We start from the raw sequence: 55308 nt of genomic DNA on the forward strand, positions 1-55308 counted from the left end.
TTGGACGGGACGCCCCATGGGTTTTTTACACGATTGGGCGGTGCGTCGTCTGGTGTTTTCGAAGGGTTGAATTGTGGCTACGGCAGTTCGGACCAGCATGAGATCGTGACAATTAACCGAGCGCGCGTGGCGAATGTTTTGGGTCTCGACGTTGGCAATCTCGCAGGAGTTCACCAAGTACACTCTGCGGACGTGGTAGCAATGACGGCACCGATCAACCCAGCACCGAAAGCTGACGGGCTTGTCACCGCGACCCAGGGTGTCGCGCTGGCGATACTGACCGCTGACTGTCAGCCTGTCCTGTTTGCCGACAAAAAGGCGCGCGTGATCGGTGCCGCCCACGCAGGGTGGAAGGGCGCGCTGCATGGTGTTCTTGAAACCACTATCCAAGAGATGGAAAGACTGGGCGCGCATCGCAGCAACATTGCAGCGGTCATCGGCCCCTGCATCAGCCAGGCGAACTATGAAGTGGGCCCCGACTTTCGAGAGACGTTCCTGACTGCCAGCCCGGAGTTTGACCGCTTCTTCATCCATGGCAACGGTGATCGCTTTCAATTTGACCTACCAGCCTTTGGTCTCGCACAGCTTAGGCACAGCGGGATCGAAAGCGCGTCATGGACCCATCATTGTACCTACGCGGATCCAAAACGATTCTACAGCTATCGTCGCTCGGTTCACAAAAGGCAGGCGGATTATGGCAGGCTGATTGCTGCGATCCGCCTGTAGCTGTCTATATTTAACTAAATGAGGCATGATCTGCCTAGGTTCGTTAACCTACACTTGGCCCATCCTAACCAAGACTCCACTTAAATAAATATGAATCAAAGACTTAGTTGATTTCCAATCGATTAACGGAAACGCGTCGCACATTTCTTTCCTTGGTCAAACTCTCGCCAGTTTGGTCTCGCAAGATACTCTTAATCGCACTCAAGAACGAGTGCACCGAACAAGAGGTATCACGATGAAAAGCCGTTGGCAGAAATCCCTTGAAGCCGCAGTTGCAACCTACGACACACCAATGCCATGGGCGCGGGGTGATGTGCGCAACGCCATGATTGCACGCCGTCAACTCAACACCAACGACGATGTCGAGCCACGCAAGGCCGAAGCGCGCAGCGCCTAAGTCTTTGTGCTGACCGCCTAGGCCGTCATTCACGCGTCGAAGTGTCTGCCTCAAACCGCAGTCCTGAGCAAAAGTAACCAGTTTTCGTGCGTTGTTGGTGGGGCCAACAAAGACCGCAAGACCCACAAAAAGGCTTTCTGATGAACCAGCCCCTTTCAAGTTCAGTATCACGCTCTATCGACATTTTCAGCCAGCAGATCCGGCGCACGCCCGCACAGCGCCAGCACGCAAGGCAGACAGAAATGCAATCTGCACAGCGCAAGTACGAAATTATGTATTTGGACGCAGACCAGCAATTTAATGAATACACGACAATCGCTCGCGCTCACCCCGCCTTTGAAGAAGCGTTCTCGGCTCTTTCCCACAGTGCGATTGTGCAAACCCAAAACGGTCACATGTCCGTCGAAGACGTCATGCCCGGCGACGAGGTCAAGCTTGCCGACGGAAGCTATGAGCAATTGCAATGGCGTGGTCGCATCACACTGACCGCACCCGATGATAGTAGCGAAAGCCAAACCAAAATGCTGACCCGCATCACCACAGATGCATTGGGTTACGCAAAACCGTCGCAAGATGTTGTGCTTGGTCCCGCGGCGCGGCTTTTGCACAAGGCCAGCGGTATTCGCAAGGTCACCGGATCAGACGCTGCCTTTGTTCCAGCTGCTGACTTTATCGACGGAAATAACGTCTTGTCGCTTCGCCCGACGGGCCCAGTGAGCGTTTTCCAGTTTGGTTTTGCCGGCCAACGCACGCTCAGCGTGAGCGGCATTGAGGTCGAGTCGTTGCATCCTGGAACGGCATTTAACCTCGGACTGCGTGGTGACGCCCTCCGAGAGTATCTGTCACTCTTCCCCCACAAACGGTCGTTCGAAGAATTCGGACTGATGGACCATCCACGCTTGCGGATGCGCGATCTAGAGTTGCTGACCTAAACTTTGCGGGGCGATCCTGACGGAGCGCCCCCAAAAACGCCACAGCAACAAGACCGCGGCGACGGCAAGGCCAATCACAAGACCAAGCCACAGACCAATAGCACCAAGACCAAATGTAAACGCCAGCACATAACTGGCCGGTAGGCCGATCACCCAATAGCTGATCGTGGCCATGACCATTGGTACGGTCGTATCCTGTACGCCGCGCAAAAGGCCCAGCGCCAGCACCTGCAGCCCGTCGACAAGTTGGAAAAGTGCAGCGACCATGATCAGGCTCGCTCCAATACGCAGCAAAGTCGCGCGTTCGGCTTCATCAGGATCGATAAACAGGGACACCAAGGTCTCTGGCATGGCCAGAAAGACAACCGAGGTCAGGAGTGCAAAAAATGCCGACATTCCAATGGCGGTGATCCCGCCACGCCGCAGCGATAGTTCGTCTTTGCGGCCCAATGCGCGCCCTGCCCGCACTGTTGCGGCCTGGCTAAATCCGATATGAACCATGAATGTCAGGCTCGCCAATTGGATCGCGATGCCGTGTGCCGCCAACTCAATTGCGCCAATCCACCCCATCATCACTGCCGACGCGCTAAACAAGCCGCCCTCGGCAAGCGACGTCAGACCAATTGGCCAACCAAGCTGAAACACACGCTTCATGATCTCGCTGTCGCTCCGCCAGAAGTTCTTGAACAGCTGAAAACGCGGCAGAATTTTCATGATGTAGGCCACCAGGATCAGCACCGTGATCAGGTTCACCGTCAGAGACGCAATCGCGGCCCCCTGTATCCCCAGTTCGGGCATACCCCAATTGCCAAAAATCAGCGCGTAGTTGATAAAACCGTTCAAAACAGCGGTGCCGATAGTCGCCCATAGGATGATCGCCGTGTGTTCCATCGCGGCGAGAAAGGCTTTCAACGTCATGACGATCAATGCGGGCACCATCTGCCAAATGACGATTTGCAGGTAGATGTGCGCAAGGCTGGCCACTTCTGCATCCTGCCCAATCGCGATAAGGATATCCTCGGCCCAAAAGAACGGGACGGTCACGACAAGCCCGTAAATGATGGACAACCACAACCCCATGCGTGTCACCCGGCGCACTTGAACATCATCTGTTTCTTCGGCAGCGGCGGCGACCAACGGCGTGACAGCCTGTGCAAATCCTGCACCGACAATGAAGATGACAAAGAACAAGGTGCCCGCTATCGTTGATGCGGCCAGCGCCGTCACATCATACCAGCCCAGCATCACGGTGTCCGTGATATGAATAGCAAACTGCGCAAGGTTGCTTAGGATCAGCGGCATCCCCAGCTTCCAAATCGCAGACGTATGCGCTTTGTATGTTTGCGCGACCTTCTCCATCGCTCCAGCCTTAGGCCTGATGCGCGGTTGGGTAAAGCGATATCAGATACTGCGAAGGACCAATTGGCTCGCAAGGATCACCACAATGCTGCCCGCCAATATCTCTGCCCATGCCAATGTGCGTGCGACAGCATCGTTGTTGACCAATTGCAACGCACTTTCCCGAAAACCGACCGCCGCAAAAGCCACCATGACGGTAATGCTCGCTGTGCCGAGCCCCATGATCAGGGCACCGATGATACCGGCCCAATCAATGTCCAGGCGCCATGTCAGTATAAGAAGAAACAGCGCACCTGTGCAGGGTCGGATCGCGATTGTCCCAATGACGATCATCGCCTCACGCAATGACCTGACACTCTGCGCTTGCTCAACCGTTGGCCCATGCGCATGCCCGCATGATGCGCAGACGTCGCCGTCACCCTCGTGGGGATGGTCATGCTTTGATCGCAAGTGTCTGACCCCTCGGACAAACAGCCAAAGCCCCACAAGACCAATCAATCCGTAACTGAGCGGTGCCAGAACGTCGTCGGCGACGCCCGTCATTTGTGCGCGCCCCCAATCAAGTGCAAAAACCGCAAGGTAGACAAGTGCGATCGCACTGAGCGCCTGCGCGAGCGACGCACCCAATGCAAGCCCCGCTAACCGCTTTGCGGGGACGCGCGTCGCTGCACCGTATCCCCCGATGACCAGCTTTCCGTGCCCCGGGCCAGCGGCATGCACAAACCCATAGGCAAAACACAACCCCCACAGTGTGGCCAAAGCACCCGGTTGGCCGGCACGCAGACCGCGCAAAGCAGCGGCCATTGCATTTTGCACATCGCGTTGCACATCGGCCGCGACGCGCATCACCTGATCCGCACCACCAAAGCCCCAGAGCCAGACCATGACGGCAACCATGGTGCCAAGGATCAAAGTGGGCCAGCGCATGTCACAACAATCGTATCGGCAAAGGCATCACCTATTTCGGGGAAGTAGTCATCTGGCCCAACGCTGCTGGGGTCCTGCCCCTCTAGCAGCCTGTCGGCCAAGGCATAGGCGGCATCAATATCTGCGGGGATCACCTCTATGTCGCAATCGTCGCGCCCTTCGATGACAATTGGCTGGCGTAAATCGTAAGCTGTGTAGAATGACGGATCATAGACACGAATTTGTAATGGCGCATCGCGGTCGGGAATGTTTGGAACCGGGCGCAGATGTACTTCATGAAACAACCCGTCAGTGTATGTCATAATATGGTTTTGCTTTGCAGCCAATGCGAGCACTTCTCCCGACTGAGAGACTTCCAGATCGCCACCATAGTCTGGTGGCCATGCTGTGATTTGCTCATCTAGTAAATCCTGCTCGGCCGGGGTTAACAACAGGTCTCCATCCATGTCGATCCCAAGGTCAGTCGTGACCAATAGCGAAAACAGATCGTCGTAAGCCCAATCCAGTTTCACCCCCACGGACCCGTCATCGGCAAAGACAACGGTGACGCTCGCCTCCACAAACACATGAGGATGTGCGGTTGAAGTCAACGGCCACGCAAGCGCGGCAATCAAGGGGGCGGTCAGACGCATGCGGTGTATGTAGGGGCAGTTGCCAAGCTGGGCAATGCAGGTGACATCAGGTGCGACTATTCCCGCTCAAGCCAGCCCTGATAGTGCACCATCAATGCGCCGGTCAGCGGTGCTTTCAGGGCTACGTCAAAATGAAACCGCCCTGCCATTTCATATTCACGCGCAATACTGATCGGAAGCAGGCGGTTGGGCAATGGTATTGGCCCCAAGCGCCCCGACTGGACGGGAAAGTGCAGTTCGTGTTCCGATACGTGCAGCCCAAGGACAAAGGTGAAAGGACCAAAACGCTCGGTCATTTTGCCATCATTTATCTGTAGGAAAGACCGGAAACGTTTTGTCCCAAACTGTCGTTCCCAGCGTTCGCCCGCACCTTGCGGTGTGATTGTCACGGTTACATTTGTCGCTTGTGCGGCGGGCGGAAAACCAAACACCCCCGCAATCAGTCGTGCCCACAGTGATCGTCCCCGTGTCACTTTCGCCTGCCCGGACCAGCGCTGTGTGTCCAATGCACTGTGCAACTCACGCACCGCATCTGGCAAAGCCGCATATTCAGGACCAAGCGACCGTTCAAAAAGAGATAAGGAATTTGCAGGTGCCGTCATAGCAGGAATTCGGGGATTGGGATCGGGCATTGGGGTCGCTCTTCGTGACAACGGTTTAGTGAGTCCCTTTCACGCCTCACATCACCCACCATTGTGTCGCAGGTCATACACCGGTGGCCCTGAACTTTTCCATCAGGTAGGGGCCAGATTGCACCGGTGGATAGCTATCAGAGCCATCCAAAGGTACGATTTCCGCATCCCAATTGGGCTGATGAAAAAACGCCAGCGACTGGCGCGCTGGCTGACCCGGTATTGCCACCACACGGTGCAGCGTACTGACCCAACGATCCGCCGTCCAACGGGCCATCAGATCGCCGATATTGATCACAAACGCATTGTCTGGCGCGGGCACATCAACCCATTTTCCCGCCTGTTGCACCTGAAGTCCACTGCTTCCCGGTTGCGGAAACAGGATCGTCAGCGATCCATAGTCAGTGTGGGCCCCGGCACGTTGCTGCTTGGCCAATGGCACATCCACAGTCGCCGGGTAATGCAAGGCCCGCAAGGCTGAGATGGGATGTGAGATCAGCCTATCAAAATGGTCCGCGGGCAATTGCAGCGCCGCAGCAAAGGCACGCATGATCCGAACAGCGAGGTCCTCCATCGCGACATAGTAGGCCTCCCATGCAGCCCGGAACTCGGGCAAGTCCGGCCAAAGCGTGGGTTGATAGCAAAAGTCCAACGCCTCCGCTTGCGCATCGGCAGGCACGTGCAATGGCCCTCCGTTAAAGCTCTCTTTCAGGTCCGGTGGCGTCTGCTCACCTTTGGATCGTGCAAGGGCCTCTGCGTCTGGACCGAGATAGCCGTAAGGATAGCCCTGAAAGGGCGGCGAAACGGCTTGTTTGGCCACCAGAGATTGCGCAAAGAAAGCCTGCGCCGCCTGCCAAACGGCTCCCGTAACCTCTGGCGCAACACCATGACCTTCCAGCACCAGAAACCCTGTCTGGCCGCAGGTGTCATCAAGCGCCTGCGCCATATCGCGGCGCAGCCGATCTGGCGCGGCCTCAAAGGCGGCAAGGTCAAAGCGGGCGAACATTAACCCAGAACCTTGCGCCAAGAGTGTTGGGGCGCGAAACCGACCATCTGCTTGGCCTTGTCGTTGGCATAAAACGTTTCATCCGGGCGCATGGCACGCTTGACCGGCACGCCTTCGTAGAATTGCGCGATGACTTCATCGGACGTGATGCCCACGGACATATCATCGTTGGCCACATTGAAGACCTGATACCCCAAGCCATCCGTCTTAAGACAGCAATCCACCATATGTCCCAGATCCCGGGCATCAATATAGGCAAAGATGTTGCGACGGCGCGTTGCAGGGTCTTGCATGAATGCCGGGAAATTCTTTTCATATTCATGTGGTTCAATCACGTTATTAATGCGCAATGCATAGATATCCGCCCCACAGCGGGCTTGAAAGGACCGCCCTGTCGCTTCGTTACACACCTTGGACATGGCATAGCTGTCATGCGGTACAGTGGGATGCTCTTCGTCAATCGGGACATAATCCGGCTTGATCTCACCGTCAGCAAAACACACCGCGTATGTCGTCTCGGAGCTGGCAAAGATCACCTTGGGAATACCCAGCTTCACCGCCGCCTCAATTACGTTGTAAGTGCTCAGCGTGTTCTGGCGAAAACACTCGCCATCGGTGCCGATCATCACGCGGGGCACGGCGGCGAAATGCACAACGGCGTCATAGCGCGGTACGCCTGTCCCTGCGTCCAATTCATGGAAATCCGTGAACTGTGACATCGCACCAATCACCTGACCCGCGTCGCAAAGGTCGATCAACAACTCTGATACATCAAGACCGGATGGCACCCGGTCGGCGTTCACGACATGGTGGCCCTGCCCTTGCAGATAGGTAATCGCGTGCCTGCCAGCCTTGCCGCTGCCACCGGTAAAAAATACGCGCATGTCGTTCCTCCTGTCGTGCAAGAATAATCCGCTCAAATATGACTGCAATGTCTATTCATTCTGCCCCTTGACCTATAGGTTAGCGACGGAATTCACCAACCCCGAAAAGGAGCGCACAATGCGCACGATAACCGCCGCCCTTGGTATTTTGGCCGCGACTGCTGCCCAAGCTGAGAACAGAATTGACGTGGTGCGCCCGGACGCGCCCGCATTGGCGGCCTTTGGTGATCAAAAGATTGGTGTGACTACGATGACCTTCACCAATCCGGACCAAATTGACGTGGTCAACACCGGCGAAACTGGTGCACCACCACGCTATGACCGCGAAATCACAGTGGAACTTTGGTACCCTGCGACCGATGACACAGAACCCGGCGGCACCTACACTGCCCTCATTCGAGACGGGGTGACCGAAGCCACATTGCTGGGACAAGCGGCCCGCGATGCTGCCCCCGATACATCCGGCACGTTTCCACTTGTCATCATATCGCATGGCTATCCTGGCAACCGGTTCTTGCTGTCGCCCTTGGCTGAAAACCTCGCCTCCAAGGGGTACGTCGTGGCCTCGATAGACCACCCTGACAGCACCTATGACGATCAAACCGCTTTTGGCTCGACCCTCGTGAACCGCCCATGGGACCAGCGGTTCGTGATTGACAGCGTCACGAGCCTTGAGGGTGATCTGGGGCAGATCATTCAGAACAACAATGTCGCGATTGTCGGCTATTCGATGGGGGGCTATGGCGCGCTAATCTATGCAGGCGCAGGCGTCACCTTGTTGAGTACCACTTACGAATGGGGTGCGCCGCAGGGGCTGCTTGAGCGTAATTTGATAGGCACTGAGAGCCACGCCGCGCTCGAAGATGACCGGGTCAAAGCCATTGTCGCTTTCGGCCCATGGGGCAACAACACCGGCTTTTGGGATGCCGAAAGCTGGGCAGGCGTGGACAAGCCACTGATGCTGATCGCGGGCGAGATTGACGATGTCTCGCAGTACTCAGCCATGCGTGCGATCTTTGACGAGACCGTCAACACGACGCGGCACCTGTTGACCTTTGCTCAAGCCAACCACAACGCGGGCGCGCCCATGCCGGCCCCCGCCGAAAGCTATGCGGTCTCCGAAGAGTTGGGGTACGCCCCTTTCGATCACTACGCGGATGCGGTTTGGGACAACGTGCGCATGAACAATATTAGCCAGCACTTTGTGACGGGCTATTTGGATATGCACCTGAAGGGCGACAGCGACAAGGCGCCGTACTTTGACCTCACGCCACTCGCCACCGATGGGCTTTGGTCGGTCGACGACGATGGTCTGGAAACCCCCGAGCACAGCTATTGGACGGGCTTCCCGAACCGGACGGCCGCAGGGCTGCGGTTTGAAACGAAAGAGGTCGGGGAATAGCGCAAAACGCCCGCTTTGCAATGTGATCGGCCCCTTTCATGATTGCCCCGCGCCGACCTGCCTGCCATTATGCTTCAAAGCAAAGAAATGAGCAGTATCATGGCCAACGATCTTTTGTCCGGGGCCGCCCCCGACGACTATAACGCCGACAGCATCGAAGTGCTGGAGGGGCTGGAGCCTGTCCGCAAGCGCCCCGGCATGTACATCGGCGGCACCGATGAGCGGGCCCTGCATCACCTTGTGGCAGAGGTTCTCGACAACTCGATGGATGAAGCGGTGGCAGGCCACGCCAACCGGATCGAGGTGGAGTTGCTTGCCGACTATTCCGTCATGATCAAGGACAACGGGCGCGGTATCCCGATCGACCCGCACCCCAAGTTTCCTGACAAATCCGCGTTAGAAGTAATCCTTTGCACCCTGCACGCTGGCGGTAAATTCTCTGGCAAAGCGTATCAAACCTCTGGCGGCCTGCATGGTGTGGGCGCATCCGTGGTCAACGCGTTGTCCGACAGCCTTGTGGTTCAGGTTGCGCGCAATAAGGAAATCTATGAACAACGCTTTTCACGCGGCATTCCCCTTGGACCGGTCGAAAAGGTCGGCAGCGCGCCAAACCGGCGTGGGACCACGTTCACCTTTCATGCGGACCCTGAAATCTTTGGCTCGCACCGTTTCAAACCCGCGCGGCTTTTCAAGTCCATCCGCTCCAAGGCCTACCTGTTTTCCGGCGTCGAAATCCGCTGGAAATCAGAGATCGATGATGGTGAAACGCCGACCGAAGCCACCTTTCATTTCCCCGGCGGTTTGTCTGACTACCTTAAGGAAACGCTGGGCACGGCCACCACATATGCCGACAAACCCTTCGCAGGCACCGTCGATTTTCAGGAAAAGTTCGGCGAACCCGGCAAGGTCGAATGGGCGATCAACTGGACGCCTGTGCGGGACGGTTTTTTGCAGTCCTATTGTAACACGGTGCCGACACCCGAAGGGGGCACGCATGTCAGTGGATTTTGGGCGGCGATCCTGAAGGGTATCAAGGCCTATGGCGAACTGTCGGGCAACAAAAAGGCCGGGCAAATCACCCGCGATGATCTGATGTCGGGGGGCTGTGCGCTGGTGTCGTGCTTTATCCGCGACCCTGCTTTTGTTGGGCAAACGAAGGATCGGCTCTCGACCGAAGCTGCGGCAAAGATGACCGAAGGGGCTGTGCGGGATCACTTTGACAACTGGTTGGCCAATGACACCAAATCGGCCGGTGCGATCCTTGATTTTCTGGTGCTCCGCGCCGAGGAACGGATGCGCCGCAAACAGGAAAAAGAAACCGCGCGCAAGTCCGCGACCAAGAAACTGCGTCTGCCGGGGAAACTGACGGATTGCACATCAAAGGACCGTGTCGGAACCGAGCTTTTCATCGTTGAGGGCGACAGCGCGGGTGGGTCTGGCAAGGGCGCGCGGGACCGTAAGACACAAGCGCTTCTGCCGCTAAAAGGTAAGATTCTCAACGTGTTAGGGGCGGCTTCATCGAAGCTGTCGACCAATGCTGAAATTAACGATCTGTGCGAAGCCTTAGGCGTTGGCATGGGCACGCGGTTTAACGTCGATGATCTGCGCTATGACAAGATCATCATCATGACCGACGCGGATGTGGACGGGGCGCATATTGCGTCGCTGTTGATGACCTTTTTCTTTACGCAGATGCGGCCGCTGATTGACCAAGGGCACCTCTATCTGGCCTGCCCGCCGCTTTACCGGCTGACGCAGGGGGCCAAGCGGGTCTATGTGGCGGATGATGCAGAGAAAGACGCAGTCATGGCCAAGGGTCTGGGCGGAAAGGGAAAAATCGACGTCCAGCGCTTTAAGGGCCTGGGCGAGATGGACGCCAAGGACCTGAAAGAAACGACAATGGACCCCGCAACCCGCAAGCTGATCCGCGTGACTGTCCACGATGACGTACCGGGGGATACGGCGGATCTGGTCGAACGTCTGATGGGCAAAAAGCCGGAATTGCGCTTCCAGTATATTCAGGAAAACGCAAAGTTCGTCGAAGAGCTGGATGTGTAACAGCCGGGCCTGATGTGCGGCTGACGCAACGTGCGGTCGGGGGGTGCGGGCTGTTTTCGCACTGCCCGCCACAGTGCCATTAACAATCAGGAAAATATGGGGTTTGGGCCTGTCTGTATGCCGTACAGAAGGCGTACAGATGCTGTATGTACAGATGTACATCAGGCCGCCGGTTAACGCAGCGTGCGGGACAGAATGCTAAGGTTTGGTTAATTTAGGCCCGTGCGACGACCTGCGCGCGACGGGCCTTGATCACCTGTTGCACGAACGGGGTTGCGATGCGGGGGTCACGGCGGCGGATGCCACGGCGGTCTGCCTCGCTGGTCAGGCGGTCAACCAGATCGGATGGGATATCGGCAAAGCGCGTGGTGTCACGACGGGTGACAGATGTGTTGTCAATCGTGTGCATTGGCTCAAGACCTCCCTGTGGTTGTGCAGATGGGGCGCTGATAGCGCAAACGGCGCATGTCTGGCGAGGGGAACCCTACGTCAGTTTTCCCCCAGTGACGTAGGGTCAGGCGGGGACCGACCCGGATGGTTGAGGGGGTGCCGCGCAGAGATGAGGGGCGACATGAGGGCAGCGCCCGGACCTCGGGGGTGAAGGCCGTCTTGCAAACGATCCAGTGGATTGTTTGAGGCCTGAACGGGCGGAGCCCCGGGGCCCATTCAATCTGCGCACAACACAAGGGCCGCGCCCGGACCTCGGGGTGGGCGCACTGACATCTGTGATATGGGCCGGGTGCTGCATCACTTGTGAGGGTCTTGTGGATGGCGACGTTGCAAAAGCGCCCTCCCCATGGGGGAGGTCCGGGCGCTGCCCGGCGATGCCGGGCGGGGGCGGTGGTTGGATCAACCCGGTGAAGCATGGGTTGGTGGCGGATGTCCGCGATTGGCCGTATTCGTCGTGGCATCGGGATTGTGGTGACGTAGGGCGGGGGTGAGCGCCGTTTTGGAAACGGTGCAGTGGACCATTTCAGGCGCGGACGGACGGAGCCCCCACGTCACCCGCCAATCCAATGGGTGATGTGAGGTGTTGGGGTGTGCGTCGGGGCGAGCCCCGAGCTACGTTTTGCTGTTTTCAGGGAAATAGAACTCTGTTGCAGATATCCATTCATCGGTTCCTTGAGGGCGAACTTGCAACACGTACTCACCAGGGCCTGGAGCTTCTAAAGCATAGTTATTGCTCACCATTATGACTAGTATCTGCGCATCTTCGAAATCTATGCCCTGATTGTCTTCTTCAAATGCTGTTCGGCTTGCAAGATCAAACCGCGTTGAGATTAGTGACGCTTCGAGTTCGCTGCTCCATAGACGCAACTCGACAACTTCCACATTCTGAGCGATGGCTTCAACGTAAAGTCCTAGTCGGTCGATAGTTGAGCCCTCAGCGTCAATTTTCGGTCCGATTAGCTTCGCACCTATGATCGAAGAGGTTCCGCCGGTCTCACGTCTAACTTCATCACAAATGATCGCAGATCTGAATTCAATCGTACCCTTTGTCACTGAAGTACAAGCTTCTTTTGTGGACAAACAACAGACCAAGTATCGTGCGATGCAATGGATGATAATTCCATCTCACCGCTAGGCAAATTGGCGTCCAGCATCATGCTGACATTGCGATGAAGGCGTTCGTGCAAAATTGTGTTCGTCATTGTCCAGTTTTGGTGAGCATTGATGATTGGAGCCATTTCTACCCGAGAATGGCAAGATAAGACGCGAACAACGTATTCGTTTAGAGTACAGTCAGCTTTCTTTGCTGAGAACGCCAAGTCACGATGGAGAACCGCGGGTACACGGACATTGAAGACACCTTTATAGGGCTCATCGGGCTGCTTACCGTCATCAATGCAGTCTTGCAAATAGTTGTCTACGGCAGACTCAAATGCCTTCTTAAGTTCTGGAATTGTCTCGGCTTCGTAAGTAACAAGATCTCTTATGTGGAGCAACTTCCCGAACACGACACCATCTTCCACAGAGACCTCCGCAGAACCGATATACTTTTTATATTTCAGCAAAGTCATATAAGACCCTCGCTTTCCAGTTGATCGTACACGTATTTGACTACGTAGAGCTTCACTATGTTTCCGGGATGAGGTTTATGTAAGATGATCGTTGCACGCCCATTGCAGACGAATTTTTTCCTAGAACCCTTACCATCTCGCTCCTCATATCCAAAATCTGCTAGCAAACGAGCTAACTCATTCCACTCGAAATTTTTTGGACGAGACTTAAACCGCTCCAGCAGCTTCTGACGCTTTGTCATCCCGACTCACTTGTAACTAGATTTAGTTACTGAAGAAAGAATGGCAATAACGCAACGAAAATGTGTTCTTAAGTTAGTAAGCAACTACCCAATAATCCCTTCAAACTCCCGCCATTCGCCCTTGGACATGCCCGAGGTCTCTTGCGTCACCTCTTCACCTTTAAGCATACGTCTTACGCAGTCAATCGCCTTAGACGAGAGTGTGGCGCCGCCCATGCGGTAGTCTTCGAAAGCCCCGTAGGCTGCGGGCACCCAGTCGGCGACGACTTTGCAGATCTCATCCGCATAGACCCGGATTTCATATTGCGCGTGGCTGTCCGCCCGCAGTCGCAGGAAGTGGAAGAGGTTGTGCAGGTCCACCTTCCAGTACCATTGCGTATAGATGTTGGCGGGCAGGTTCATCCGCGCCAGTTCGCGGGCGAGGCCTTGTTGGCCGTCGTCGCTGATCATCTCGGCGTAGTGGTCATAGCAGCGGGCGGCGTCGCCTTTGAGGTATTCCAGCACGCGGGCCGCTTCATCACCAGTCAGTGCCTCACCCCGCCCCTGATTGTTGATCACCGATTGCGCGGCAAGTTTGTCGGGTTCGGGGATGTAGAATTCGCGGTCGAGGATTGAATAACGCGCGGAGTATTCGTTGACGTTCGCCGTGCGGTGCCGGATCCATTGGCGGGCGACAAAGACGGGCAGTTTGACGTGCAGTTTGATCTCGCACATCTCGAACGGTGTCGAGTGCCAGTGACGCATCAGGTAGCGGATCAGCCCTTCGTCGTTTTGCACCGATTTGGTGCCTTTGCCGTAGGACACGCGCGCCGCCTGACAGATCGCCGCGTCGTCGCCCATATAGTCGATGACCCGGATGAACCCGTGGTCCAGCACGTCATAGGCTTTGTACAGGTGCCCCTCCATCCCTTCAGCCACCGCCCGCAAGGTGGGCTTGGGGTTGGCGCGCAGTTCGTCGATTTCGGCCTGTTGGTCTGGGGTGATGGGCATCTGGCGTCTCCGGGTCTATCGGTTGAGTCGCGCCACTATAGAAAATGGGGGGCCATGGTGAAACAACATATAGTGGTTGAGCCGACGATTATATCAATAGATGTGAGTTGACATGGACCAAAGCGGCAGAGAGTTTGCCCCTTGCGCGCACATCGGTTCAGCGGAAGGTCCAACATGTTCAACAGAAAGATCATCGCGATCCTTGTGATGCTTTGCGGGTCCGCTGCGCCAGCGCAGGATCAGGTCACGGTGCCGATTGCGCAGGCCAGTGGCGTTGCGGCACAGGCTTTGCGTGGCGGTGATCCGGCGTTGGCCTTGCAAATCGCCGAGGCCGTTTTGGCAGAGCGGCCCGATGATCGCATCGCGTTGATTGTTGTTGCCGCGGCCGCGCCGCAGCTGGGTGATCCGGCGAAGGGCCGTCGCGCAGGGGCGCGGGCTTGGTCTGTGTCCCAGTCAGATGCCCAGAAATACGAGGCCGCCCGCCTGACCGCATTGGCCGCCGCCAATGAAGAACGCTTTACCCTCTCCACGTTCTGGCTGCGTCGTGCGTTGACCGTCGTCCCGAATGAGGAAGAACGTGCCCGCACCCTGCGTGACGGGCGGATCGTCAGCCAGCGCAATCCGCTGGCGTTTCAGATTTCGGGATCACTGGCCCCCTCCAGCAACGTCAATGGCGGTGCGGATGCGCAGTCTGACGCGGTTGTCGACACGATATTTGGCCCAACCCGCGAAACATTCTCCGAAGACTCGCTGGCCTTGCGCGGCTGGCGCGGTTCTTTGAGCTTTGGCGCACAATATCGTTTTCAAGAGAACCAAGAGAGCCGCACAACGGCCGGTTTGCGATATCAGCTTGGTCGCGCATGGATCACAGAGGATACCAATGTCCCCGACGAGTCGCTTGATACCGCCTATTACGAACTTTCGCTGAACCATAGTCGCGCGTTGGAGAATGGCACCATCACCTTCCTTGCGTCACGCGGGCTCTTTGAGTTTCGTGATTTGGACCTTGCCGCAGGCACAACCGACTATGACAAATATGACATCTCTCGCCTCGGCATCGAGCGGCGTTTTGCTCTGAACGAACGAACCCTCCTGTCGATGACAGCGCAGCGCGAGTGGCTGGAATACCTTGAACCGGGCATTGGCGCCGTTGATCGCGTCAATGTATCCGCTGGTGTGACCCACCAACTTAGCAACGGTGACCGCGTTGGGCTGACGCTTTCGGTGACCGACAGCGAGGGCCGCGACAACAGCAACTATACTTCGCGGGATCAAACGCTGAGCTATAGCTATAGCTATAGCTTGGCGCAACCGCTTGGTCCCATCACCCTGTCCACCGGCCTTGGCGTGAAATGGAGCGACTACCCCAACTACCGCGTCGGTTTTTCAGTTCTTGAGGGGGGCCGACAGGACAAGACCGTATTTTCAAACATCAATATCGGCTTTCCAGATATCTCTTATGCGGGCTTTACGCCCGGTCTGCGGTTTGATGCCTCAAAGGCGGATAGCAACTCAAGCCGCTTTGATCGCACAACGGTCTCGACCAGCCTGACCATCAGTTCGCAGTTCTAGGAATGGATGGTGCTGTGAGGGAGGATTGAACTCCCGACCTCACCCTTACCAAGGGTGTGCTCTACCACTGAGCTACCACAGCATCCGGTGAGGGGCGGATTAGACCCAATTGTGCTTTGGTGCAAGCCCTCTCTGGACGCTTTTTGCGCCTATTGATATGACCGCGCTCATGAGCGACAAAGATGCCAAGAGCAAAACAGACAAGACCGCCAAAACCCGCGAAGATCGGTTGAAGGCGGCACTTAAGGCCAATATGGCCAAACGCAAGGCGCAGGCGCGCGCGCGCGGCACAGGCGCCCAAAAAGAAAAGAAAGAGTAGGCAGGCATGGATTCTATTGTGGTCACGGGTGGCACCCCGCTGAATGGTCAAATTGCGATTGCGGGGGCAAAGAATGCCGCCCTGACGTTGATGCCCGCGACGCTGTTGTCGGAAGAGCCTTTGACCCTGACCAATGCCCCCCGCCTGTCGGATATCAAGACGATGACGGCGCTGTTGCAGTCTTTGGGTGTCGAGGTGACCTCAATGCAGGATGGCAAGGTGCAGGTCCTGTCGTCCCATGCCATGACATCGACCACCGCTGATTATGAAATCGTGCGCAAGATGCGCGCCTCGAACCTTGTGCTGGGCCCCCTGCTGGCCCGCCACCATCAGGCTGTTGTGTCTTTGCCCGGCGGCTGTGCCATTGGGGCCCGCCCGATGGATATTCACGTCACAGCGCTTGAGGCGATGGGCGCTGAGATTGAGTTGAAAGACGGCTATCTGCACGCCAAAGCCCCCGGTGGGTTGAAAGGCGCGAAGGTGCCGCTGCGGTTTGCCTCTGTCGGGGCGACTGAGAATGTGTTGATGGCCGCGACCTTGGCCAAGGGCACCACTGTGATTGAGAATGCCGCACGCGAGCCTGAGATCGTTGATTTGGCCAAATGCCTGCGCAGCATGGGCGCGCAGATTGACGGCGACGGCACCAGCGAGATCACTATTCAAGGCGTTGACCGCCTAGGCGCTGCGACCCACCCTGTTGTCACCGACCGGATTGAATTGGGCACCTATATGCTGGCCCCTGTCTTTGCCGGCGGTGAGGTTGAATGCTTGGGTGGTCGTCTGGATCTGGTCGGATCATTTGTTGAAAAACTGGATGCCGCTGGCGTGGATGTGACCGAAACCCCGGATGGTTTGAAAGTCAAACGCCGCACTGACCGCGCCAAGGCAGTTGATGTCACCACAGAGGTCTTTCCCGGCTTCCCCACCGATTTGCAGGCCCAGATGATGGCAATGCTGTGCACGGCTCAGGGCACATCGGTGCTGGAAGAGAAGATTTTCGAAAACCGCTTTATGCATGCCCCTGAATTGATCCGGATGGGGGCTGATATCGAGGTGCAGGGCGGTATCGCGACTGTGCATGGTGTCGACCGCCTGAAAGGTGCGCCTGTGATGGCGACCGATCTGCGCGCCTCTGTCTCGCTGATCCTTGCCGGTCTGGCCGCCGAGGGCGAAACCACCGTCAGCCGCATTTACCACCTTGACCGTGGTTATGAGCATATCGAGGAAAAGCTGGGCGGTGTGGGTGCCAAGATTGAGCGGGTGTCCGCATGACCGAAGACGCGACATTTGAAGACGGACGCGAGGCCCCTTTGCGCCTGAAAGCGCTGGATGCCGAGGATTTGGCGGTGATGGCTGCCTTGGTGCAGGATGCGGTGTTTCCCGCGGCAGAGATGCGCTGGGACCGCAAGGCGCGTCGCTTTGCCATTCTGCTGAACCGCTTTCGCTGGGAAGATGCGCCCAAGGCGCAGGCCCGCAAGCGCAGTTTTGAGCGTGTGCAGGCCGTGCTGGCGGTTGAGGACGTAATGAAGGTTCAAAGCCAAGGCGTGGATAAATCCGACCCTGATATGGTGTTTTCACTGCTGGCGATCGGATTCACCCCCGGCAATGATGGTGCAGGCCGATTGGAGTTGACGCTCGCAGGTGACGGCGTGATCGCGCTGGAGGTTGAGGCGTTGGAGGTCATCTTGCAGGATGTGACGCGGCCCTATGTGGCGCCATCGGGGAATGCCCCATCGCATCCGGAATAGGACTGTAAGAAACGCGCTTAAACCTGGTGGAAGCGCTGGCGGGGGGGGTAACGTCAGACATGCGGACAAAGCTGCCATTCATTCCCAGTACCTTCGCGTCTGCTTAGGTGCTAACGTCATGCGATGATCAAGTTAAAAACGCTTCAGATAGCAATGGCGACCGTTCTTCTAACAGGTTGCTCATCAATTCCTGAAATGACATCGCAAGATGGCTCAACGTTTGCTCTTAAACGCAATGTCATTTCCTACGCTGCGACCGAAGGCCCGGCAACTAGCTGTGAATTTACAGAAGCTTCCAAGCTTTGGATCTGCGAAGACGGCACCGCGTCGACGTTGGTCACAGCAAGGTTACCTTTCTCGTTCCAAGGAGTTTTGTTTGTGGAATTCGATGGCAAAACTTTCACTAATCCCACTCTGCTAGGTAATTAATTACCTAGCATATTTGCTTCAAAACCGACATTCAGTTGCATCGCAGCATTCGGTAAGATTGGGCTCAAACCAGCCCTTCGCAGCCAATCCGCACGGCCATCTCGTTTGTACTTCACCTCTCCATTGATGCCCCGCTCTCACCCCGCTATGTCGTGGTCTCGCAAGGAGTGATGTGATGCCACAGTTTCTATCCACAACTGACGCCGATTTTGAGGCCCGTTTTACCGCCCTTTTGGGTGCAAAGCGCGAGGATAGCCCGGATGTGGATCATGTCGTGGCCGAGATTATTGCCGATGTGCGGGCGCGGGGCGATGCGGCTGTGTTGGACCTGACCGCCAAGTTTGACCGGTTGGAGCTGACGGCCGAAACCATGCGCTTCAGTGAGGCTGAGATCGCGGCGGAATGCGCCAAAGTGTCGGATGCGGACCGTGCGGCGCTTGAATTGGCGGCGGAACGTATCCGTGCCTATCACGCGCGCCAGATGCCTGATGACGCGTCGTGGACGGATGAGGCGGGTGCCACCCTGGGGTGGCGGTGGACACCTGTGTCGGCAGCGGGGCTTTATGTGCCGGGTGGTCTGGCCTCTTATCCTTCGTCCGTCTTGATGAATGCGATCCCGGCGAAGGTCGCGGGCGTTGGCCGCCTTGCGATTGTTGTGCCCACGCCGAATGGCGTGACCAACCCTCTGGTGTTGATGGCCGCCAAAATCGCGGGTGTGGATGAGATTTATCGCATTGGCGGCGCGCAGGCGATTGCGGCCCTTGCCTATGGCACGCAAACGATTGCGCCAGTGGATAAAATCACGGGGCCGGGCAACGCCTTTGTTGCCGCAGCCAAGCGCCGGGTCTTTGGCAAGGTGGGCATTGATATGATTGCAGGCCCGTCCGAGATTTTGGTGATTGCGGATCGCGACAATGATCCGGATTGGATCGCGCTTGATCTGCTCTCCCAAGCGGAACATGACGAAAGCGCGCAGTCGCTTTTAATTACTGATGATGCGGGCTTTGGTCAGGCCGTCGCGGATGCCGTCGCCAAACGGCTTGAAACACTGGAACGCCGCGCCATTGCGGGCGCCAGCTGGCGTGACTTTGGGGCGGTGATCACCGTGAAGGACTTCGATGAGGCTGTTGCCCTGTCCGACCGTATCGCGCCAGAGCACCTGGAACTTTGCACCGCAGATGCAGACGCCCTGTCTGACAAGATCACCCATGCCGGTGCGATCTTCATTGGGGGTTGGACACCCGAGGCGATTGGTGACTACATTGGCGGTCCGAACCATGTTCTGCCCACCGCAAGGTCGGCGCGTTTTTCCAGTGGGTTATCCGTGATGGACTTTATCAAACGCACCACCCTGTCGCGTATGACACCCGAGGCGCTGGCCGCCATCGGCCCGTCTGCCGAACGGCTGGCCATTTCCGAAAGCCTTGAGGCGCATGGCCTGTCCGTGCGCGCCCGTCTGGACCGTTTGAATCGGGGCGCGCCATGAGCAAGATCATCCATATCGAGATTGACGACCGCAACTTGCCGCCCCCCACCCCTGAGATTGATCAGGAACGCAAAGTGGCGATGTTTGATTTGTTGGAAGACAACAGTTTCACCATGCCTGCACGTGACGGGCGCGAGGTGCCTGCGGGCCCCTATAAGCTGAACCTGTCGATCAAGGAACGCCGTCTGGTGTTTGATCTGAAACAGGAAGATGACAATCCGGCGGGGGAGTTTCATCTGTCCTTGGGTCCATTCCGGCAGGTGGTGAAGGATTATTTTCAGATCTGCGAAAGCTATTTCGACGCGGTCAAGACTCTGCCCCCCAGCCAGATCGAGACGATTGATATGGCCCGTCGCGGTATCCACAATGAAGGTGCGCGGGTGTTGCAGGAACGACTGGAGGGCAAGGCTGACGTCGATATTGATACGGCCCGCCGCCTGTTCACGCTGATCTGCGTCTTGCACTTCGGGGGCTGATCATGGCGGAGGAAGGCAAATTCGAAGACCTTCCGCAGTCGGTGCTGTTTTGCTGTGATCATAACTCTGTCCGGTCGCCCATGGCCGAAGGGATCATGAAAAAACTATATGGGACAGAGTGTTATATCCAATCTGTCGGGGTGAAGAACGACCTGGAGATTGACGGGTTTTCCATTGCCGTCTGCGCCGAGATCGGGGTGGAACTGTCGCGCCACCGGTCGCGGTCATTTGATGAGATGGAAGACTGGGGTGATGATCTGTCATCCTTTGATCTGGTCCTCGCGCTGTCACCCGCTAGCCAGCGGCGCGCGCTGGATTTGACGCAGTTTTACCATCTGGATGTTGAATACTGGCCGATCCTTGACCCCACCGGGCTGGGTGACAACCGCGAGGCGCGGTTGGAGCTCTACAGGCAGGCACGCGATCAGATCCGGGATCGTTTGGTTGCGAGGTGGGGGCCGGGGGCGGGATAGGGGTCCCAATACAAGGCGGCGCGAACTATTGTCCGCTATGCGGACGAAGCTGTCGTCTGTTGTGGCTACATCAATGACCGCTGTATGCGAACACCGGCTTCCGACTGATAATCAATTTCAGGCGGGCCTACTGGTGCAAGGCCTGCTCTCGTGCGACGCTTTGCGTCCTTTTGATCCTATCTCGCGCAAACTAAAGGATCAGTGTTATGTACTATGACTATCGAGAAAGGGCATTTAGATGGAACTGATTGGAGAAGCTCTTTGGATATTCTTGTCTATCTTAATTGGGCTTTGGCTTGCTGATTTTGCGACGGGTTGTTTTCATTGGCTCGTTGACAATTACGGTCACCCAGAATGGCCAATAATTGGTCCGCATTATATCGAGCCCAGCCATCTTCATCATGATGAAGACATGTTTGTTTTTGAGCTTTCAAACATAGTTACTCACCTATACATCTGGACGGCCGTTGTATTTGTTGGCCTGTTTTTCTGGGCTATGGGCCTAATGACTCTAACAATTGCTTCCGCATGCCTATTTGGTTTTCTAACAAACGTAATTCACCGCTGGTCTCATACTCGCCCAGAAGAAAATGCATCCGCAGTGAAGGCTCTGCAACGGATCGGCTTGTTTCAATCGACCCACCATCACACCTTTCACCATAATCCGGGATCAGACAGTCACTACTGTCTACTGACGGATCATGTAAATCCACTGCTCGAAACCATTGGGTTTTGGAAGCGTTTGGAAACAGTGTTCTTGCGTCTGGGGTTACGAAAACACTGGTGGGAACCCGTTAAGTCGCCAGCGGAATAGTACTAAAAACTCATTTCAGCGGCGCAAAACTGCCTTAAAAGACCGGCTAGTCGCTCCGCAAGCCGACCTTTGTACTTGCTGCAACATTTGCCATTTCGGGCTCATTCCGGACCTTTGCTGCCTCTGCGTATGACCCATCTTGCCGAACTTTCCTCACGTAAGCGCCATAGCTGCCCGCGTTCTTCCCCCAAAACATCCCAATCACCGATTAACCCTTGAAAAACCGCGCATTCAGGCGCATGTAAGCGCCGTCTGCACCAAGCAGATAACAGATATAGGAGATCACATGGCCAAGGAAGAACTGCTCGAATTCCCAGGTGTCGTGAAAGAACTTCTGCCAAACGCGACGTTTCGGGTCGAGCTGGAAAACGGCCATGAGATCATCGCGCATACGGCAGGCAAGATGCGCAAGAACCGCATCCGTGTTCTGGCAGGCGACAAGGTACAGGTTGAAATGACACCGTATGATCTGACCAAAGGTCGGATTAATTACCGTTTCAAGTAACGCAGGCGCCGGTCGCAGATGACCACCCTGCCCCCAAACCCCGATCTGAAACTGATCTTGGGCTCTGGCTCGCCTCGGCGGCTGGAGCTGTTGGCGCAGCTTGGCCTGACCCCTGCTGCGGTTCGCCCCCTGACATTGACGAAGACGTCCGCAAGGGTGAAGTGCCCCGCGATTACGTCAAACGCATTGCTGCCGAAAAGGTCGCTGCCGTGCAGGCTGCGGATGATGAGGTTGTGCTTTGTGCCGATACCACCGTTGCTTTGGGACGTCGGATCATGGGCAAACCTGCGGATGCGGCTGAGGCGGCGCAGTTTTTGTTTGCCCTCTCAGGCCGTCGTCACAAGGTGATCACGGCTTTGGCGGTGAAACGCGGTGCGCAGGTTTGGACAAAGGATGTGCAAAGCACGGTCGCCTTCAAGCAATTGTCAGATGCCGAGGTGAGTGCCTATCTGGCCTCTGATGACTGGCGCGGTAAGGCGGGTGGCTACGCCATCCAAGGCCCTGCTGGCGCGTTTATCCCTTGGATCAACGGGTCTTACACCGGCATCGTTGGCCTGCCCCTGACCGAAACCGCAGGGCTGCTGACCGCCGCGGGCCTTGTGCTGCATGGAGATGCCACATGAAGGGCCGCACGATCATTCTTGATCATTTGGGCGCGGTCGAGGCCGCCGCCTATATGGTGGATGGCAAGCTGGATGACATCCTGATTGACCATGAAGACGCCCCGCGCCCCGGTGCGATTTTCCGCGCGATTTGTGATCGTCCGATCAAGGGCCAAGGCGGTATGATGCTGCGCCTGCCTGACGGCGAAACCGCCTTTCTGCGCCAAGGTAAGGGTCTGCGCCCCGGTCAGGCCATGCTGGTGCAGGTGACCGGGATTGCAGAAGATGGCAAAGCCGTGCCCGTGACTGACCGTGTGCTGTTCAAAAGCCGCTATGCGATTGTGACACCGGGCAAGCCGGGGTTGAATATCTCGCGCCAGATCACGGATGAAGATACGCGCGATAACCTTCTGGCTGTGGCGCATGAGGTGTTTGATAGCCCTTACGGCTTGATCCTGCGTTCCTCCTGCGAAGGCGCGGATGAGGCAGAGATTGCTGACGATATTCTGGCCATGGTTGCTTTGGCTGATGCCGTGCTGGCCGATGCTGAAGGGAGTGCGCCCGAAGCGCTGACCGAAGGGGACGGTCCGCATACGGTGGCTTGGCGGGAATGGACAGGTACTGCTGAGGTTGTGACCGAGGCAGGCTCTTTCGCCAATCTGGGTGTGCTGGATCAGTTGGACGGGCTGGCGCAGGCCAAAGTGCCTTTGGGCGAAGGGTTCATGTTCGTGGAACCGACCCGCGCATTGGTGGCCGTTGATGTGAACACAGGCAATGACACGTCCCCGGCCGCTGCATTGAAAACCAACCTTGCCGCCGCGCGTGCCCTGCCCCGCGCCCTGCGCCTGCGCGGACTTGCAGGCCAGATCACGGTTGATTTCGTGTCCATGTCCAAGGCCCACCGCAAGCAGGTGGAACAGTCGCTGCGCGCGTCCTTCAAGGTGGATCCGATTCAAACATCGCTGGTGGGCTGGACGCCCATGGGCCTGTTCGAGATGCAGCGCAAACGCGAACGCCCGCCCTTTCCAAAGCACCTATTGAGGGACATCTGATGGCCTGCCCAATCTGTGAAAAACCGACTGAAACTGCCTTTCGCCCCTTTTGTTCCAAACGCTGTGCAGACCTTGATCTGGCAAAGTGGTTCACAGGCGGATATGCCATTCCGGCAGATGATCCAGAGGACGCTGAGGACCTTGAAAATCAGTTACATCGGGCCGAGCAGCAGAAACCACACTAGGCTTTGGCTTTTCAATCAATTGCCTCTGGACACCCCCACCCCCCGCGTCTAAAACCGCGCTATCCAAGAGGGGTGATCGCCCCTCAACCCGATGCCCGGGTAGCTCAGGGGTAGAGCAGTGGATTGAAAATCCTCGTGTCGGTGGTTCGATTCCGCCCCCGGGCACCATTAAAACAAAGAGCTAGTCACTATTTTGCCAGTTGCGGTTGACGCACAACTTGGCGTCCTTGCTCAATAAAATCGTGGTATCACCGATTCCTCTGTGGTCCACAAACTGCTGCCGACACATATTTTTCATCAGACGCAACAGGCTAGTCTGAAACCCTTCCAGAGTTGATGATTTTTTCCAGTCTTTTCTGACGTGCAGCGCTTTTTTCGTGATGTCTCTTTTCCTGACGATAGTAGTAGAATATCGCAAAAAGTCCTGAGCACACAAAAATGGCAGCCTTCATCATCTTCTCAGCTTCAGACTTGTAGTCTTTGGCAATACCGAAGATTTCCGGTTTGTAGGTGGCAAGACCAAAGAGTATCGCAAATATTATCGATCCGCCGTAGTAAGCCAAAGCGATCGACTCGATCTTATGTTGAAAAGAACTTGAGTCGAGGAGTTCGCTTTGAATTTCGACCAGATGGCTGCTGCTTTGCCTTTGAAGTTCGCTATCCAATTCAGCCAGCTGCGCGTGGTAGAGGCGCAATAGGCCATCAAATCGTGTGCTTACGTCGGCAATCTTTTCAAAGGTAGGTTGCAACCTGCGTTGGACGAAGTCCGAGTAGGGCTGCCAGCCCTCCACACGCCCTGCGTCGATTGTCCCAACGGCCTGCCTGAACCGCCGCGCAAAGTACTTTGAACGCTCGATTTTGTAACCCAGCTCGGCGCTATTTGTTATGCCAAGGGCATCGACCTGGCTTTTGTAGTTTTGTAGTTTTCCCAGCTTGCTTTGTGTTTCTTCGTCTTCGAACTCAACATGGCTCAACCGCTCGATCAACGACCCGATCTTGTTCATCTCGGTTCCGGCGGTCAGAATTTCCTCCATGTTCTTGAGCGCCATCAAGCGAAATGATGCGACTTCATTCACACGATAAAGCAGTCGGCCGACTTGCCAACGGCTTCCGTTCGGGACAATCGCCACAAAGAAGGTGGCTTCATCGTCATCTGACCCGTTGGGTGTGGGCGCGATATGAGACCCTATCGTACTCATGTAGATGCAAGATTCCCGGAACAATGTGCAGCACACGAACTCCTTATTTCGATAGTCCCTTCCGAGGCTTGAAAACCGCCACAAAACGTTCGTCGCCTTCCGCGCGGCTGCGCGATCAGAGAAGACCCCTTGAGCTTTGGATGACGTTGAATTGGACGCTTGCGTTCCCAAATCGCTGTCGTCTGAGGATAGGATACATCCGCGTAGATCGAGCAACAGTTTGCACTCCGGCAAACCTTCTATGTTGTCGATACATAGTATCTTATCAAGTTGGCTCCAAAAATCCACCCTAACAAACTGGCGTAAGTCCGAAAGCTCTTCATCGGTACTTTTGTCGTCACCAATAAGCTTGAGGTGGCTCGCCAACTTTTCCTTTAGTCCAATCGTTGACGGCGCAGTCTCGGTACCATTCGATGACAGGTCGATTGGTTCATATCCGTCAAGATCTTCTGGTGGGTTCAATTCTACGCTGATCAGGACCCGGAGATAGTCTTTATACAGCTCCAAGACCGCCTTAACCAGAAGCCCATCAATGAGAAAATGCTGATACAGCGTCGTGCTCTTGTCAAAGTCCGGGTTCTCTATTCGGAAATCCTTGGCTAACTTAAGCAGCGCTTTTCTGAGGTTATGCGTTTGCCAATTCAGAAAAGTGTAATGGTTCTTGAGATGTTTCGGATGCGCTTTATCCGCAGGATCATTCTCGGCGGCGTAGGAATTGTGGTCACATGTGACTACCAATTGCCGGGTCAGTGCCGGTGCACCTATTGCGGGTGCTCCACGTCTATGCGCTACCCCATGAATTCTATTATAGCTATCAATACGTTCAAACATTTACTCTCCACTCATTACTCATACATTTACAGACAAACAAAAATTTGATCGAATCATAGCACAATTAAGGGTTGAAAGGTTTGGAAAATTTTTTCAAATAGCTGACGTCAAATTTTGAACGCTTCCGTCGGTCCATTGCGCATCACCTCATATACTTCGGAATGCATTGGGGCGTGGCCTTCCGAGCGCACCTGAAGATAGCGATCCGATCCTTTCGAATACCGACGACGCCTTCACTCTTTCGAAGACACTTCACCGGAAAAGGAATGTGATTGTCAGGCTCCCGGTGTCGTGTTGTCAGCGACGGAAACCATTCACCGAAGTACCAAAACCCCAACCCGCGCAATTGTCATCAGCATCAAACGCGAGCCTTGAAAACCTCCCGCTTGACCTCTGCCCGATTACCGTCACTGTGTGGCTTGCAAACTGTCCTGAGGGGAAAAATGATGACACGACGAAATCTGCGAAATTCTGCCCTAGTCGGCGGTGCTTTGGTCTTCTGCGCAATGGGGGCATCTGCCGAAACACTGAGGTGGGCCTCTACTACCGATCCGCAAACGATGGATCCGCATGCCGTCAACTCTGCACCCGTGCTGTCCTTTCTCAACAACGTGTACGAGGGTTTGGTCCGTCGCGGTCAGGATATGTCGATTGAACCTTCTCTCGCGACCTCTTGGGAACCGCTGGAGGGCGAAAATGGATGGCGCTTTACCTTGCGCGAAGGTGTCACGTTTCAGGATGGTGCTGCCTTTACGGCCGAAGATGTCATGTTCTCTTATCAGCGTGCATCAGATGAGGCGGCAGATGTCCGGTCTTGGTTCGCACCGGTTTCCGAAGTGCGGGTCGTCGATGACTTTACCATCGATTTTGTCACGACTGCGCCAAACCCGTTGTTCCCCGATTCAATCGCAAACTTCATGATACTTGATAAAGATTGGACCGAAAGCAACGACGCCGCCCTGCCCGCGCGCGATGCGGAGAATTTTGCGACCATGAATGTAAACGGCACCGGGCCTTTCACGGTTGCCAGTCGCGACCCGGGCGTGCGCACCACATTGGTGCCAAATGAGGCGTGGTGGGACGATCCCACGCACAACGTGACCGAAGCGGTGTTTACACCTATCGGGAATGCCGCAACGGGGTTGGCGGCGCTGCTTTCCGGCGAAATCGACTTTATTCAACCGATCCCATTGCAGGACGTCGCGCAAGTTGAAGGTCGCGATGGGTTCAAGGTTTTGGAAGGTGAAGAAACGCGCGTGATCATGTTTGGCTTTGGCCATGAGCATGATGCCCTGCTCTATTCTTCGGATGTCACCGATACGAACCCGTTTTCGGACCCGCGCGTCCGTCTTGCAGCCGCACATGCGATCGACATTGATTCCATTGATCGGGTTTTGTTCCGCGGCAAGATTGAACCAGCCAACCAATTGGTCCCTGCCGGGATTTCGGGCTATTCCGAGGCCAATCAGGACCGCCCCACATATGACCCTGATCGCGCCCGCGAATTGTTGGCCGAAGCCGGCTATCCAGATGGGTTTTCCTTTGGTCTGAAGTGCCCGAATGATCGCTATATCAATGACGAAGCCCTTTGCCGTGCGGCGGCCTCTATGTTCGCTGCGGTCGGCCTGAATGCCGAGCTTTCAACGGGCCCGGTCCGCGATTACTGGCCGCAACTGCGTGAAGACGACTTTGATATGTATTTGCTTGGCTGGTCGCCCGGCACATTCGATATGGAACACCCCATTCGTTTCTTGCTGCACTCCCAAGATGATGAAAAGAAGCTGGGGTCATGGAACTTTGGCAACTATTCCAACGCCCGCGTCGATGAATTGCTGCCAATGATCCAACAAGAGATTGATCCCGCCGCCCGTCAGGCCATGATTGATGAGGTTGTTGGCATCACGCAGGAAGAGGTCGCCTATATCCCGCTTTATACCCAGCCTCTGATCTGGGCTGCGAAGGACAATGTCGAACTGACACAACGCGCGGACAACTTCTTTATGCTGCGCTGGGTGACGGTAAACTGATCCAAAGTACAAGACGCTAAAAGGCGATGGCTTATTTTATCCTCAAACGGCTAGTACAGTCCGTCTTTGTGATGCTGGCCGTCGCCTTTTTGGCATTTTCCCTGTTCCGCTTTGTCGGAGATCCCATCACGCAAATGACCGGCGTGGAAACCTCTGTCGCGGATCAGGAACGGCTGCGAGAAGAGCTGGGGCTAAACGATCCCTTCATTTGGCAGTTTGCCCGCTTTACCGGTGACATGCTGCAAGGCGACTTTGGCTTTTCCTACCGCACCAGACAGCCCGTCGCAGAAATGATTGCAGACCGCATCCCGGCCACCCTGGAGCTGGGTATTGTGGCCCTGCTCATCTCATTGCTGGTTGGCATACCAGCAGGCGTCTACACCGCCTTGCGACCGCGCGGGATCGCTACACAAACGCTGTTGTTGACGACTTTGGTGGGGGTGTCCATTCCGACATTTGTCATCGGGATCATGTTGATCTTTGTCTTTGGGGTGCAGCTGGGCTGGCTGCCGACATTTGGGCGCGGTGGCACGATACAGATCGGCGGATGGGAAACGTCGCTGTTCACCATCGAAGGCTGGCGCGCTCTGCTGCTGCCAGCGATTACCTTGGGCGTTTATCAACTGACCCTCACTATGCGCCTTGTGCGGGCTGAAATGATGGAGGTCATGCGCTCTGACTACATTCGTTTTGCGATGGCCCGCGGTGTGCCCATGCGCAAGCTGCATTACAAGCACGCGCTGGCCAACACGATGGTGCCTGTGATCACGATCATCGGCCTGCAATTTGGCGGTGTCATCGCCTTTTCCATTGTCACAGAAAGCGTCTTTCAATGGCCCGGTATGGGCCTGCTTTTTCTTGAATCTATCCGTTTTGTGGATATCCCGGTGATGGGCGTCTATCTGGTTGTCATCGCGTTCTTCTTTGTGCTGGTGAACCTTATTGTTGATCTGCTCTATGTCGCGATAGACCCGCGCTTACGTGTGAGGGATGTGCAATGATCGCGTTTCTCAAACGGTACGAGGGTCTGTGGCTCTTTGTGCATTCCCCGGCAGCGATCATCGCGGCCATTGTCGCCGTTCTGATCATGCTGGGTGCGATCTTTGCGCCTTGGATTGCGCTGGTAAACCCCTACGATCTGTCATCATTCAGCCTGTTTGACGGCTTGCTCCCACCGGTTTGGCAAGATGGGGCGAACCCAAAGTACCTGCTTGGAACCGACGATCAGGGTCGCGATATGATCTCGTCCATTCTCTACGGTGCGCGGTTGTCGCTGGTTATCGGGCTGGCTGCCCTCACGATTGCGGCAGTGCTGGGCGTGGGATTGGGACTAGCCGCAGGGTACTATGGTGGGCGATTTGATGCGATCGTCATGCGGATCGCTGATGTGCAACTGGCTTTGCCAGCGATCCTGACGGCCTTGTTGATCGATGGGATCGCCCGCGGTGTGTTGCCAGCGGCGGTGCAACAGGATGTCCGCGTGGCGGTATTGACGCTTGCCATTGCCCTGTCGCTTTGGGTGAACTTTGCACGGACCGCGCGTGCGTCGACCTTTGTGCAAATGAACAAAGAATATGTGCAGGCTGCCATTATGATGGGACAGCGGCCCGTGCGGATCATGTTCGTGCATATCCTGCCGAACATCCTTGGCCCGCTCTTGGTGATCATGACGGTTGATCTGGCCTCGGCCATCCTGCTGGAAGCGACGCTGTCCTTTCTTGGGATCGGTCTGCCCGCAGACAGCCCAAGTCTGGGGACGCTGATCCGTATCGGCATGCAGTTCCTGTTGTCAGGCGAATGGTGGATTCTGTGGATCCCGACCTTGTTTCTGGTTGCCTTGGTTGTGTCGATCAACATCCTTGGCGATTTCCTGCGCGATGTCTTTAATCCGAGGCTGCGCTGATGCTGACAATCAAGGATCTTGCCGTAAAATTTCCGTCCCGCTTTGGCGACTTCACGGCAGTTGAAGACGTGGACATGACAATCAAGCCGGGCGAGATACACGGTTTGGTCGGCGAAAGTGGTGCTGGCAAATCCACAGTTGGCGCCGCCGTCATCGGTCTTTTGTCATCACCGGGCTACATCGCGAAAGGTGCGCTTTCTCTGGGTGATACCGACCTGCGCGCGCTGACGCCCGATCAGGCCCATGCCATCCGCGGTGACCGCATTTCCATGATCTTTCAGGATCCGCAAACCAGCCTGAACCCCCTGATGACCATTGAGGATCAGTTGATCGAAACGATCCAGGCCCATTCTGATGTCAGCCATGCGGATGCGCTTAGGCGTGCCGTTGATCTGCTTGAAGAGATTGGCATCAAGAATGCCGCCCAGCGCATTAAGGCGTATCCTCATCAGTTTTCTGGCGGGATGCGGCAACGTGTGGTCATCGCACTGGCGATCTGCACTGATCCTGAGTTGATTATCGCGGATGAGCCAACAACTGCACTGGATGTTGCCGTACAGTCGCAAGTTCTTGAGCTGATCCGCAGACTGGCCAATGACCGTCAGATCGCCTTTATGCTGATCACGCATGATATCGGGGTCATTGCCCAAATTGCCGACCGTGTGACCGTGATGCGCAAGGGGCTGGTTCTTGAAACCGGTGACACAGCGCAAGTGCTGGGTGCCCCTAGACATCCCTACACCCGGGCGCTTATGGCCGCGGTTCCCCCGCTTGATCATCGGATTGAAAGGTTCCGTGTTCCTCAAGAAGACGATGTGCCGGGGGTTGGCAGCGGTACTGGCAATGACGCGGAACAATGGCTTTTGGATGGGCAGCAACATGCCATGACAGGATTGGTACTGAAGGACATTTGCATGCGCTTTCGCGGGCCCCGCACCTCGCTTTGGCGCAAGCCCGAACCGTTCGTTGCGCTGGAAAATGTCAGCCTGGAGGTGAAACCGGGATCCATTATGGGGCTTGTGGGTGAAAGTGGCTCTGGCAAATCGACCCTGGCCAAAGTCATTACAGGTTTGATCACACCGTCCAGCGGAACAATGATGCTGGGTGACATAGCTTTGCCCGGTGGCAAGGCCCGCCCGCGCCATCATCCGTCACGCCAGCTTATCCAGATGGTTTTTCAGGACCCCTACTCTAGCCTGAATTCGCGACACCGGATCGGTGCAATCCTGACAGAGCCCTTGTGGTTTTATGGATTTGTCACCGATGCGGATAAGCGCCTGAAGCTGGCTGCGGCCATGCTTGAACTGGTGGGCATGCAGCCGGACGCGATCAACAAATACCCGCATCAGTTTTCGGGTGGCCAACGCCAAAGGATCGCGGTCGCGCGTGCCCTACTGGCACGTCCCCGTTTTCTGATTTGTGATGAACCCACCTCGGCTTTGGATGTCTCAATTCAGGCCGAAATCCTGAACCTGCTCAAAGACCTGCAGGCCATGTTTGGCCTCACCATTCTGTTTATCAGTCACAATCTGGCCGTTGTCCGGCAAATGGCGGATGAGACAGCTGTCCTGCGAAATGGGAAGATCGAAGAGGTGGGCGAGACTGCCAAGGTGTTTGATCATCCACGCGCAGTGTACACGCAAGAGCTGCTTTCTTTGACACCGGTAATGCCAAAGGAATGGCAAGCGCGTGGCGTTGCATGAGCGCGGGCGTCAATGACTGAAACGCTGCACATACAAACAAAAAGCCTTCGAACTTATGTTCGAAGGCTTTCGTTTTGCTGACATAGAGCCCCTCAATTGAGCTACATCGTCAATATATCTAAGATGATTTAGCTAGTGTATTCGCTTTCATCCTCGTCATCGTCATCGTCGCTATCGCCACTTGCAACAGCAACTGCGACAAGCGCACCAACGATGACCAATGGGATGATCCAGCCACTCGCAGAACCCGTCGCTTCGACCGGAGCGGCTTCTGGCACTGTTTCAACGATCGCGTCGGACAAGCCACCTGCCCAAGCAGCAAAACCTGCAATGCTGGCGGCAATCGAACCAAAGATAACTTTTTTCATTTTAGTCACTTCCCTCAAGTATCAATAAATCTGTGACTACACGGATTTCCGCATAAGTCAAACTACGTCGTGGTAAAAAGCCCATATTTTCTTGCACAATCGTGTGTTCTGGCACGTTGAATGTTGCAATTTGGGCACGCACCGCCTTACGTCAGGTGAATTGACCGCCGTCGCGCGCAAATCCCCGAGATTTTCAAGCGCTCGGGTCAAACTGATCAATCACATCAATTTGTACATTTTGCTGTGCTGGCCCGGTCCATTGGCTGGTCCGCCAAACCTGCCCGGTGTTTCGATCGACATAGTGCACGTTGTTGAATTCCGCCCCATCGGCGGTTTGGCAAATCTCGACCACTTCAACAACCGCCCGGCTGACTTGGACGACATCAATGGCGATTTGACGACCAACCCGGCTTTCGCAGGTTGTCTCGATCTGCGTGAACGAGGGGCCTCGCCCCCCAAAAGATATGTGCGCGTCACCTGTTTGGGCCAGTCAGGCGCGAGAGTATTGTTGACCAACGGGTCATCCCGTTGCGTCAGAACCGCCTGCAAATTGGTACCAAAACCTAATGTGGCGTAAATCAACCCGCCATTCATGGTCACGCCACGGTTTTCATTTGAGCTGTAGATCAGTAAGTCGTCACGCTTTTGTACTGCAACGGCAACTGATGAGATACGCGTTGCGGGGCTGATGATCAAAACAGCTGCCAGATCTGCCTCTTCAATAGCAGCACGGTTCGGTGTCGGGATTGTCATACCCGCTTCTTCATCGGGGTTCAGGACAGTTTTCGTCACTTGACCGATCGTTGCAACACAGCCCGAAAGGATCAACGCGCCCGTCAGTATAGTAAAGCGTTTCATTAGTTCCAAAACTGCCCCCAAGCATCTTCTATCCGTTTTCGATCCGATTGCCGCAACTCGTTATAAAGAAGTCCGGTCCCGCGCACACGGGACCCAAGGTTACCCGACGGACCGCCGATGGAGACATCTGTCGTTCTTTTGCCGGCCTCTGGCGACGTCCATGAGAGTGGGATCGACAGTTCGGCGCCAAACTTCAAAGCCGCGTTGGACTCTTCGCTCCAGCCTGTCGACCCTGATATGCGCCAACCATTTGCGTAGTTTCGACCGATGGTCAGGTCGACACCCAAGTCACCGGCGAGATACTGGCCCGCATCAACGACAAAGAAATTGCCGTTTTGCCCAACATTGGCATAGAGGCTGCCGATCACGGTCGTCGCATTCAGATCTTCGAAACCAAACGCATCCTCGTAGGCCCGTTTCTGGACATTGCTGACCTCAAGACCCAACGCAAAGTCATTCTGAGGTGCCCGCCAGAAGAGTTCGCCGCTGACCCCTGCGAAGGCGCGTTCAAAAAGCCCTGCTGATAGGCGCCCGTAGACCTCAGGTGTGACCCTGAACCTGTGGCGCGCTGACAGCGACTGCAGGTAGATTTCATCAGGTGTATATGAGGTCAGGTCTGATCTGATCTGTGGCGTCTGAGGTGGATCTTCCTGTGACCACTGATTGAGAAAACGATACCCCAATGCACCCGACACAAACGTCTGAGGGGAAAACGAATAGCGGGCGTTGGCGACAACCGTCCCTGTCAGCTCTAACGTGTCAGAGGTGACAAAGTCAGCGCGGAACGACGGTGCGATCCCGTAGCTGAATTTGGGTTCAAAGGGTACGTCCGCCAATGCGGCGGGCCTTTGCAGTGGGCTGGCCGCGAACGTCGTGGCATTCCACGCCAAGGCACCCGCCTCCGGTTGACTGACGGCTGTTCCTAGACCGGCACGGTCCAAGACGATCACATTGCTGTCAAAGGCGCCTGTGTTCTGTGTCACACGAAATGTTCTGATCCGCGCCGGAGCAACCGCCGACAGGACCCGCGCCACGCGCCCGGTGATCCGTGCAAAGTTCGCATCCGTCCCAGAGGACGGGGTGACGTCGATTGTATCTGCGCCCATCGCGAACCGGCGGATTTGAATGCCCTCTTTTTCCAGACGTTCCTGGGCAACTTGCAGAACCTGCGCAGCATCCGGTTCATTTGCTCGCGGCGCGCGGTTTTCGACAAATGGATGCGGGCCCCTGCCCGTGTTGCTTTGGACATAAGGGCGGTTGGGGTTGGCGAGGAATGTCAGCCGCACCCCATAGCTGTCCTGATTGTTGGCAAATCCTGAAACGAACAGTCCTTTTGATACTTCATAAGAAAGTCCGGCAGCGAAAGTGTCCTCTTCCTCGGCACCCGCGATACCGCTGTACTCTGCCATGGCAGTCAGCCCATCAATCCCCGTATTCCAGACAATGTTCGCGAACGGTTCTGTGTCACCGTTAAACAGGTGATCCGTTGCAATCACGCCACCATCATCACCGCGCGCTTCGGTGAAAGCCGTGGCATAGCGCCCCCAGCCAACACCCGCCGATGCACTGACCGGACCGAAAGATTTTCCAAAGGCGAGATACTCGCCCGATCCGCGATCATCGCTGCCAAAGCCGACAACGCCGACCGTCACGCTGGGCAGATAGGTGCGCTCATTCAAAAGACGCAGTCCGAAGCTGAGCTCATTGCCGCTCGAAGAGGCGCTATCGTCGCTGTAGGTCGGAAAGCTGATCCCGATTTCAAGCCGATCACTCGCCTGAAATCCGAACGACAACGCCCGGTAGTTTTCGCGATAGTCCAGCGTAATGGCCAGATCGTCAGCCGCACCACTTGCACTGCGCGGCGTATCAATCGCTTGGGACAATCCCCCGAGCCCTTCTGCAAGGGCAAGAACAGGCAAGGTGACGCCACAAATCGACACGAAGAGCAGGTTACGCGTTTTCTTGATATTCAAAGTCTTTTTACCCCTAACGCGCCAGTTTTACCCGAGATGAACATATTCGCGTCACACGCGCGATGTCGAGCATTGAAACCAGAACGGATGCGATATTTTCCCTTTTCTCGGCGTCGTTGCGACTGGGCCCACTTGCTTACAGTCACAAATCAGGCAACCTAATCTCTGTAGAGTTCACTATTTCTGCGCACCACTACATCGTCGGGGTTTCATTCTTTGAATATGTCGCTTGTCATTGGTATTTGCACACGCCAGCGCAACGCAGAGTTGCTGCGTCTGCTCAACAGCTTATCAACGCAATCATTGCCGCAAGGTTGGACCGCCCAGATCGTCATTGTCGACAACAACGACGCACCACAGGTGAAGGATCTGATCGACGGTCTGTCTCTTTTTTGTCATCTCGCAATCCACCATGAACCCCGCGCAGGACTGGTCAATGCGCGCAACCGTGCCCTTGATGCAGCCGAAGATATGGCAGCGGACTGGTTCATTGGGTTGGATGATGATGAATGGGTCGCCGCCGACTGGTTGGCCAAATATTGCGCGGCCCTTACTGATGGCAGCGGCCAGCAGATACGCATGGGACCCTGTCAGTTGGTCTATGCCGCCGACGCCAGCCAATTCTTAACCAAACATCCGCCAGCCTACGTCGAGGCTGGCAAGCCACCACGCGCCCTGACCACGCAGAATTTTGCGATACACAAGTCAGTTTTTCATACCGGTAAGGGCGCAGGGCTTCGGTTTCACATGGCGTTTAATGAAACCGGAGGAGAGGATTCCGAGTTCTTTCGGCGCGCCATACGCCAGTATGGCTTTGTGGTCGGTTCGGTGCCTGATGCAAAGGTTTTTGAAGATCGGAAAGACGGTCGTGCGACCCTTCGTTATCGGTTGTCTCGCACGCTCAGAAATCAAATTTCAATGCTGCGGGTCAACCAACTGCACCAACGCGACGGCATTCATGGGTCACAACGCGGCAATGCAAAACGGATCGTGAAGTTGGTGGTGCGCAATACCATCAAGTGCTTTGCAGGTCTTTTGCTGGGCTTCATGCATCTGATATCCGACCGCGAAAAGGGAATGACAACCATTGGCAGCGCGCTGCAAAACGGAGCAAGAGTTGTGGCTGTAGTGCGCTTTCTACTTGGCATGGTCCCGATCGCATACGGCAAAACCCAAGATCCAACCTAACGCACCCATCCTGTAGGCGATTTTCAAAGTACCATTTACGCCAAATTAAGGCACCGTGCTCCATAAGTCACCGAGACTGCAAAGTTGCAGGTCAAGTCTCATGGATGGAGCGGTGCGCAAATGACGGCGACTTTTGAACTCACAGCGACGATGAAAATCGACGACTGCCAAAGGCTGCATCAATTTCTTGATACAGCACAGGACCAGCCAGTTATTATTGATTGCAAAGAAATCACACGACTGGGCGGGCTTGCTGCGCAACTGCTGCTTATGGGGCAAAGGCAATGGTCCGCTGCGGGACACACTTTTGACCTCTTGCACCCGACCGAAGCCTTTCGACAATGCATCAACGATCTGGGGTTGGTGGATGACGTCGTTATGGAGGCAAACCCATGAGTGCCCACATCTTGGCGATCGACGATTCTCGGACAATCCGCACGCTCCTGACAGTCGCTCTTGAAAACGCTGGGTTTAGGGTCACGACTGCCGTTGATGGTGTGGATGGTGTTACCAAGTTCCAGGATGCCGAGGCGGATTTGGTGATTACTGATGTGAACATGCCAAACAAAGACGGATTTGGCGTGATCGAAGATATCCGTCAAGGCGATGTCAATCGTGCTGTTCCCGTGCTGGTTCTCACGACAGAAAGCGGTGCCGCACTCAAAGATCGGGCACGCAAGGCCGGTGCGACGGGCTGGATTGTCAAACCTTTTGATGATGCGTCCTTGGTCTCCGTCATCAAGAGATTGACAGGAACTTAGCATCATGAACGACAGCTCCATACTCGACGCCTTCTTTGAAGAATGTGAAGACCTGCTTGTCGCATTGACTGAAGGTCTGAGCGATATGCGGGACGGTCAGGCAGATGACGAGACGGTAAATGCTGTCTTTCGTGCCGTGCACTCAATCAAAGGCGCTGCTGGTGCCTTCTCGCTCGAAGATCTGGTTGGTTTCGCACATAAGTTTGAAACCGTGCTGGATGAAGTGCGCGCAGGCCGGCTCGCCGCGAGTGATGATCTTTTGCGCGTCTTGCAACGCGCTGGCGACATTTTGTCTGATCTGGTGGATGCGGCGCGCAACGACCTTCCTGCAAATCAGGAAAAAGTGGCCCCCGTCCTTGACGAATTGCAATCATTTCTTGGGGATCAAGATACGGTCGAAGAAGAGTTTGTGTTCGAAGCCCTGACTTTGGCCTTTGATGACACAGAGACAGCCGGTCGCTTTCAGATTAGTTTTGCACCAACAAAAGAATTCTACGATACTGGCAATGATCCACTTTTACTGATCAATGCGTTGCAAGAATTAGGGGACGCAGCTGTCGCCGTAGACACCACCCGGCTTCCCGAGCGTTTTTCATCATTCGCGTGGGACAATGGCTATCTGTCGTGGACAGTCACACTGGAGGGGCCACAAAACGACCTGCCAATTCTGGAGGTGTTCCAATTCGTCGAAGACCTTTGTGATCTTTCGGTAATCCCGATTGGCACCGACGCCGCAGAGCCCATACCTGACGTGTCGGACGCGCCTGAGGCAGTTGAACCTATCTTGAACGACACACCGGCGCCGGTCGAGAACGCGGATGACAACAATCAGAGCGCCGCAACTGCCGCAAAATCGGCCAAATCAGACAAGCAAGCCAAACGTTCGGCGGCAACACTCCGGGTTGATCCGGAGCGTGTGGATCGTCTGATCAATGCCGTGGGCGAACTGATCATCAACCAGTCGGTCATTTCGCAACGTCTCGAAGAGGCGGCCTTGCCAAATTCATCTGAGCTATTCACGGACCTTGATGACTACAAATTACTCGCCCGCGAGATCCAGGAGGGCGTGATGGCGATCAGGGCACAACCGGTCAAGCCATTGTTTCAAAGGATGATGCGCATTGCCCGTGAGGCCGCTGATGCCACTGGTAAGGACATCAACTTTATCACTGACGGGGAAAGCACCGAGGTCGATAAAATTGTTGTCGAACGCCTCGCCGACCCGCTGACGCACATGATCCGAAACGCCATTGATCATGGGATTGAAACACCCGCAGATCGGCAAAAAGCCGGTAAAAGCAGCCGTGGCAACCTCCGGCTCACCGCCAGTCAAAGGTCCGGCAGCATCGTGATTGAGATCATCGATGATGGTGCCGGGCTGAACCGACCACGCATTCGAGAAATCGCAGTAGAAAAGGGTGTCATTTCGCCAGATGCGCAGCTTTCTGAGCAGGAAATTGATCATCTGCTCTTTGCGCCCGGATTTTCGACTGCCGCTGAGGTCACAAACCTGTCTGGACGCGGCGTTGGAATGGATGTGGTCAAGACAGCAATCACCGGTTTGGGCGGACGGATTGCCATCAGCAGTGTGACAGGCGAAGGCACAACATTTTCGATCACGTTGCCCCTGACGCTTGCAGTGATGGACGGTATGATCATTTTTGTGGGCGGGCAAACTATGGTTGTGCCGATTGCCAGCATTCTGGAGAGCATTCGACCCACGCCAGCGGACCTGTCTCCGATCGGACTGAACAGTCACCTGTTGCGCATCCGCGGCGAGTTTGTTCCGATTGTTGATCTGGCCGACAGGCTTGGCGCACCAAAGTGTCACAAGTCATTGACCGATAGAGTTCTGTTACTGATTCAAACCGAGACCGTGGCACAATGCGCCCTGGCTGTTGATGACATTTTTGATCAACGCCAGGTCGTCGTCAAAAGCATGCAAGGCAACTACGGCGAAATCGCCGGTATATCTGGTGCGACCATTCTGGGCGACGGGAAAATCGCGCTCATCATTGACCCAGAGGCGATTGCCGCAAATGCGCCGTCTGTCCAAGGCCATCCCCCGAAATCATTAGAGGATCAGCAGCATGTCACTTCCTGACGAAGTCAACCAATCCGAACAGCTGGAATTTGTCACACTGATAGCGGGCGGTCAGAGCTTTTGTATTGAAATCACCCAAATTCGCGAGATTAGACGCTGGACGCCTGTCACCATCCTTCCGCATTCACCTTCTCATGTGCTGGGTGTTATCAATCTGCGGGGTGCTGTCATTCCAATCATTGACCTGGCCGAAAAGCTTGGCTTTGCAAAGATCGAACCCAGCGAAAGACACGTTATCATTATCTCTGCAATTGAGGACAGGATCGTCGGTCTACTGGTCGAATCTGTTTCAGAAATTCTGGGAGTAAGCCCCGATATGGTGCGTGAAACCCCACGTAGTCCGGAGGACTTAACCACGCGCGCGACACCAGAAATCATCCCGGTAGGGGACGATATGACCAAAGTCATCAACCTCGCTGCGCTGCTTCCAAACTATGAACCGGCCGCCGCATGATAGCCGCAAGCTTACAACGGCAGCCCAATGCTGACGCCGATTTCGCATTCACAGACAGCGACTTCCGCAGAATTGCTGATCTGGCCAATGCGCGCTACGGACTGTTCCTGCAACCTTCCAAAAAGGCGCTGGTCTATTCCCGCCTTGCTAAGCGTCTTCGTGCACTCAATCTTCCGGATTTTGAAGCATATTGCGCATTGCTGGATCAGCCAGAGGCCCAGCAGGAGCAGCCTTTCTTGCTTTCGGCGCTTACGACAAACGTGACGCATTTCTTTCGTGAAATACACCACTTTGAAACACTGCGGGACACGATCGCCCCAAAGCTGCTGGAGAAAGCCGTCAGTGGCAAAGCTGTTCGACTTTGGTCCTCGGCTTGCTCTGCCGGCCAAGAGGCATATTGCATTGCAGCCGCCATTTTGGAAGGCGCTCCGGAACTCAGCCGGCATGATGTCAAAATTCTCGCCACCGACATCGACCCCAACATTGTATCACGGGCAAGAGAAGCGACTTATCCCGCAGAGCAAATCCAAGCGATCCCAACGGACTGGCGTAAGAATATCATGAAGCCAACCAGTGCGTCATCTGATGCTATCGTGATCCGCGACGAATTGCGGAACATGATCTCGTTCGCCGAGCTGAACCTGATTGAAGACTGGCCGATGCAACGCAAGTTTGACGTCATATTCTGCCGAAACGCGGCGATCTATTTTGACAAAGCAACGCAAGCACGTCTGTGGCAACGCTTTGCCGAAACGATGGTCGACGATGGCCATCTGATGATTGGTCACTCGGAAAGACTAAGTGGATCCGCGAAGTCACTTTTCCAAAACGTCGGCATTACAACCTATAGATTGGCCGGACCGGCTCCCCTCTCGCAGAAATTAGAAACGAAAGAAGATCAAAAATGAGTTTGAAAGACACACTGCGTGTAATGATCGTTGACGATATGGGTGTGAGCAGAGGGCTACTTGTTCAGTCAATCGAAGAGATGGGGATCTGGAAAAACCAAGCAGAAAACGACGGCCGTGCCGCCTTCAATAAACTCGTCGCCGATCCAGTACATCTGGTCTTGTCGGACTATAATATGCCGGGAATGGATGGTCTCCAACTCCTGCAAGCGCTCCGTCAGAACCGCTCGACGGCGCGGATAGGCTTCATCCTCGTAACCGGAAATCCCACGCCCGATCTGGTATCAAAAGGAAAAGCCCTCGGGCTCAACAACATCATCAAGAAGCCGTTCTCAACCGCAAGCATGAAGCAGTGCATCGAAAGTGTGGTGGGCCGGCTATGAGCAACATCGTGCGAGATCTGGAAGCTCCGATGCACAGTATGACGACAATCCTACAGAATACCGCGATCGCGCTGGGAACGGTGACCGAGCTTGTCCAAGACCTGGAAATTCAGTTGCTGGAGACCGTCAAAAAGAAGGAGCTCGAAGACATCGATACTGCCAGCCTTCAGACGTTAGATTTGCTTTCGCAATCGATCATGGAAATCTCGCTTTTGATCGAACGCCTATCAAGGTCACGCCCCGATGTAATCGAGTTGAGAGAAACTGATATCGTCGATCCTATTCGATTGGAGTATCTGCGTTGTATTATTCGCGATGGTGGACGCTCAAGGAACCAAGAAGAACCACCTGGGGTCCATCGAAATGTTTCTCTTTTTTAAACCGGGTGGGAAGAAAGCCCAACTTTCTTTGCCTTGGTACGGCGTGATTTGGTGCTGTTGATCGACCTCATATCACGACCCACCCGACCCGGCGCAGGTGAGATAGACGGTGCAAATCCACGGTAGACGGATGCGGCCCAAGTCAAGTCAAGTCAAGTCAAGTCAAGTCAAGTCAATAAAGCGGCAGAATGGCGTAGTGGAAATGAAAATCTTGATCTCTCATCCATCGCCAATCGAAGGCGCACGACTCTACCGTTTGGTAACGGCCATGTCCGGGAGTGCGGCTTGCACGGTGGTCGCGACGCTGACGGATACCTACAATTTTGCCGAGCACCACCAGCCAGACTGCGTCATTATGGATGCAACATTTGCGGAATGTGCGGAGTTCGAGCTGCTCGGTTCTCTTTTCCGGATTATCGGGATTGGATGTGTCCTGGTTCCGGGCGGGCTGGAAAACAAGCACGCCGTCCTCTCAAAGCAAGTCCGCGACCATGTTGTTGTCATATCTGACCAAATCAACAGTGAAGTCTTGCGCCGCGCCATAAGAGAGGCATCGCAAAAGACAATTCATCCGCCCTCACGCAAGACCAGAACTGAACCAGAAGAGCGCTTTGATCCGCAGAAAATTATTTTGCTCGGGGCATCAACCGGCGGCATTGATGCGCTTTTGAGAACCACACAAGGTTTCTCTGACAACTGCCCACCAACCCTTATCGTTCAACATACCGGCGGTAGTTTTGCGCAAAGCCTGATACGCCTTCTTGACGGGGCGACGCAGGCGCGGGTTGAGGCGGCGCAAGATGGGTTGCCGCTAAAGCCCGGTCACATCTACTTGCCGCCCGGCGACCAAGCCCACCTTTGTCTGAGCGGTGGCGGGACTGCCCGCATGGCATTGCGCGCTGATCCGCCCGTATCTGGTCATCGCCCGTCTGTGGATGCGCTGTTTTCGTCGGCATTGCCTATGGCCGACCGTGTCGTTGCGGCCCTGCTGACGGGCATGGGACGTGATGGTGCGCGTGGTTTGACGGAATTGCGACAGGCGGGTGCCACAACGATAGGGCAGGATCAGAGGACAAGTGTGGTCTATGGCATGCCGCGCATTGCGAAAGAAATGGGCGGCGTAGAGCACGAGCTGCCACTGAGCGAAATTGGTCCCAAATTGCTGTCCGAATGCAAAGCAAAGGCGCGCGTATGACAAAGACCACAAAAACTGTGACGGTCATTCAGGGGGACTACGCTGTCTCTGCCGATCCGAGCGTCATGATGTCAACGGTCCTTGGCTCGTGTATTGCTGTTTGCCTGTTTGACCCACATGCGGCCGTCGGCGGCATGAACCACTTCTTGCTTGCCAGCTCTGGCACTACCAAAAGTGACGATCTCAAATACGGCGTCAATGCGATGGAACTGCTGATCAACCGCGTCCTGTCAGCAGGCGGCGAGCGACAGATGCTGCGCGCCAAACTCTTTGGGGGCGCACGAATGACGGACCACGCACGTGACATTGGCGCGTCGAACGCGGCCTTCGCACTGGAATTCCTTGAACGCGAAGGTATCGCCTGCCTGTCACAAAGTCTGGGCGGCAACCACGCCCGACGTATTCAATTCATCCCAACCACAGGCGCAGCACGGCAGATGCAGGTGGCTGATCCGCTGCCAGAAATTTCGCAGCCCAGACGGGCACCAGCACCGGCAACGGACATTACTTTATTCTAAGCACGCGTGACCCACTGCGGGTCACGCAAAGCTGCAGCCACCGTGCACCAAGTTCACAATTGACGTCGCCCTGCCCGAAGATGACACCGAGGGTGTGTAGGTATCAGTCCATTGCCTGCAATCGCTTAAGCAATGATGACGTATCCCATCGCCCGCCGCCGAGCTTCTGTACATCTTTGTAGAACTGATCAACCAATGACGTGACTGGCAGGCTGGCGCCATTGTCATTTGCGGTATCGAGGCAAATACCAAGGTCCTTGCGCATCCAATCAACGGCAAACCCATGATCCCACTGATCAGCAAGCATCGTTTGATACCGATTGGACATCTGCCAACTGCCCGCCGCCCCCTGACTGATGACTTCGACGACGGCTTCACCATCCAGCCCGGCCTTTTGGGCAAAGTGCAGCGCTTCGGACAGACCCTGCACAAGACCGGCGATCGCGATTTGGTTGCACATCTTCGTCATCTGACCGGCACCGCTATCGCCAATGCGTCGGCACAGCTTGGCATATGCCCCGATCACCGCTTCGGCCCCATCATAGCTTTCTGGCGCACCGCCGCACATGATCGACAGCGCACCGTTTTCAGCGCCCGCTTGCCCGCCGGACACAGGCGCATCAACGAATGCGACGCCATTTGCCGCGGCCAGATCATGCAATTCGCGCGTCACAGCCGCGGATACCGTTGTGTGATCTACAAAAATTGTCCCCGGAGCCATAGATGCAAAAGCACCATCATCGCCAAGACAAACGGAGCGTAGATCATCATCATTGCCGACGCAGGCCATGACCAGATCTGCCCCTGCTGCTGCTTCGCGCGGAGTGATCCCTATGCTGCCGCCGTGCTGCCCGACCCATTTCTTGGCTTTGGCCGTGGTACGATTGTAAACCGTAACATCATGGCCCGCCGCCTGAAGGTGACCCGCCATCGGATACCCCATTACGCCAAGACCCAAGAACGCAAGTTTCGTCATTACAGTATCCTTTGATGATGTGCTTTCGGCTAACTTAGTCCACCATTTCCCAAGGTATAGTGTAAGCGTTCAACGCCGCACCGATTTCTGCATCTGTTGCTTCGCCGGTTCTTGCGATGTGGGCAACAAGCCCCCGCTTTTTGTCTTCGCTGACGTCACGCACTTCGGCGGCAATGTTGTTCAGGGCTGTGTCGTAAATACGGGTGATCGCACGTTTGCGCAAATCAGGTTTGAAGATCTTGCCGACAGCGGTCTTTGGTAATTCATCCATAATTTCCAAATGCTTAGGATGCGCTGCGCGTTCGTGAATATGTTCCTTGGCGAAGGTAATCAGGTCTTGCTGTGTGACTGTAGCACCCTCAACCAGTTCCACATAGACGCAGGGCACTTCGCCTGCATGTTCGTCCGGCTGGCCGATGGCACCGGCAAAGGCGACAGCATCATGACCTGCAAGCGCCTCTTCGATTTCTGCGGGGTCAATGTTGTGCCCACCGCGAATAATCAGGTCTTTCGCGCGGCCCGTGATCCACAGGTATCCATCGGCATCAATGCGCCCTAAATCACCGGTCCGCAGGTATTGCGTGTCGGACTTTGGCCCCGGATAGAACAGGTCAGCGTTCTTTTCCGCCTCGGTGTAGGTTTTACCGTCGTAGACACCGGGGTTCGAAATGCAGATTTCACCGATTTCTTCGGTTCCAAGAATTTCGCCATCGGCCGGGTTTACGATTTTGACGTCCGTGTAGGGGAACGGCACGCCGATTGATCCAACCCGTTTTTCCCCGCCTGGAGGATTGATCGACACAAGACAGGTTGCTTCGGTCAACCCGTATCCTTCGCAGATTGTGACGCCCGCGGCCTCTTCGAACCGGCGATAAAGTTCCAGGGGCAGCGGCGCTGATCCGCAAAACGCCAGCCTGAGCGTGGAGATATCGGCGTCCACTTTGCGTTGCATCAGTGCGGACATGGCGGTTGGGACCGTAATCATAAAGGTCACTTTGTGTTTTTCGATCAGCTTCCAGAAGTTGTCGAAAACGCCTTCGCCGCGATATCCCTGCGGTGTCGGGAAGACAATTTGTGCGCCCGATCCCAAAGAGGCACCAAGTGACACGATTGTCGCGAAAACATGGAACAGTGGCAGCGGACAGATCTGCACGTCTTCTTCTGTAAAAAGCAGTTTGTCGCCCAACCAAGCATTGTAGACAATGCCGGAATAGCGATGTTGCACAACCTTGGGCATGCCCGTCGTGCCGCCGGTGTGGAAATAGGCAGCGACCCGGTCGACCGTGCTGTCTTCGAAGCTGAGTGCGGTTGGCTGCTTGTTCATCTCTGCGTTGAAATCAAGAACCTTTGCCCTGTGCGAAACCGGGTTCTTTGGACGGATTAGCGGCACGATCAGCTTTTTCAGGCCGGTCAGGTAGCGATGCAAATCAACCTCAAGAACGTGGGTGACATTGGGCGCCAGCCGCACGGCCTCTGCTGCCTTCTGAGCAACATCCGTCTTTGGAAATGCTTTGAGCGTCACCAGCACCTTGGCGTTCGTCTCGCGCAAAATGGATGCAATTTGTTCGGCTTCGAGGAGTGGATTGATCGGGTTCACAATCCCTGCGACTTGCCCGCCAAGATAGGTGAGGATCGTCTCAGTTGCATTTGGCATCAGGTAGGCAACGACATCGTCCTCTGCCACACCAAGACTGCGGAACATGTTTGCCGCCTGCCCTGTTTTGTCGCGCAATGCGTTCCAATCCAGCGTTTCGCATTGCGCATTGGGATCTGAGAGAAGACTGAAACTGACCGCTTTGCGGTTTCCAAACTTCGATGCTGTCTGGCTCAGCAGCGCATAGGTCGTCGTTGGCGTATTGCGCGCCTCCCACGGCTTTTCGTTTTCGATGGCGTCCCGATCTGCGACATTTGCAAAAGCCATGTCGTCTCCTCCCGATTGTCATACCGCGCAAATTTGTGCGGCCTCCCTAGCGTGGTAGGTTGGGCAAAAACGCAAAAAATCACAAGTCTTACGCTGCGAAAAAGCTTGGCTATTCCGCAGCGACACCTTCGGTAAATTGCAATCTTGCAAGTCGCGCGTACAGGCCCCCCTGCGACACAAGGGTGTCATGCGTGCCCTGTGCGACGATCTTGCCATCTTCTAAGACGACGATGCGGTCGGCTTTCTTTACCGTCGCGAGACGGTGCGCGACGATGAGGGTGGTACGTGTTTTGGCCAGTTCCTCAACCGCGCGCTGAACAGCATATTCGCTTTCGGCATCCAAGGCGCTTGTCGCCTCATCAAGCAGCAGGATCGGTGCATCACGCAGGATAGCGCGCGCAATCGCTATCCGCTGCTTTTGGCCGCCAGACAGCATCACGCCGCGCTCACCCACATAACTGTCAAAGCCGTCAGGCAGCGCGCTCAGGAAATCGTAAGCTGCTGCTGCCTTGGCAGCGGTTTCGACTTCTGCGTCGGTCGCAGTGGGTCGACCGAACCGGATATTTTCGCGCGCTGTGTCTGCAAAGATCACGGGGTCTTGGGGCACCAAGGCAATGTGCTTGCGGAAATCAGACCGGTCCAGATCGCGCAGATCCTTGCCATCGATACGCACGGCACCGCTTTGGGGGTCATAGAACCGCTGTACCATCTGGATGATGGTACTTTTGCCCGCACCCGACGGCCCGACAAGCGCCACTGTTTCGCCGGGTGAAATCTCTAGGTTAATCCCGTCCAATGCAGACACCTGTGGCCGCGATGGATAATGAAAATGAACATCATCGAAATGCAAAGCCCCCGTCACCGGGGTTGGCAACAGGTCGGGTCGGTCCGGATCTTGTACCGTATCCTGTGCGGTCAGCAGTTCCACCAGCCGTTCTGTTGCGCCAGCTGCACGTTGCAGTTCACCCCACACCTCTGACAGCGCCGCCACCGCACCACCGACCATGATGGTGTAGATCATGAACTGGACCAAACCACCTTCGGTAATTTCACCCGCAACAACGTCCTGCGACCCCATCTGCAAAAACAGCACAATCGCTGCAAAGACCATGAAAATAACGATTGCCGTCAAGGCCGCACGGGTCAGAATGCGGCGGCGCGCTGACCGGTAGCTTTGCTCAGTTACTTCATCAAATTTTGCGCGGCTCAGCTCTTCGTGGGTGAAGGCCTGCACGGTTTGTGCCGACAACAATTGTTCCGAGGCATCACCACTGGATTCCGCGATCAAATCCTGATTCTCCTTTGACAGGCTACGCACGCGACGGCCCAGAAAAAGGATTGGAAACAAGACAACCGGGATCGGCCACAGCACCATCACGCTCATCTTGACCGAGGTCAGAAGCATCAAGATGACACCACCAATAAAGATCAAGATGTTACGTAGTGCGATCGAAACAGAACTGCCGATCACCGACAGGATCAGTGTTGTGTCGGTGGTAATCCGGCTCAACACCTCGCCCGTCATGATACGTTCATAGAACGCCGGGCTCATGCTGATCATCCGATTGAAAACGGCCTTACGGATGTCAGCGACAACCCGTTCACCCAGCCGCGTCACAAGATAATATCGAAACGCGGTACCAAAGGCGAGCAGCACCGCAATCGCCAGCATGGTCACAAAATGCGCACCAATCTCACCGCTGGACAGACCGAAGGTATCGACAACCTGCCCTGCCGCGATTGGCAAACTCAGCGACACCATGGCGGTGAAAACCAGCGCAAAGCCGGCGCCAATCATGTTGAGCCGATAGGGTTTCATAAATGGCCACAGCGCTGTGAGCGCAGTAACGCGTTTGCCAGCCGGTCGATCTTCAGGTTTTGGTCTTTGGGTGTCGGCCATCACTGGTCCTCTGCAGCGTTCAGTAGGACATAAAACTGAACCGACCGTTTCACAAGGCGACCAAATGCATCAGAGGTATTTTGATATGTATGACAGGTGGCGTGGGGACAGCACGTCAGCAGGATGGCATTACAAAAAAGGGTGCCGCTCGCGCGGCACCCCTTCAGTTCGCCTAAGTTGGTCTATTCCCAACCAACCTGATTGAATATTTGTTGTGCAGTTCCCACGTTCTTGGCCACCTCGGTAAGATCAACCGCGTCGGGACGGAACAGTCCAAGTGCCGCCACTGACGGAGACAAGCCCACGCCCGGAACAGCCGGATATTCATCGTTGCCTGCGCTGAAATACTGCTGCGCCTGATCAGATGCGAGGTATTCCATGAATTTGATCGCGTTCTCCTGATTTGGCGCGTTCGCAGCGACACCGCCACCGGACAAGTTCATATGTGCACCTTCAGCGTTTTGCGCCGGGAAGATCCAACCGATATTTGCCAAAGCCTCTGCATCAAGCCCATCCACCTCTTTGCGCAGGGCGCGGGCAAAGTAGTAGGTGTTCGAGATCGAGATATCGCATTCGCCGGATACCAGACCACGCAACTGGTCGGTATCACCGCCCTGCGGATCACGGGCAAAGTTGTTGACGACACCTTGCGCCCAAGCGGTCGCTGCCTCTTCACCGTGGTTTTCGATCACAGCGGACAAAAGTGTCTGGGAGTACACGTTGGTGGATGAACGGTGACAGACCTGACCTTCGTATGCTGGATCAGCAAGGTCCAAATAGGTCATGGGCGGGTTCGTGACTTCTGTCTTGTCGTAGAAGATGATCCGGGCACGCTGGCTAAAGCCAAACCACTGGTTCTCTGCGTCCTGCAGGTTTTCAGGAATGCGTGCCTCCAGCAGCTCGCTGTCAATGGATTGCAGAACGCCTGCGTTCTTGGCCCGTTCCAGCCGCGATGTATCAACTGTGAGCAAGACATCGGCAGGCGAGTTTACGCCTTCGGCTTCCATCCGCGCGATCAGCTCATCCGCGTTACCCTCAATGCGATTGATGGTGATGCCTGTCATCTCGGTGAAGTCGGAGTAGAGGCGCTCATCGGTGTCATAGTGCCGTGAAGAGTAGAGGTTCAACTCACCCTCGGCCATTGCAGACGACGCGATCGCAGTTGCTGTTGTCGCGCCAACAAGCAGCGCAGTCATTGTCTTGTTCATGTCATAACCCTTTTGTGAGTGTTTTACTCAGGAACAGGGTTTAGCATTGTTTTTGCGTATGTCCAGTATCCTGATAAAAATTGTCGGATTGACATATCTTACAAAATAACTCAGGTTTGTTTTACCGCTCTAGCCACCCGAGTGATGACGAGGGAAGCCTGACGTTTTCTTTGATGAAAGGACTTCTTGGCATGGAAAAGATGGTAGAGACACCCCACGGGGATCTTCCTGACGAGCGCCTTATTGTACCAAGCAAGGCCGATATTCTGGCGATCCTACAGCAAGACGGAAACCGTGCCGGCCTGCCTGTGGAATGGATGTTGGACCGTTGCGACAAAAAAGACAGGACACCGTGATGGGCCTGCATAATTCGATACCACCAGAAAACCGGATGGCACTGCCACCGCGCTACGATGCCCGTGATCTGATCAAAAACGGCGAACTGGCCAACATCGTTCTGGATGATCAGGTTTATGTGTTGCGGATCACGCGTTCTGGCAAATTGATCCTGACAAAATGACCGATCGGATACAGCATCGCGGCGGCGCGACTGTGGGACATCTGCGGGACTTTGACGGAATCACCGCAGCGGCAGTGGTCTATCTGCGGATGTGGTGCGATAGCCCTGATACTCAGGCGGGTGTCATCGCCGATATGATCAACACTCTGGGTCCAGAACGCGGCAGGCGCGCGGCAGAAGCGTTCGGTGATCTTTGCGGCATGTGTGTGCGTTGTGGACGCCGCCCCCTCGCCCGTCATGCGTTGCAATGCAATTGCGTGGGCGCAGATGAGGCAAGCTTTGCGCACTTTGTCGCGACAGCAGCCGATGGCGACCGCGATGATGCAATGTTAATCGCCATCTTACTGGTGCGCCCGGACGTCGCCCCGATTGTCACGAGTCTGGCCACACAATTTGGCCTCGCGTTGAAGCAAATGAACCTTGCCGCACCCAAGGCGCTTGCGCAGACGCACACCAATAGTCAGACACTGCACTGAGCGCGCAGCCCCGGTGACATCCGCGCAGCTTGATGACAGCGAGGCGGCCAGCTACCCTTTTTTTAGCCGCCCAATGCGCAGATCAAAACTGGAAAACCAGACCGACGGCCAGATCAGTCTTGTTCTTGCGGTCCACCAAGGGACTATCAAAGACCTCTCCCAGATCGTCGTAGGACACCTCACCATAGAGAAACACCGCTTCCGACAGCGGCATCAACGCTGACACCTCTGCAAAAGCATTCGCGCTGCCATTTATGTCAAATTCGGGTCTGTCCGCTGTCGCTTCGCTTGTGGTCACACCATAGAGATAGTTGTTCAAATTGGCGTCGCGCAGTTTGGCACCCGCGCTGACGTCCAGCATCACAAACCCCAACTCTGTCTCGTAGCCGAAGGCGATATCACCGGCGGCACCATCATAGGCGCCCGATACGTCGCCTTGCAACGAGGCGCTCGCATAGAAATCGCCAAGATCATAGACCACCGAGACGCCCACCTCTGCGGCATCGTCCCGCTCCAGACCCTCAAAAAGTGCGGTATCGGGGAAGTCAGGCGCAAACCGTGGCTCAAGGAATACTGCGACCTCAAGCTGGTCGCTTTCGATCACATCATAGCTAATTTCATCAATCCCGATGTGCAGGCGCTCAGTCTCGTAGGCGATGTATGGAAGCAATGCCACGTCATCGTCGTGTCCGACATACGCGCTCTGACCACCCGTGGCGAGCAGGCCGAAGATCCAGTCACCCTCAGCCTGCGCCGCCGAAGCTGTGAGTATGCCAGCGCAAGCAAGCAATGTGTTTGAAAGTTTCATGTAGTGCGTCCTTCTAAAGCAAAACCGATTTGCCTGATCGAACCAGATATCGGCTCGAGCGTCGTCCGAGCGTGGCGTCGCGGACAGCCAATGTTGTCCGATCCTATCCACTCGGACGTCGGCCACTGGTCAAACAATGCGATATTGCGGCACAAGGTCTTATGGTGACCGATCAAATAGTACACTTGCTTGCGACAGCAGACTTTAGCCTTGGGCTATTCGGCGTTCTTCTTTGTTTGTTGCAGACGCGGGATGTTTGGCCGTTCCGTGCACTGGCACTGGTTTTACTTGCGAGTTGTGCGGCGACCTTTGAGGCGGTGCCCTGGCCCATCGCGACAATCGAAACACGGCTCCGGTTCGAGATCATATCTGCCATCATTTGGTTGGTCGGCTTTTTGTCAATTGCCCCATTCTTTTGGCACTACGTGTGCGCGATCACATCCGTGAGGCCGCGATTGCCAAAGCATATCTGGTTACATGCACTCTTGCCGGGATGTGCGCTTTTCATTGGGCTGAGCGTTGCCTTCATGACGGAAGATGCGCGTTTGGGTCTGTTTACGGATGCGGCACCGTTGCCGTCCGGTTGGCCATATTTTATTGGCGTTTTTGGCGAGGTCCTTCTGCTCGCGGCGGTTGTGCAGTGGGGCGCATATATGTTTGCAATTGTCAGTCGTTTGCTCAGATATCGCCAGCGCTTGCGGGCATATGTCGCAAGCACCGAGCAACGAGAGCTACGTTGGGTTTGGGTCATCATTATTTCGGCCACTGGCTATTGGGCGATCAGCGCGCTGGATGCCATTTTTGACCTTTTCGCAGAAGGTGAGCTGATCCCAGAGTGGCTGGACACTGCTTTTGGTTTGACGTTGGTCGTTATCATCATGCTGAACGGTTTACGTCAAAGGCCAAGCTTGGCACCGGATGTGGCGACACCGGCAGATATCGTGACAAAATATGAAAAATCGGCCCTGACACCAGAGGTGGCGGCGCGCATTGAACGCAAGCTTCGTGCTGCGATGACCGGCGATCAATTGCACCGCGATCCGAACCTGTCCCTGTGGTCATTGGCGCGCCACATCGGGGCCTCGCCAAACTATATTTCACAGACGCTTAACGAAAATATCGGCGACAGCTTTTTTGACTTCGTAAACAGCTACCGGATTGCAGATGCGCAAAACCTATTGCGCGACACCGATCAGACCGTCCTGTCAATTACCTACGATGTCGGGTTCAATTCACGCTCATCGTTTTACACAGCCTTCAAGAAGGTGACCGGACAGACGCCTACCGCATACAGGCAGGCAGTGTCCGAACCGGCCTGAATGGACGGATCGGCTGTCTGACCCTTTAACTTCGGACGACGATATCCGTGAACTTCGGTCAGATGGGCCCAAACCCATCCCTGTCGGAGACACCACAATGGCCCATAAACTATTCACGTCACTCACACCGCTTCTTTGTATTGCCTGCACCCTGCCGCCGGAGGCCGAACAATTGCAGGGTGCATGGATTTCAGACGGCTATGGCATTGCTGCGCATATCTCTGGTGGCAGTGTGGAAACCTTTGGAATTTCGGACAAGACATGTCTGAGCGAGGGATCTGATCCCCTGTTTGGCCTGTTCATGGCGTTTGATGTCGACATGCAACCCGACAACCAATCATTTCTGCTACGCCAACAGAACACAGCCCAGGCCATCCGGTTTAATCGGGTCGCCGCGCTGCCTGACAGTTGCAGCAATCCCCCGGCAAATACACCACGCGCCAATCTGGAGACCTTTCTTGATATCTATGCCACACACTATGCGTTCTTTGATCTCTATGGTGTCGACTGGGATGTGCAGTCGGCGCGCGCACGGTCTCGGGTGACTGATGCCACAACCGATGCTGAGCTTTTTGATGTGATGCGCGACGCTATCGCCCCATTACGTGATGGTCACATTAGTCTTGAAGCACGAATTAACGACGAAGTTCGACTATATGAACCCAACCCAGGTCGGCTTTTTGCGCGGATACAAAGCCAGGCCATCAACGCCGGGACGAGCCCCGAAGACGCCGAGGTGGCTTTCCGAGAGCAATTCTGGACGAAGCATGTTGCGCAGACAATCCTGAAGGGCCAAGGCAGGTTGGCAGGTGAAGGTTTCGTGCAATATGGGCTGATCGCGCCCAAAACCGGCTATCTTGGCTTTTTGACGATGGCTGCTTTTGCCGATGGTGATATTGGCGATCTGGCGGCGGACCTGGCCGCCGTTGACCGCATTCTTGACGATGCTTTTGCCGCATTCGACGCGGCAGGCGTTGAGCATGTTGTTTTGGACATGTCGCTGAACTTTGGCGGCTATGACGAAGTCGCTCTTGCTATTGCAAGCCGCTTTGCAGCAAAGCCTGTCTTTGCTTACGCTGAGTATCCCGCCGACGCCGATGATCCCATCACCCTGCGCCGCAACGTCATCCCGTCGGATCGACGCAGCTACACTGGCCCCGTCACACTGGTTACTAGCAACATGACCGTCAGCGCAGGTGAAATATTGACGCTAGCCTTGCGCGCGCTCCCGCAGGTGACCCACGTCGGCGAGGCCACACGCGGCGCGCTGTCCGACGTTTTGGAATTGAACCTGCAAAACGGTTGGGTGCTGGGGCTTTCGAATGAGGTCTACACTGATCGGAAGGGTATCATCTGGGAAGGACGCGGCATCAGACCCGACACGCGTTTTGCCGTACTTGACGGAAATGATCCGTTTGCAACACACCGAGCCGCAATCGAAAGGGCGACAAGACAGGGGCGATAGCAAGTGGGTTCGCTTTGTCCTGCGGGCCCGGTACCGGCTGAAGCGGGACAGGCGTCTTGGCCGGATGCCCCGCAAAAGACCTTGTTTTTCTTCCATATGATATGACGCGTTGGACCCATGTTCCGCCAGAAAATGAATGCGTTCGTTTGACAATGGTTTCGGATGGTGGATGCTTTGCCAAGGTGAATACACAAGCGGATATCATTAGTGCGTCTACTTTCAGTCCTATGCATCGTTGGTTTGATCCTTGGGTCTATTTGGCTGATGTGGCTTGGGCTTGGCCAAATGCTTTCGGCCAACGCAAGTAAATCTTGGCCTGTTGCGACGGGGACCGTCGTTTCAGCGGGGTTTGAAAGCACCGGGTCAGGCCAAAACTATGGCCGCAAGGCCTTTGTCCAATATCGATACACCGTTGAAGGAACCGACTATTCCAATGACCGCATCCTGTTCGGCCCAACGCCAAATTTCAAAGTCGAGGGTACAGTCGAAAGTGCGCGTCTTGAGGCGATCAAAGACCTTGCCAGACAAATTGGCGGGAGTGACATTGCCGTATATTATGACCCCGAAAACCCAGCGACCGCTGTCCTACTGCCCGGTGGTGCAGTCTTTATTCTGATCTACCTTTTTGGTTCAGGCCTGATGATTGCATTTGCATTTGTCATTTTTTTGATCCTCACGGGACGCACGAAAATCCCTATTTATCGCCGGTAGATATTGGAACCGGTGGTTCAGCTTACATTCAGCATGCGCTTCGCAGCCACGCCCGTTGCGGTCGATGAACATTGTCGGCTTTTGTCGCAAACAGACCGACGGGCCCGATCTGGCTGCTCAACTTGCTTTGGGCGTTCTTCGTCTGATCAGGTGCCGCAAATAATGACCGCGCGTTTACTCAGACGGAGTAAGAAATCAGACATGATTTTGGGAATTGAACTTTGGAGCGGGCGACGGAATCGAACCCGTATCATCAGCTTGGAAGGCTGAGGTCTTACCATTACACAACGCCCGCTCTGTGCAAGATTAGGTATTTGAGCTTTCGAGTAAGGTCAAGGTGAACCCTAGCCATTGCAGACAAATTGCAAATCGCAGTCGATGGGATCCTTGCCCCCCTTGGACCGATGTCCGTGTTTCCGTCATACTAAGCACCTAACCGGATGCAGAGATCACACGAAGATGCACTTTCAATGCGAAATGATGTTGAACCCCTCATCTATCGTCGGAAGGGCGAAATGCTTGGCAAACTGACGAAACTGCGCCTCTGTCGCTTCAAAATGATGTTCGCCAGTCGCGTTACGGGCCAGCAGGCGCGCGAGGCAAACCTCGTCTGGTAGATCAAGAACATGCATCTGATGCGCGACCCCGGTTTCCTGAATGATTTGGTGCATCCAGCGCCGCTGTGCCACAGTGTTTGCGGGGAAGTCGAGCACCACCGACACGCCCGCATTGAACAGCGCGCTCAGGTGAGACGCGATGATTGTGTGCAGCTTTGCCGCGTAATGCAGATAGTCGGCACCGGTCGACATCTGGTCTGCGAACAGGGCGTTCAACCAAGCGTCCTCAGATATCAGAATTGTGCTGGGCGCAGCTGAGAGTTCAGCCGCAAGTGTGGATTTTCCAGATGCGATCTTGCCGCATAGCAGATGAAGGATTGGCGAAGTCGTGGCCATGTCAGCGTTCCTTTTGAGTGGTCAACAGTGAGATCGCCGGTTGACGTGTCGTGAAATCAGCCGCCGACGGTTCCGGCATGTGCCAGTTGCGCAGATGCTGTCGCCCGACCAACGATGGCCGGTGCCTGATGGATCAACCGATCATCGGCTAGCGCATGCACCATGAAAAGCGCAAAATCTGTTCGTTTGGTCAGATTGGACGCCAGAACCGGATCGCCGACGTGTTCCGCCCAGACCGGCAGCCCATCGCTTGGACCTTCTTCCAGGTCTGAGCCGCGCACCACTGTCCACAGGCGGTCCGATGCAAAGATGCGACGCGCCGCTTCGATTTGATCATTCAGGTCAACAAGCCGCAACAATGGTCCAAGCCGTCGAAACAGCCATTCGACAAAACGAAGCTTGAGACCGTACAGATCCTTTCCGTCTTTC

The 55308-nt window shown here is 55.4% G+C and carries 60 protein-coding genes, 2 tRNA genes and 2 pseudogenes (2 of these 64 cut by a window edge); 40 read left to right on the forward strand and 24 right to left on the reverse strand.

From position 1 onward, the window contains the following. From pgeF to ACZ1G5_RS03140, 3 genes are all read left to right on the forward strand, one after another. A protein-coding gene (gene pgeF, locus ACZ1G5_RS03130; RefSeq protein ID WP_472731465.1) for a peptidoglycan editing factor PgeF crosses the window boundary here: on the forward strand, nt 1-726 show its 3' portion. The gene continues 30 nt to the left of window position 1, outside the view; 726 of the gene's 756 nt are visible here — the last part of the coding sequence; its start codon lies off the left edge, out of view; its stop codon occupies nt 724-726. Nucleotides 727-961: 235 nt separating this feature from the next. Then, nucleotides 962-1123, forward strand: coding sequence for a hypothetical protein (locus ACZ1G5_RS03135; RefSeq protein ID WP_472731466.1), 162 nt, complete (start codon nt 962-964; stop codon nt 1121-1123). 140 nt (nt 1124-1263) lie between these two features. Next, entirely contained in the window at nt 1264-2055 is a 792-nt protein-coding gene (locus ACZ1G5_RS03140; protein WP_472731467.1) for a Hint domain-containing protein, read from the forward strand. Here the strand turns inward: ACZ1G5_RS03140 and ACZ1G5_RS03145 are convergent. The 6 genes from ACZ1G5_RS03145 to ACZ1G5_RS03170 form a co-directional block, all read right to left on the reverse strand. After that, nucleotides 2038-3414 carry an MATE family efflux transporter gene (locus ACZ1G5_RS03145; protein WP_472731468.1) on the reverse strand — a complete coding sequence of 459 codons (1377 nt, stop codon included), beginning with the start codon at nt 3412-3414 and terminating at the stop codon, nt 2038-2040. The genes ACZ1G5_RS03140 and ACZ1G5_RS03145 overlap by 18 nt on opposite strands. Before the next feature lie 42 nt (nt 3415-3456). Next, complete coding sequence (locus ACZ1G5_RS03150) at nt 3457-4341, reverse strand: nickel/cobalt transporter (RefSeq protein WP_472731469.1); 885 nt, start codon at nt 4339-4341, stop codon at nt 3457-3459. Next, nucleotides 4323-4973 (reverse strand): DUF1007 family protein, encoded by a 651-nt coding sequence (locus tag ACZ1G5_RS03155; RefSeq protein ID WP_472731470.1) that lies wholly within the window; start codon nt 4971-4973, stop codon nt 4323-4325. The genes ACZ1G5_RS03150 and ACZ1G5_RS03155 overlap by 19 nt, the downstream gene beginning before the upstream one ends. A 56-nt stretch (nt 4974-5029) precedes the next feature. Continuing rightward, nucleotides 5030-5605 carry a DUF4166 domain-containing protein gene (locus ACZ1G5_RS03160; protein WP_472731471.1) on the reverse strand — a complete coding sequence of 192 codons (576 nt, stop codon included), beginning with the start codon at nt 5603-5605 and terminating at the stop codon, nt 5030-5032. Between the two features lie 73 nt (nt 5606-5678). Next, on the reverse strand, nt 5679-6611 hold the full coding sequence (locus ACZ1G5_RS03165; protein WP_472731472.1) for an isopenicillin N synthase family dioxygenase: 933 nt from the start codon (nt 6609-6611) through the stop codon (nt 5679-5681). Next, nucleotides 6611-7495, reverse strand: a complete 885-nt coding sequence (locus tag ACZ1G5_RS03170) for an NAD-dependent epimerase/dehydratase family protein (protein WP_472731473.1) — start codon at nt 7493-7495, stop codon at nt 6611-6613. The genes ACZ1G5_RS03165 and ACZ1G5_RS03170 overlap by 1 nt, the downstream gene beginning before the upstream one ends. Nucleotides 7496-7613: 118 nt before the next feature. Here ACZ1G5_RS03170 and ACZ1G5_RS03175 point away from each other — a divergent pair, with 118 nt between their 5' ends. Continuing rightward, a complete protein-coding gene (locus ACZ1G5_RS03175) occupies nt 7614-8897 on the forward strand; it encodes an alpha/beta hydrolase family protein (protein WP_472731474.1) in 1284 nt (427 codons plus the stop codon). A 99-nt stretch (nt 8898-8996) separates the two neighbouring features. After that, entirely contained in the window at nt 8997-10955 is a 1959-nt protein-coding gene (gene parE, locus ACZ1G5_RS03180) for a DNA topoisomerase IV subunit B (RefSeq protein WP_472731475.1), read from the forward strand. A gap of 214 nt (nt 10956-11169) precedes the next feature. On the opposite strand, the gene ACZ1G5_RS03185 is transcribed toward parE, so the two are convergent. Next, a complete protein-coding gene (locus ACZ1G5_RS03185; protein WP_472731476.1) occupies nt 11170-11364 on the reverse strand; it encodes a hypothetical protein in 195 nt (64 codons plus the stop codon). 387 nt (nt 11365-11751) lie between these two features. Between ACZ1G5_RS03185 and ACZ1G5_RS03190 the strand changes: the two genes are divergently transcribed. Then, nucleotides 11752-11880, forward strand: a complete 129-nt coding sequence (locus ACZ1G5_RS03190; protein ID WP_472731477.1) for a hypothetical protein — start codon at nt 11752-11754, stop codon at nt 11878-11880. A gap of 137 nt (nt 11881-12017) precedes the next feature. Here ACZ1G5_RS03190 and ACZ1G5_RS03195 read toward each other — a convergent pair whose 3' ends face one another. The 4 genes from ACZ1G5_RS03195 to thyX all read right to left on the reverse strand — a co-directional run bounded on the left by ACZ1G5_RS03195 (nt 12018) and on the right by thyX (nt 14208). Continuing rightward, nucleotides 12018-12458, reverse strand: a complete 441-nt coding sequence (locus tag ACZ1G5_RS03195; protein WP_472731478.1) for a hypothetical protein — start codon at nt 12456-12458, stop codon at nt 12018-12020. Continuing rightward, complete coding sequence (locus ACZ1G5_RS03200; RefSeq protein ID WP_472731479.1) at nt 12455-12976, reverse strand: type II toxin-antitoxin system HicB family antitoxin; 522 nt, start codon at nt 12974-12976, stop codon at nt 12455-12457. The genes ACZ1G5_RS03195 and ACZ1G5_RS03200 overlap by 4 nt, the downstream gene beginning before the upstream one ends. After that, the gene (locus tag ACZ1G5_RS03205; RefSeq protein WP_472731480.1) at nt 12973-13218 is read right to left on the reverse strand and encodes a type II toxin-antitoxin system HicA family toxin; all 246 of its coding nucleotides are present in this window, start codon (nt 13216-13218) and stop codon (nt 12973-12975) included. Before ACZ1G5_RS03205 ends, ACZ1G5_RS03200 begins: the two co-directional genes overlap by 4 nt. 84 nt (nt 13219-13302) lie before the next feature. Continuing rightward, entirely contained in the window at nt 13303-14208 is a 906-nt protein-coding gene (thyX, locus tag ACZ1G5_RS03210) for an FAD-dependent thymidylate synthase (protein WP_472731481.1), read from the reverse strand. A gap of 174 nt (nt 14209-14382) precedes the next feature. Between thyX and ACZ1G5_RS03215 the strand changes: the two genes are divergently transcribed. Further along, complete coding sequence (locus ACZ1G5_RS03215) at nt 14383-15780, forward strand: hypothetical protein (RefSeq protein ID WP_472731482.1); 1398 nt, start codon at nt 14383-14385, stop codon at nt 15778-15780. 7 nt (nt 15781-15787) lie between these two features. Here ACZ1G5_RS03215 and ACZ1G5_RS03220 read toward each other — a convergent pair. Beyond that, a tRNA-Thr gene (locus tag ACZ1G5_RS03220) sits at nt 15788-15862 on the reverse strand. An 87-nt stretch (nt 15863-15949) separates the two neighbouring features. Here ACZ1G5_RS03220 and ACZ1G5_RS03225 point away from each other — a divergent pair. From ACZ1G5_RS03225 to ACZ1G5_RS03285, 13 genes and pseudogenes are all read left to right on the forward strand, one after another. Beyond that, nucleotides 15950-16099, forward strand: a complete 150-nt coding sequence (locus tag ACZ1G5_RS03225) for a hypothetical protein (protein ID WP_472731483.1) — start codon at nt 15950-15952, stop codon at nt 16097-16099. Between the two features lie 6 nt (nt 16100-16105). Further along, a complete protein-coding gene (gene murA / locus ACZ1G5_RS03230; RefSeq protein WP_472731484.1) occupies nt 16106-17371 on the forward strand; it encodes a UDP-N-acetylglucosamine 1-carboxyvinyltransferase in 1266 nt (421 codons plus the stop codon). Continuing rightward, a complete protein-coding gene (locus tag ACZ1G5_RS03235; RefSeq protein WP_472731485.1) occupies nt 17368-17847 on the forward strand; it encodes a DUF2948 family protein in 480 nt (159 codons plus the stop codon). The genes murA and ACZ1G5_RS03235 overlap by 4 nt, the downstream gene beginning before the upstream one ends. Before the next feature lie 123 nt (nt 17848-17970). Beyond that, on the forward strand, nt 17971-18276 hold the full coding sequence (locus tag ACZ1G5_RS03240; RefSeq protein ID WP_472731486.1) for a hypothetical protein: 306 nt from the start codon (nt 17971-17973) through the stop codon (nt 18274-18276). A gap of 175 nt (nt 18277-18451) precedes the next feature. Continuing rightward, nucleotides 18452-19762, forward strand: a complete 1311-nt coding sequence (gene hisD, locus ACZ1G5_RS03245; RefSeq protein WP_472731487.1) for a histidinol dehydrogenase — start codon at nt 18452-18454, stop codon at nt 19760-19762. Beyond that, nucleotides 19759-20238: a UPF0262 family protein gene (locus ACZ1G5_RS03250; RefSeq protein WP_472731488.1), complete on the forward strand. Its 480-nt coding sequence runs from the start codon at nt 19759-19761 to the stop codon at nt 20236-20238. The genes hisD and ACZ1G5_RS03250 overlap by 4 nt, the downstream gene beginning before the upstream one ends. A gap of 2 nt (nt 20239-20240) precedes the next feature. Further along, nucleotides 20241-20711 carry an arsenate-mycothiol transferase ArsC gene (locus ACZ1G5_RS03255; protein WP_472731489.1) on the forward strand — a complete coding sequence of 157 codons (471 nt, stop codon included), beginning with the start codon at nt 20241-20243 and terminating at the stop codon, nt 20709-20711. Between the two features lie 238 nt (nt 20712-20949). Next, on the forward strand, nt 20950-21525 hold the full coding sequence (locus ACZ1G5_RS03260; RefSeq protein ID WP_472731490.1) for a fatty acid desaturase CarF family protein: 576 nt from the start codon (nt 20950-20952) through the stop codon (nt 21523-21525). 286 nt (nt 21526-21811) lie between these two features. Then, nucleotides 21812-22030 (forward strand): translation initiation factor IF-1, encoded by a 219-nt coding sequence (gene infA, locus ACZ1G5_RS03265; RefSeq protein WP_007205486.1) that lies wholly within the window; start codon nt 21812-21814, stop codon nt 22028-22030. An 18-nt stretch (nt 22031-22048) separates the two neighbouring features. Beyond that, a pseudogene (locus ACZ1G5_RS03270) lies at nt 22049-22653 on the forward strand (Maf family protein). Continuing rightward, nucleotides 22650-23684: a ribonuclease E/G gene (locus ACZ1G5_RS03275; RefSeq protein ID WP_472731491.1), complete on the forward strand. Its 1035-nt coding sequence runs from the start codon at nt 22650-22652 to the stop codon at nt 23682-23684. Before ACZ1G5_RS03270 ends, ACZ1G5_RS03275 begins: the two are co-directional and overlap by 4 nt. Beyond that, complete coding sequence (locus ACZ1G5_RS03280; RefSeq protein ID WP_472731492.1) at nt 23684-23869, forward strand: DNA gyrase inhibitor YacG; 186 nt, start codon at nt 23684-23686, stop codon at nt 23867-23869. Before ACZ1G5_RS03275 ends, ACZ1G5_RS03280 begins: the two co-directional genes overlap by 1 nt. A gap of 93 nt (nt 23870-23962) precedes the next feature. Continuing rightward, nucleotides 23963-24037 (forward strand) — tRNA-Phe (locus ACZ1G5_RS03285). A 143-nt stretch (nt 24038-24180) separates the two neighbouring features. Here ACZ1G5_RS03285 and ACZ1G5_RS03290 read toward each other — a convergent pair. Beyond that, nucleotides 24181-25899 carry a DUF3422 family protein gene (locus ACZ1G5_RS03290; protein ID WP_472731493.1) on the reverse strand — a complete coding sequence of 573 codons (1719 nt, stop codon included), beginning with the start codon at nt 25897-25899 and terminating at the stop codon, nt 24181-24183. A gap of 446 nt (nt 25900-26345) precedes the next feature. Here ACZ1G5_RS03290 and ACZ1G5_RS03295 point away from each other — a divergent pair, with 446 nt between their 5' ends. From ACZ1G5_RS03295 to ACZ1G5_RS03310, 4 genes are read left to right on the forward strand one after another with little or no spacing between them, the layout of a single operon-like run. Next, nucleotides 26346-27926 (forward strand): ABC transporter substrate-binding protein, encoded by a 1581-nt coding sequence (locus ACZ1G5_RS03295; RefSeq protein ID WP_472731494.1) that lies wholly within the window; start codon nt 26346-26348, stop codon nt 27924-27926. Between the two features lie 26 nt (nt 27927-27952). Further along, a complete protein-coding gene (locus ACZ1G5_RS03300; RefSeq protein ID WP_472731495.1) occupies nt 27953-28927 on the forward strand; it encodes an ABC transporter permease in 975 nt (324 codons plus the stop codon). Beyond that, nucleotides 28924-29829, forward strand: a complete 906-nt coding sequence (locus ACZ1G5_RS03305) for an ABC transporter permease (RefSeq protein ID WP_472731496.1) — start codon at nt 28924-28926, stop codon at nt 29827-29829. Before ACZ1G5_RS03300 ends, ACZ1G5_RS03305 begins: the two co-directional genes overlap by 4 nt. Beyond that, entirely contained in the window at nt 29829-31532 is a 1704-nt protein-coding gene (locus ACZ1G5_RS03310) for a dipeptide ABC transporter ATP-binding protein (protein ID WP_472731497.1), read from the forward strand. Before ACZ1G5_RS03305 ends, ACZ1G5_RS03310 begins: the two co-directional genes overlap by 1 nt. A 128-nt stretch (nt 31533-31660) precedes the next feature. On the opposite strand, the gene ACZ1G5_RS03315 is transcribed toward ACZ1G5_RS03310, so the two are convergent. The 4 genes and pseudogenes from ACZ1G5_RS03315 to ACZ1G5_RS03330 form a co-directional block, all read right to left on the reverse strand. Beyond that, nucleotides 31661-31900, reverse strand: a complete 240-nt coding sequence (locus tag ACZ1G5_RS03315; RefSeq protein WP_472731498.1) for a hypothetical protein — start codon at nt 31898-31900, stop codon at nt 31661-31663. Nucleotides 31901-32093: 193 nt separating this feature from the next. Next, nucleotides 32094-32390, reverse strand: a complete 297-nt coding sequence (locus tag ACZ1G5_RS03320; RefSeq protein WP_472734264.1) for a YjbF family lipoprotein — start codon at nt 32388-32390, stop codon at nt 32094-32096. Next, nucleotides 32369-32758: pseudogene (locus tag ACZ1G5_RS03325) on the reverse strand (YjbF family lipoprotein); the annotation flags it as partial. The gene ACZ1G5_RS03320 and the pseudogene ACZ1G5_RS03325, both read right to left, overlap by 22 nt. Then, the gene (locus ACZ1G5_RS03330; protein ID WP_472731499.1) at nt 32758-34731 is read right to left on the reverse strand and encodes a YjbH domain-containing protein; all 1974 of its coding nucleotides are present in this window, start codon (nt 34729-34731) and stop codon (nt 32758-32760) included. The pseudogene ACZ1G5_RS03325 and the gene ACZ1G5_RS03330, both read right to left, overlap by 1 nt. Nucleotides 34732-34953: 222 nt before the next feature. On the opposite strand from ACZ1G5_RS03330, the gene ACZ1G5_RS03335 reads away from it, so the two are divergent. From ACZ1G5_RS03335 to ACZ1G5_RS03380, 10 genes are all read left to right on the forward strand, one after another. Continuing rightward, entirely contained in the window at nt 34954-35919 is a 966-nt protein-coding gene (locus ACZ1G5_RS03335; protein ID WP_472731500.1) for a glycosyltransferase family 2 protein, read from the forward strand. A 120-nt stretch (nt 35920-36039) separates the two neighbouring features. After that, on the forward strand, nt 36040-36315 hold the full coding sequence (locus tag ACZ1G5_RS03340) for an STAS domain-containing protein (protein ID WP_472731501.1): 276 nt from the start codon (nt 36040-36042) through the stop codon (nt 36313-36315). After that, nucleotides 36312-36680, forward strand: coding sequence for a response regulator (locus ACZ1G5_RS03345; protein ID WP_472731502.1), 369 nt, complete (start codon nt 36312-36314; stop codon nt 36678-36680). Before ACZ1G5_RS03340 ends, ACZ1G5_RS03345 begins: the two co-directional genes overlap by 4 nt. A 4-nt stretch (nt 36681-36684) precedes the next feature. Next, nucleotides 36685-38784 carry a chemotaxis protein CheA gene (locus ACZ1G5_RS03350; protein WP_472731503.1) on the forward strand — a complete coding sequence of 700 codons (2100 nt, stop codon included), beginning with the start codon at nt 36685-36687 and terminating at the stop codon, nt 38782-38784. Continuing rightward, nucleotides 38771-39238 (forward strand): chemotaxis protein CheW, encoded by a 468-nt coding sequence (locus ACZ1G5_RS03355; RefSeq protein WP_472731504.1) that lies wholly within the window; start codon nt 38771-38773, stop codon nt 39236-39238. Before ACZ1G5_RS03350 ends, ACZ1G5_RS03355 begins: the two co-directional genes overlap by 14 nt. Next, nucleotides 39235-40146, forward strand: a complete 912-nt coding sequence (locus ACZ1G5_RS03360) for a CheR family methyltransferase (RefSeq protein WP_472731505.1) — start codon at nt 39235-39237, stop codon at nt 40144-40146. The genes ACZ1G5_RS03355 and ACZ1G5_RS03360 overlap by 4 nt, the downstream gene beginning before the upstream one ends. Beyond that, complete coding sequence (locus ACZ1G5_RS03365; protein ID WP_472731506.1) at nt 40143-40529, forward strand: response regulator; 387 nt, start codon at nt 40143-40145, stop codon at nt 40527-40529. The genes ACZ1G5_RS03360 and ACZ1G5_RS03365 overlap by 4 nt, the downstream gene beginning before the upstream one ends. Further along, nucleotides 40526-40909: a hypothetical protein gene (locus ACZ1G5_RS03370; RefSeq protein WP_472731507.1), complete on the forward strand. Its 384-nt coding sequence runs from the start codon at nt 40526-40528 to the stop codon at nt 40907-40909. Before ACZ1G5_RS03365 ends, ACZ1G5_RS03370 begins: the two co-directional genes overlap by 4 nt. A gap of 202 nt (nt 40910-41111) precedes the next feature. Continuing rightward, entirely contained in the window at nt 41112-42104 is a 993-nt protein-coding gene (locus tag ACZ1G5_RS03375) for a chemotaxis protein CheB (protein ID WP_472731508.1), read from the forward strand. Further along, the gene (locus tag ACZ1G5_RS03380; protein ID WP_472731509.1) at nt 42101-42622 is read left to right on the forward strand and encodes a chemotaxis protein CheD; all 522 of its coding nucleotides are present in this window, start codon (nt 42101-42103) and stop codon (nt 42620-42622) included. The genes ACZ1G5_RS03375 and ACZ1G5_RS03380 overlap by 4 nt, the downstream gene beginning before the upstream one ends. Before the next feature lie 103 nt (nt 42623-42725). On the opposite strand, the gene ACZ1G5_RS03385 is transcribed toward ACZ1G5_RS03380, so the two are convergent. The 4 genes from ACZ1G5_RS03385 to ACZ1G5_RS03400 form a co-directional block, all read right to left on the reverse strand. Further along, a complete protein-coding gene (locus tag ACZ1G5_RS03385) occupies nt 42726-43598 on the reverse strand; it encodes an NAD(P)-dependent oxidoreductase (RefSeq protein WP_472731510.1) in 873 nt (290 codons plus the stop codon). A gap of 34 nt (nt 43599-43632) precedes the next feature. Next, complete coding sequence (locus ACZ1G5_RS03390) at nt 43633-45519, reverse strand: acyl-CoA synthetase (protein WP_472731511.1); 1887 nt, start codon at nt 45517-45519, stop codon at nt 43633-43635. Nucleotides 45520-45628: 109 nt separating this feature from the next. Then, complete coding sequence (locus tag ACZ1G5_RS03395; protein ID WP_472731512.1) at nt 45629-47419, reverse strand: ABC transporter transmembrane domain-containing protein; 1791 nt, start codon at nt 47417-47419, stop codon at nt 45629-45631. Between the two features lie 182 nt (nt 47420-47601). Further along, nucleotides 47602-48627: an extracellular solute-binding protein gene (locus ACZ1G5_RS03400; protein WP_472731513.1), complete on the reverse strand. Its 1026-nt coding sequence runs from the start codon at nt 48625-48627 to the stop codon at nt 47602-47604. A gap of 191 nt (nt 48628-48818) precedes the next feature. On the opposite strand from ACZ1G5_RS03400, the gene ACZ1G5_RS03405 reads away from it, so the two are divergent. From ACZ1G5_RS03405 to ACZ1G5_RS03415, 3 genes are read left to right on the forward strand one after another with little or no spacing between them, the layout of a single operon-like run. After that, nucleotides 48819-48983: a hypothetical protein gene (locus ACZ1G5_RS03405; protein WP_472731514.1), complete on the forward strand. Its 165-nt coding sequence runs from the start codon at nt 48819-48821 to the stop codon at nt 48981-48983. A gap of 35 nt (nt 48984-49018) precedes the next feature. Further along, nucleotides 49019-49147, forward strand: a complete 129-nt coding sequence (hemP, locus tag ACZ1G5_RS03410) for a hemin uptake protein HemP (protein ID WP_472734265.1) — start codon at nt 49019-49021, stop codon at nt 49145-49147. Next, a complete protein-coding gene (locus tag ACZ1G5_RS03415; RefSeq protein WP_472731515.1) occupies nt 49144-49623 on the forward strand; it encodes a hypothetical protein in 480 nt (159 codons plus the stop codon). The genes hemP and ACZ1G5_RS03415 overlap by 4 nt, the downstream gene beginning before the upstream one ends. A gap of 82 nt (nt 49624-49705) precedes the next feature. On the opposite strand, the gene ACZ1G5_RS03420 is transcribed toward ACZ1G5_RS03415, so the two are convergent. Further along, entirely contained in the window at nt 49706-50431 is a 726-nt protein-coding gene (locus tag ACZ1G5_RS03420) for a MipA/OmpV family protein (protein ID WP_472731516.1), read from the reverse strand. A 164-nt stretch (nt 50432-50595) separates the two neighbouring features. Here ACZ1G5_RS03420 and ACZ1G5_RS03425 point away from each other — a divergent pair, with 164 nt between their 5' ends. The 3 genes from ACZ1G5_RS03425 to ACZ1G5_RS03435 all read left to right on the forward strand — a co-directional run bounded on the left by ACZ1G5_RS03425 (nt 50596) and on the right by ACZ1G5_RS03435 (nt 53926). Next, the gene (locus tag ACZ1G5_RS03425) at nt 50596-51750 is read left to right on the forward strand and encodes a helix-turn-helix domain-containing protein (protein ID WP_472731517.1); all 1155 of its coding nucleotides are present in this window, start codon (nt 50596-50598) and stop codon (nt 51748-51750) included. A gap of 97 nt (nt 51751-51847) precedes the next feature. Then, nucleotides 51848-53215, forward strand: coding sequence for a S41 family peptidase (locus ACZ1G5_RS03430; RefSeq protein WP_472731518.1), 1368 nt, complete (start codon nt 51848-51850; stop codon nt 53213-53215). Nucleotides 53216-53422: 207 nt separating this feature from the next. Further along, nucleotides 53423-53926: a DUF3592 domain-containing protein gene (locus ACZ1G5_RS03435; RefSeq protein WP_472731519.1), complete on the forward strand. Its 504-nt coding sequence runs from the start codon at nt 53423-53425 to the stop codon at nt 53924-53926. A gap of 467 nt (nt 53927-54393) precedes the next feature. On the opposite strand, the gene ACZ1G5_RS03440 is transcribed toward ACZ1G5_RS03435, so the two are convergent. Together ACZ1G5_RS03440 and ACZ1G5_RS03445 are read right to left on the reverse strand one after the other, a co-directional pair. Beyond that, complete coding sequence (locus ACZ1G5_RS03440) at nt 54394-54879, reverse strand: P-loop nucleotide/nucleoside kinase family protein (protein WP_472731520.1); 486 nt, start codon at nt 54877-54879, stop codon at nt 54394-54396. A 56-nt stretch (nt 54880-54935) separates the two neighbouring features. Continuing rightward, nucleotides 54936-55308, reverse strand: partial view of an NAD(P)-dependent oxidoreductase gene (locus ACZ1G5_RS03445; protein ID WP_472731521.1) — the 3' portion only. It continues 326 nt past the right edge of the window; only the last 373 of its 699 coding nucleotides appear in the window; the start codon falls outside the window, past its right edge; the stop codon is at nt 54936-54938.

Source organism: Yoonia sp. JB2-21, from assembly GCF_055693545.1.

Coding starts and splice junctions, on each gene's coding strand:
- ACZ1G5_RS03145 (WP_472731468.1), bottom strand. CDS start 3,414: ATGGAGAAGGTCGCGCAAACATACAAAGCGCATACGTCTGCGATTTGG.
- ACZ1G5_RS03185 (WP_472731476.1), bottom strand. CDS start 11,364: ATGCACACGATTGACAACACATCTGTCACCCGTCGTGACACCACGCGC.
- hisD (WP_472731487.1), top strand. CDS start 18,452: ATGCCACAGTTTCTATCCACAACTGACGCCGATTTTGAGGCCCGTTTT.
- ACZ1G5_RS03355 (WP_472731504.1), top strand. CDS start 38,771: ATGTCACTTCCTGACGAAGTCAACCAATCCGAACAGCTGGAATTTGTC.
- ACZ1G5_RS03275 (WP_472731491.1), top strand. CDS start 22,650: ATGAAGGGCCGCACGATCATTCTTGATCATTTGGGCGCGGTCGAGGCC.
- ACZ1G5_RS03300 (WP_472731495.1), top strand. CDS start 27,953: ATGGCTTATTTTATCCTCAAACGGCTAGTACAGTCCGTCTTTGTGATG.
- ACZ1G5_RS03310 (WP_472731497.1), top strand. CDS start 29,829: ATGCTGACAATCAAGGATCTTGCCGTAAAATTTCCGTCCCGCTTTGGC.
- ACZ1G5_RS03260 (WP_472731490.1), top strand. CDS start 20,950: ATGGAACTGATTGGAGAAGCTCTTTGGATATTCTTGTCTATCTTAATT.
- ACZ1G5_RS03350 (WP_472731503.1), top strand. CDS start 36,685: ATGAACGACAGCTCCATACTCGACGCCTTCTTTGAAGAATGTGAAGAC.
- ACZ1G5_RS03165 (WP_472731472.1), bottom strand. CDS start 6,611: ATGTTCGCCCGCTTTGACCTTGCCGCCTTTGAGGCCGCGCCAGATCGG.
- ACZ1G5_RS03440 (WP_472731520.1), bottom strand. CDS start 54,879: ATGGCCACGACTTCGCCAATCCTTCATCTGCTATGCGGCAAGATCGCA.
- ACZ1G5_RS03400 (WP_472731513.1), bottom strand. CDS start 48,627: ATGAACAAGACAATGACTGCGCTGCTTGTTGGCGCGACAACAGCAACT.
- ACZ1G5_RS03155 (WP_472731470.1), bottom strand. CDS start 4,973: ATGCGTCTGACCGCCCCCTTGATTGCCGCGCTTGCGTGGCCGTTGACT.
- ACZ1G5_RS03385 (WP_472731510.1), bottom strand. CDS start 43,598: ATGACGAAACTTGCGTTCTTGGGTCTTGGCGTAATGGGGTATCCGATG.
- ACZ1G5_RS03345 (WP_472731502.1), top strand. CDS start 36,312: ATGAGTGCCCACATCTTGGCGATCGACGATTCTCGGACAATCCGCACG.
- ACZ1G5_RS03365 (WP_472731506.1), top strand. CDS start 40,143: ATGAGTTTGAAAGACACACTGCGTGTAATGATCGTTGACGATATGGGT.
- hemP (WP_472734265.1), top strand. CDS start 49,019: ATGGCACTGCCACCGCGCTACGATGCCCGTGATCTGATCAAAAACGGC.
- ACZ1G5_RS03140 (WP_472731467.1), top strand. CDS start 1,264: ATGAACCAGCCCCTTTCAAGTTCAGTATCACGCTCTATCGACATTTTC.
- ACZ1G5_RS03395 (WP_472731512.1), bottom strand. CDS start 47,419: ATGGCCGACACCCAAAGACCAAAACCTGAAGATCGACCGGCTGGCAAA.
- ACZ1G5_RS03290 (WP_472731493.1), bottom strand. CDS start 25,899: ATGTTTGAACGTATTGATAGCTATAATAGAATTCATGGGGTAGCGCAT.
- ACZ1G5_RS03135 (WP_472731466.1), top strand. CDS start 962: ATGAAAAGCCGTTGGCAGAAATCCCTTGAAGCCGCAGTTGCAACCTAC.
- parE (WP_472731475.1), top strand. CDS start 8,997: ATGGCCAACGATCTTTTGTCCGGGGCCGCCCCCGACGACTATAACGCC.
- ACZ1G5_RS03215 (WP_472731482.1), top strand. CDS start 14,383: ATGTTCAACAGAAAGATCATCGCGATCCTTGTGATGCTTTGCGGGTCC.
- ACZ1G5_RS03405 (WP_472731514.1), top strand. CDS start 48,819: ATGGAAAAGATGGTAGAGACACCCCACGGGGATCTTCCTGACGAGCGC.
- ACZ1G5_RS03380 (WP_472731509.1), top strand. CDS start 42,101: ATGACAAAGACCACAAAAACTGTGACGGTCATTCAGGGGGACTACGCT.
- ACZ1G5_RS03255 (WP_472731489.1), top strand. CDS start 20,241: ATGGCGGAGGAAGGCAAATTCGAAGACCTTCCGCAGTCGGTGCTGTTT.
- ACZ1G5_RS03340 (WP_472731501.1), top strand. CDS start 36,040: ATGACGGCGACTTTTGAACTCACAGCGACGATGAAAATCGACGACTGC.
- ACZ1G5_RS03280 (WP_472731492.1), top strand. CDS start 23,684: ATGGCCTGCCCAATCTGTGAAAAACCGACTGAAACTGCCTTTCGCCCC.
- ACZ1G5_RS03170 (WP_472731473.1), bottom strand. CDS start 7,495: ATGCGCGTATTTTTTACCGGTGGCAGCGGCAAGGCTGGCAGGCACGCG.
- ACZ1G5_RS03205 (WP_472731480.1), bottom strand. CDS start 13,218: ATGACAAAGCGTCAGAAGCTGCTGGAGCGGTTTAAGTCTCGTCCAAAA.
- ACZ1G5_RS03360 (WP_472731505.1), top strand. CDS start 39,235: ATGATAGCCGCAAGCTTACAACGGCAGCCCAATGCTGACGCCGATTTC.
- thyX (WP_472731481.1), bottom strand. CDS start 14,208: ATGCCCATCACCCCAGACCAACAGGCCGAAATCGACGAACTGCGCGCC.
- ACZ1G5_RS03420 (WP_472731516.1), bottom strand. CDS start 50,431: ATGAAACTTTCAAACACATTGCTTGCTTGCGCTGGCATACTCACAGCT.
- ACZ1G5_RS03305 (WP_472731496.1), top strand. CDS start 28,924: ATGATCGCGTTTCTCAAACGGTACGAGGGTCTGTGGCTCTTTGTGCAT.
- ACZ1G5_RS03430 (WP_472731518.1), top strand. CDS start 51,848: ATGGCCCATAAACTATTCACGTCACTCACACCGCTTCTTTGTATTGCC.
- ACZ1G5_RS03150 (WP_472731469.1), bottom strand. CDS start 4,341: ATGCGCTGGCCCACTTTGATCCTTGGCACCATGGTTGCCGTCATGGTC.
- ACZ1G5_RS03225 (WP_472731483.1), top strand. CDS start 15,950: ATGAGCGACAAAGATGCCAAGAGCAAAACAGACAAGACCGCCAAAACC.
- ACZ1G5_RS03390 (WP_472731511.1), bottom strand. CDS start 45,519: ATGGCTTTTGCAAATGTCGCAGATCGGGACGCCATCGAAAACGAAAAG.
- ACZ1G5_RS03375 (WP_472731508.1), top strand. CDS start 41,112: ATGAAAATCTTGATCTCTCATCCATCGCCAATCGAAGGCGCACGACTC.
- ACZ1G5_RS03335 (WP_472731500.1), top strand. CDS start 34,954: ATGTCGCTTGTCATTGGTATTTGCACACGCCAGCGCAACGCAGAGTTG.
- ACZ1G5_RS03370 (WP_472731507.1), top strand. CDS start 40,526: ATGAGCAACATCGTGCGAGATCTGGAAGCTCCGATGCACAGTATGACG.
- ACZ1G5_RS03240 (WP_472731486.1), top strand. CDS start 17,971: ATGATCAAGTTAAAAACGCTTCAGATAGCAATGGCGACCGTTCTTCTA.
- ACZ1G5_RS03415 (WP_472731515.1), top strand. CDS start 49,144: ATGACCGATCGGATACAGCATCGCGGCGGCGCGACTGTGGGACATCTG.
- ACZ1G5_RS03315 (WP_472731498.1), bottom strand. CDS start 31,900: ATGAAAAAAGTTATCTTTGGTTCGATTGCCGCCAGCATTGCAGGTTTT.
- murA (WP_472731484.1), top strand. CDS start 16,106: ATGGATTCTATTGTGGTCACGGGTGGCACCCCGCTGAATGGTCAAATT.
- ACZ1G5_RS03250 (WP_472731488.1), top strand. CDS start 19,759: ATGAGCAAGATCATCCATATCGAGATTGACGACCGCAACTTGCCGCCC.
- ACZ1G5_RS03190 (WP_472731477.1), top strand. CDS start 11,752: ATGGGGGAGGTCCGGGCGCTGCCCGGCGATGCCGGGCGGGGGCGGTGG.
- ACZ1G5_RS03295 (WP_472731494.1), top strand. CDS start 26,346: ATGACACGACGAAATCTGCGAAATTCTGCCCTAGTCGGCGGTGCTTTG.
- ACZ1G5_RS03200 (WP_472731479.1), bottom strand. CDS start 12,976: ATGACTTTGCTGAAATATAAAAAGTATATCGGTTCTGCGGAGGTCTCT.
- ACZ1G5_RS03160 (WP_472731471.1), bottom strand. CDS start 5,605: ATGCCCGATCCCAATCCCCGAATTCCTGCTATGACGGCACCTGCAAAT.
- ACZ1G5_RS03175 (WP_472731474.1), top strand. CDS start 7,614: ATGCGCACGATAACCGCCGCCCTTGGTATTTTGGCCGCGACTGCTGCC.
- ACZ1G5_RS03235 (WP_472731485.1), top strand. CDS start 17,368: ATGACCGAAGACGCGACATTTGAAGACGGACGCGAGGCCCCTTTGCGC.
- infA (WP_007205486.1), top strand. CDS start 21,812: ATGGCCAAGGAAGAACTGCTCGAATTCCCAGGTGTCGTGAAAGAACTT.